Below are 55972 nucleotides of genomic sequence, written 5' to 3'. Positions count from 1 at the left end.
GGCGGCCGTCGGCGCCGTCCGAGGCGAGCCGGATCGGGGTGCCGGGGCCGGGCAGATGCACCTCGCTGCCGTCCAGGTGCAGGAAGACGAGCCGCCGCGGCGGCTTCCCCAGGTTGTGGACGCGCGCCACCGTCTCCTGCCCCCGGTAGCAGCCCTTCTGCAGATGGACCGCGCTGCCGATCCAGCCCAGCTCGTGCGGGATGGTCCGGTGGTCGGTCTCGAAGCCGAGCCGCGGCTGGTGCGCCTCGATCCGCAGCGCCTCGTACGCGAGGATCCCGGCGGCCGGCCCGTGCGCCGCCGCGAAGGACTCGAGCTCGGTCCGGGGCAGGAACAGGTCACGGCCGTGCGAGGTCTCCCGTACGACCACTCCCTCCGGCACCTCGGCGATGGAACCGGCCGGCAGATGGACGACCGCGAAGTCCTCCGTACGGTCGGCGACCTCGACCCGGTAGAAGAACTTCATCGACTCCAGATAGGCGACGAGCTCGTCCCGTGTACCGGGCTCGACATGCGCCCAGACCGTCTCGCCGTCGTCGACGAGGTAGAGCGCGTGCTCGATGTGACCGTTGGCGGAGAGGATCAGCGCCTCGGTGGCCCGGCCGGCCGGCAGCTCCGCCACGTGCTGGGTCAGCAGCAGGTGCAGCCAGCTCAGCCGGTCGTCCCCGGAGACGGTGACGACACCGCGGTGCGAGAGGTCGACGAAGCCGCTGCCGCCGGCGAGGGACCGCTGCTCGCGGAAGAGATCGCCGTAGTGCGCGGCGACGCCTTCGTCCCGCCCTTCGGCGGGAACGGCGCCGGGCAGGGACAGCAGGGGGCTGTGCGGTGAAAGTCGCTGCATGCAACCAGACTACGACCGCGTACCGCTGTCCTTGTTCGAACAGTCCGCACACCGGCCGAAGATCGCGAAATGCTTCATGTCCGTCTCGAACCCGAACGTCTCGCGGAGCTTGCCGGTGAACTCGGCGGCGATGTCGACATCCGCCTCGATGACCTCCGTGCAGTCCCGGCACACCAGATGCAGATGGTGGTGCCGGTCGGCGAGGTGGTACGTGGGGGCGCCGTGGCCCAGATGGGCGTGGCTGACCAGCCCCAGCTCCTCCAGGAGCTCCAGCGTCCGGTAGACGGTGGAGATGTTCACGCCGGAGGCGGTCTTGCGGACCTCTCCGAGGATGTCGTCGGGCGTCGCGTGTTCGAGCGTGTCGACGGCCTCCAGGACAAGCTGGCGCTGGGGCGTCAGCCGGTAGCCACGCTGCCGCAGGTCGCTCTTCCAGTCGGTGCTCACCACGCCCCCCAGTGTAGGAGGGCGTGGCGGAATACCGGCCCGCGTACGGCCTACGTGCTGGGGCCTACTTGAAGAAGGCGATGCCGTCGTCCGGCAGGTCGCCGAGGCCGCGCGCCATCTCCGCGACCTCCTCGGGCGTCACGACCTTCTTCAGATGCGCGGACATGTACGGCCGCAGCGGCACCTCGGGGGTGGACTTCTCGCCGACCCACATCAGGTCGCCCTTGACGTAGCCGTAGAGCCGCTTGCCACCGCTGTACGCGCCGGAGGCGGCGGTACGCGCGACGGCGTCGGTCACCAGGTCGATCTGGGGCTTCTGGTGGGCGAGCTCGCCGTACCAGATCTCCACGATGCCCTGGTCACGGACCATGACGATCTCGACCTTGCGGTCCTTGTCGATCCGCCAGTAGCCGCTCTCGCTCTCCAGCGGGCGGACCTGGTTGCCGTCGTTGTCCAGGACCCAGGAGTGGGAGCGGTACTCGATGAAGTCCCGGCCGTCGTGGCTGAACGTCACGGACTGGCCGAAGTTGCACTTCTCGGCGCCGGGGAAGTCGGAGACGCCCGCGCCTTCCCACGTCCCGAGGAGGAACGCGAGGGGGACGAGGTCCGGGTTGAGGTCGGACGGGATCTCGATCATGAGCAGCTCTGTCGATCTGTAGGGGTGATTAGCGCTGGCCCTGGTACAGCTTCTTCACGGCCAGACCGGTGAAGGCGAGCACGCCGACGCAGACCAGAACCAGCAGGGCTTCGAAGAAGATGATCACAGGGTGCTCCTCGAATGAGCGGTGAAGGCAGAACGGGCCGGACCCCAGCTTAATGGGCTGGGGTCCGGCACCGTCTGTGAGGTGTGTCTATGCTGCGTGCGGCGGATCAGCCGAGGAGCTGGCTCTGCAGCGTCACCGTCTGCTGGAACGGGACGGCGAGCGCCTCGCCCTTTCGGGACTGGGTGACCACCGCGAGGGTGTCACCGGCCTGGACGTAGGCCCAGCGGCTCTGCTCGGCGTCCGCCGGCAGCTCCACATAGGAGTACGCGGTGGTGAACAGCACGTCGACGTCCTCGAGGGTGTCACCGTCCACCTGCACGCCCTCGACGCCCACCAGGGCCGGGCTGTCGGGCAGACCGGTCTTCAGGGTGTCGTGCTTGAAAGCCTCGGCGAAGGCGACCGACTTGAACCGGAGCAGATGGACCTGGGTCGCGGTGCCGTCCGGCATCGTCCAGCCGCGGGCCGCGATGTGGCGCAGGGCGGAGTCGGCCAGCGTCTGCTTGAGCTCCGTCCGGTGGTCCTCGCCGTACAGCGAGAGGTACTGGTCCACGCTGACCCAGCCACCGTCGAGCTTGGGGTCCGCCGTGGCGCCCGCCGGGGCCGGCAGCAGGAGCTTGCGCAGGTCGGCGTGGTGGATCTCGCCGTCGTTGCCGTCCGTGAACGGTCGCGGGACGCCGGCAGGCAGCGCCGGGAGGCTGAGGCGGGGGTAGGCCCAGCGGCCGTCGCTCTCGGTGGCGAGGCCGGGGACGTCCGTGCGCTCCATGGAGGTGATCCCGAACGCGGTCCCGGCCCCGAGCCCTCCGCACACGAGCACGGCGGCGCCCCAGCGGGCGACGGCCCACAGGAGCGGACGCCGGGAGATCTTGGGCGCGGGAACGGCCTCGGGCTCCTCCGAGGCGGCGGCCTCGGGAGCGGCGGCTTCAGGCGCGACGGCTTCAGGCGCGACGGCCTCGGGAGCGGCGGCCTCCGGAGCGACGGCCTCGGAGGTCTCCGGAGCCGCCGGGATGGGCGCTTCCGCCGGAGCCGCGTCCTCCGCGGGAACCTTCAGGTCCGCCTGCCGCTCGGTCTGCTGCTCGGTCATACGTACTCCCCCGGGGACTTGATGTGGTCGAGCTGCTTCTTCACCAGCGCGGCCACCGCGGACCTGTCGAAGGGCTTGGCGCCCGCGGCGGTGACGGCGACCAGGTTCTCGGAGTCGTACGCGATGCAGACCATGCCCTCCAGCTGCTTGGCCTTCTCCTTCTTGTCCAGGCCCTCGAGCTCCGGCATCACGTAACAGACCGCGTTCTTGTGCCCGCTGATCTTCGGACCCTTGGGGAATTCAAGGAGGTCGGCGATCTCCTTCCGCAGCTGGAACATCTTGCCGATCTGCTTCTTGTCCTTCATCCGCATGAGCGTGACGTCGACCACGACGTCGTTCTCGTCGGAGACGAAGGAGCGGACCGCTATCCCCTGGACGCCGAGCCTGTCGACCTCCTTCTCGTACTCGCGACGCTTCTTGCCGGAGAGGCCCTTGCCCTCGCGCTTGACCAGGGCGGCCGCCTCCTTCCCGCCCAGCTCGCCGTCGTTGCCGTACGTCTCGATGTCCGGGCCGAGCGAGTAGCCCTCCGGGACCGGCAGAAGGAGCTTGCTGAGCGGCGTCGACGCCTTGCCCCGCACGATGCCGGCGGCCGGGTCGCTGCCCTCCGTGGCCGACCCCGCCTCCCACACCACGGTCGGCGCACTGCGGTCCGCGGCGGCGACCGTGACGCCGGTGTACGTGACGCCGCCGCCGATCACACCGAGGACGAGCACGGCGGGCAGGACGGCCGTCAACAGCCGGCGACCGCGCCCCGGCTTCGTCGGCTCCTCGGCCGGAACGGTAGCTGCGAACACGTCGTCGGTCACGTCGGTCACGGTCTTCTGGTCCTCGTTCACAGGCGCCCCAGCTGTCGCTCGGCCACCGCGCTGATGTCCTTCTTGGAGATCTTCTTCGTGTCGAAGATGAAGATCTCGACCATGATGTCGCCGCGGTGGAAGTACGCCCGGGCCTCGTAGAAATCCTCGTAGCCCGCTTCCTTGTGCACCGGGAAGAGGTAGTAGCGCCCGTTGGTGGAGCCCTTGAGCTCGTCACCCTCGTTACGGGCGTACTCCTCGTCGGTCATGTAGTCCATCTGCTCCTCGGCGTGATCCTGCGCGTTGAGGGCATCGCCGGGCCGGTACTGAACCAACCGGATTTCGGTCGTACGGTTCTCGCCGGCCTTCCAGGATGTGGTGGCGACGCGCCGGACCCTGCTCTCGAGCTGGTGGTGCAGCGCTCTGCCCGGCTCGTTGAACTCACTCGCGTACTCCGGCACGGACATCCAGCCGTCGTCGTCCGCGAACTCCGCCTTCTTCGCACCCGCCGGCTTCGGGAGCAGCAGCTTGCGCAGATCCCCCTCCGTCTTGGCGGCGCGGTCCTGCGAGGCGGGCAGCGGCAGCGGGGCCTGCCCCTTCGGGAGCGGCTTCGGGTAGGCGAGACCGGGCTGGTTCAGCGCGGCCAGCGGCGTCGGCTCCCGGTCGGCCTGGATGCCGTAACCCACCGCCGTACCGCCCACGATGCCGAGGACGGCGGCGACGGCGATCAGCACGACGCTACGGCCGGCACGCCGGCGTACGGGCGGGTGCTCGGGAACCGGCGGCGGCGCCGAGTCCGGGTGTCGACCCATTTCTTCGCTGTTCAAAAGTCCCCCCACGAGACCTGAAGCGCAGATTCCGTAACCCGCGCACCCAACTGACAGGTGAGTCATGCATGAAGTTGCAGTGACTCGCATTACAGTTCGGTATATGGCGAAGAAGCTCGTGATCAAGGTGACCGCCGGGGCCGACGCCCCTGAACGCTGCTCCCAGGCCTTCACGGTGGCCGCCGTCGCCGTGGCCAGCGGGGTCGAGGTCTCGCTCTGGCTGACGGGCGAGTCGTCGTGGTTCGCGCTCCCGGGCCGCGCGGCCGAGTTCGAACTCCCGCACGCGGCGCCCCTGCCCGACCTGGTCGACTCGATCCTGGCGGCCGGCCGGATCACGCTCTGCACGCAGTGCGCGGCACGCCGCGAGATCACGGAGAAGGACGTCCTGGAGGGCGTGCGGATCGCCGGCGCGCAGGTCTTCGTCCAGGAGGCGATGGCGGACGGCGCCCAGGCGCTCGTCTACTGACGGCAGGAATCGGCTACGGACGGCTACGGACGGCGCTTCTTGCCGTCGAGCTCGTCCCACCACTCGTCGGACTTCGGGTCGCCCGACGGATCGTCCCACCACCGGTCGTCGGGCCCCCGCCGGTTCGCGACCACCGCGGCGACCGGCGGAATGACCATGGCGACGACACACATCCCGATGGCGACGGGCATCGACCACAACCGCACCACGGCCCAGGCCCCCACGAAGAGCACCAGGCACACGCCCATCATCCAGAAGTAGGCATGCCGCCGCTGCGCGTACATATCTTCAGCGTACGACCGAAGGGCCGTGCCTCAAGTCCTGGAATGGCGTCCAACCCCCCAGGAGGCACGGCCCTTCGGCCGGTTCGGTGTCGCGATGACGCTCAGGCGTCAGACCGCGATGGCGACCTCGGCGAGGCCGCCGTGCTGGGCCACGACCTGGCGGTCGGCGGTGCCGCCGGGGACCAGGGCGCGGACGGTCCAGGTGCCCTCGGCCGCGTAGAAGCGGAACTGGCCGGTGGCGGAGGTCGGGACCTCGGCCGTGAACTCGCCGGTCGAGTCCAGGAGGCGGACGTAACCGGTGACGGGCTGGCCGTCCTTGGTCACGAAGCCCTGGATGGTGGTCTCACCGGGCTTGATCGTCGAGGCGTCGGGCCCGCCGGGCTGCGCTCCACACATGTTGAGAATCCTTACGGTCGAGGGGTCCGGAGAAGGGGAGGTCCGGGGCTTACTTGTTCGCGCCGAGCTCGATCGGCACGCCGACGAGGGAGCCGTACTCGGTCCACGAGCCGTCGTAGTTCTTGACGTTCTCGACGCCGAGCAGCTCGTGCAGCACGAACCAGGTCAGCGCGGAACGCTCACCGATGCGGCAGTAGGCGATGGTGTCCTTCGCCAGGTCGACCCGCTCGTCCTCGTAGAGGGCCTTGAGCTCGTCGTCCGACTTGAAGGTGCCGTCGTCGTTGGCGTTCTTCGACCACGGGATGTTGCGGGCGCTCGGCACGTGGCCGGGGCGCTGGGACTGCTCCTGCGGGAGGTGCGCCGGGGCGAGCAGCTTGCCGGAGAACTCGTCGGGCGAGCGGACGTCGACCAGGTTCTGGGCGCCGATCGCGGCCACGACGTCGTCGCGGAAGGCACGGATCGAGGTGTCCTGGGCCTTGGCCTTGTACTGGGTGGCCGGGCGGTTCGGGACCTCGGCGACGAGGTCGCGGGAGTCGAGCTCCCACTTCTTGCGGCCGCCGTCGAGGAGCTTCACGTCCTGGTGGCCGTAGAGCTTGAAGTACCAGTAGGCGTAGGAGGCGAACCAGTTGTTGTTGCCGCCGTAGAGGACGACCGTGGTGTCGTTCGCGATGCCCTTGGCCGAGAGGAGCTTCTCGAAGCCCTCCTGGTCGATGAAGTCGCGGCGGACCGGGTCCTGCAGGTCCTTGGTCCAGTCGATCCGGATCGCGTTGCGGATGTGGTTCTTCTCGTACGCCGAGGTGTCCTCGTCGACCTCGACGATCGCGACCTGCGGGTTGTCGAGGTTCGCCTCGACCCAGTCGGCGTCTACCAGGACGTCGCTGCGGCTCATGCTGTTTCTCCTCCGGGGCAGTGTTCGGCGGTGTGGCGCAAGGTGGTGCGGGTACGCGGCATCGCTGGGCGTACGGCTACACGGGTGGCCCCGACCGTGGCGGTCGACGGGCCTGAAGGAATGCGGGACTCGGGCGTCCCGCTCAGACCGAGCGACAGAGCATGGCGGCGACGCGGCACAGGTCTACTGCCCGCCGCTTCGTGAGATCCGCCTGTCGCTTCATGCCCACGATCGTAGGGACGGACAGGCGGCCGTGTCACCGGTGTGTCGTATTTTGAGACGCGATCGTCCGAAGTGTGGGACGAGATCCCGCCACGAGGCCGCTCCGGACCCCTCGGCGCTGGTGGTCGGCAGCGCTTCTTCTACGCCTCGGACAGCACCGTCTCAGCATGTGGCCGAGGCGGCCGGAGGGGGCGTTCGAAGGGCATGCCGAGGCCGGCGCGAGGGTGAAGCGAGCATGTGCCAGGGCCGGGCGGGGTCAGCCCGCCAGGGCCACGTCCTTGCCGGTGACCCCGATGGCCACGCCGTCCTCGCGGGCCTCGACCTTCTCCAGCTTCATGCCCGTCGGCAGGCCGCCGATCTCCCGGTCGAAGTCGGTGCGCTGCCGGACCAGTTGCTCGATGCCGGGGATGCCCTCGCCGGGCACCTCGTCGGCCCGGACCCGGATCGTGTCGCCGTCCACCAGGGTGACCGTGGAGAGCACGCTGCGGGTGACCTCGCGGCCGAGGACCTCGACGCCGCCGGTGACCTTGACCTTGCCGTTGCCGCCGTAGGCGACGGTCACCTCGCGGTCGGAGGCGGCGGCGAGGTCGGCGTAGGAGATCAGCGCCGTGCCCGTGGCGGTGCCGGCACGCGCGCTCGTGTAGTCGCCGGTCAGCGTCACGTCGTGGAGCGCGGCGGACATCTCGCTGATCCGGATCTTCCGGTTGCCGGCCGTCGCCTCGACGCCGGTCAGCTTCACGTCGACCTCGTCCAGGCGCTTGTCCATGATCTGCGTCAGGAAGGGGAAGCCCTTGATGTCCACCTCGGTCGAGCCTGTCCTGGCGGCTCCGAGCCGCACCCGGTCGGCGGCCTCCGACTCGGCGTAGGCGACGGCGAGCCGGTCCAGGCCGACGAAGAGCCCGCCCAGCACGACGGCCACGATCAGCAATACACGCAGTGCTCGCATGGCCCGTGCGTCCCCCCAAAAATCTCCGGCCCCCGACACCTTGATCGACGTGTCGGGGGGCCGGATGGTTCCCGGGGGCGGGTGGGGCGGACGTCACGCCAGGGCGCGGCCCAGGAGGTAGACGGCGGGCGCGGCGACGGCCAGCGGCAGGGCGACGCCGGCCGTCATGTGGACGAAGCGGGAGGGGTAGTCGTAGGCGGCGACCCGCAGTCCGACCAGCGCGCACACCCCGGCCGCCAGGCCGAGGAGCGCCCCGGAGGCGCCCAGGCCGGTGAACTGGCCGGCCGCGATCCCGGCGCCCGCGGCCGCGAGCAGCGCCAGGACGACGGAGACCGGGCCCGGCAGCGGCAGGGCGCGAGCGAGGACGGCGGCGGCGACCGCGACCCCGCCGACGGTCACGGCGTCGGGGGCGGCGCCGAGGTGCCCGGCGGCCACGATCGTCAGGGCGGCGGAGGCGACGGTGGCCATCAGGCCGTACATGCGCTCGTCGGGGTCGGCGTGGCTGCGGAGCTGGAGGACGAGCGTGAGCAGCACCCAGACGCCGAGCGTGCCGATGATGGCGGCGGGGGCGTTCTCGCGCCCGGCGGCGAGCAGCACGGCATCGGCGGCGAGACCGCCGGCGAAGGCGAGGGCGATGCCCTGCCGGGCCGGCCACATGCCGTTGAGCCGGAACCAGCCGGCGGCGGTGACGGCCTGGAGCAGGACGAGCGGTACGAGCAGTCCGTACGGCCCGACGGCCGCGCCGGCGGCGAGCAGCAGGCCGAGCACGGCGGTGAGCGCGGCCGGCAGCATGCCGGGCTCGATGATGGGCGAGCGTCCCTCGGCCCGTGCCCGCTGGGCGGCGGTGAGGCGGGTGTCGCTACCGGTGGTGGGCGCGGAGTACTCAGGCACGGGGCCCGCGGCGGGCTCCGCGAGGGGCTCATACGCCGAGGGCTCATGGGCCGAGGGCTCGTACGCGGCCGGCGTCTGCGGCGGCAGGTACGCCGTGTCGTACGTGACCGGCTGAGCCGGCTGCTGGGCCGCGGGCTGCTGGACCACCGGCTGGTACTGGGTGTCCCAGGTCTGGCCCTCCCACGTCTGGGTGACGTCGGGGTCCTGGTGCCCGTACTGCTGCCTGCCGTACTGCTGCTGTCCCTGCTGCCGCTCGTACCGCTGCGGCGCGTACGGGTCGTACGGATGCTGCTGATCACTGCTCATGCTGTGCGGTTCACCCTCCTGCGAACGGCGGGAGCACCTCGACCGTGCCGCCCTCGGCAAGCCGTACGGTCTCATGCGCGCGGGTACCGACGGGGTCACCGTCGACGAGGAACGAACACCGCTGGAGTACGCGGACGAGCTCGCCCGGGTGCTTCTCGCGGGCCGCGTCGAGCGCCTCCGCCAGGTTCTCGGCGGTGTACGGCTCCTCGGCGGTCCCGGCGGCGGCCTTGGCCGCGGCCCAGTAGCGGATGGTCCCCGCTGCCATAGCGGCGCTCCCTTCGTTCGTGTGCGCGCCGCTCCCCATGATGGGCTATGCGCGCGTGAGCCAGTCGCCCAGACGGCGGAGCAGCTCGTCGTCCACCGCGTTCTCGGCGTGGCCCATTCCCCGTTCGAGCCAGAGTTCGGACGGCCCGGCGGCCGCCAGCATCCGCGGATGATCGACCGGGAAGTACGGGTCGCGGTCGCCGTGCACGATCAGGACGGGCGTCGGCGCGATCAGCGGAACGGCCTCTACCGGCGACAGGGGTACGGGATCCCAGTCCTGGTGGTGGATCCGGGTGCCGAGGCCGTAGCGGCCGACCAGGCGTCCCGCAGGCCGGGTGATCAGCCAGTGGACCCGGCGCATCGACGGCGTGCCCCGGTAGTACCAGCGGGCGGGGGCGCTCACGGCGGCGACCGCGTCCGTGTGCGCCCCCACGCGCCCCACGTGCTCCTCGCGCTCCACATGCCCGCCCTCGCGCTCCACGTGCTCCTCGCGCTCCGCCGCGTACAGCGCCGCGTGGCGCAGCACCACGGACCCGCCCATGGAGAAGCCGACGGTCACCACGCGCGCGTGGCCGAGTGCGCGGGCCCAGCGGACGGCCGCCGCGACGTCGAGGACCTCCCGGTCGCCGACGGTGGAGTGTCCGCCGGACCTGCCGTGGCCCCGGAAGGAGAAGGTGACGACGGCGGCGCGCTCGGCGAGGACCCGGGAGGCCCGCCGTACGGCCGGCCGGTCCACCGAGCCGGTGAAGCCGTGCGCGACGACCACGGCCGTATCGGTGACACTTGCCGTGGACGGTTCGTAAACCGCCTCGATACGGACACCGTCATCAGTGAGCAAAGTGGCGCGCCGAGGGCCGTACGTGATCGAGGAAACATCCACCATGTGAAATCAGCCCTCTGCCTCGGAACTCCTGTGGGCTATTCTGCTAGCCAGAGGATCCGGGCAACGCAGCCCCCGGGTCCTTTTGTGTTTTCCGACCGTTGTTACGGCCGGGTGAACAAAAGCTCTCAGGGCGCGAGAGCCGCACGTGAGACACCGCAGTAGCCACAGACGTCCTCGCAGGGACCGAGGAGGAACCGACGTTATGGGCGAGCGACCGAAGCACGACCGACCGACGACCCAGGCAGGTGGGGTGCGATGAGCTCACTGCTGCTCCTGACCAACGCCCTCCAGCCGTCGACCGAGGTGCTTCCCGCACTCGGCCTGCTGCTGCACAACGTGCGGGTGGCCCCTGCCGAGGGCCCCGCGCTCGTCGACACTCCCGGTGCCGACGTCATCCTGATCGACGGCCGCCGCGATCTGCCGCAGGTGCGCAGTCTCTGTCAGCTGCTCCGCTCCACCGGCCCCGGTTGTCCGCTGATCCTCGTCGTCACGGAGGGCGGCCTCGCGGCCGTCACCGCCGACTGGGGCATCGACGACGTCCTCCTCGACACCGCGGGTCCGGCCGAGGTGGAGGCCCGGCTGCGGCTCGCGATGGGCCGCCAGCAGATCGTCGCGGACGACTCCCCGATGGAGATCCGCAACGGCGACCTCTCGGTGGACGAGGCGACGTACAGCGCCAAGCTCAAGGGCCGGGTCCTGGACCTGACGTTCAAGGAGTTCGAGCTCCTGAAGTACCTCGCCCAGCACCCGGGCCGGGTCTTCACCCGGGCCCAGCTCCTCCAGGAGGTGTGGGGGTACGACTACTTCGGTGGCACCCGTACGGTCGACGTCCATGTCCGGAGGCTCCGCGCGAAGCTCGGCCCCGAGCACGAGTCGCTGATCGGCACCGTCCGGAACGTCGGCTACCGCTTCGTCACCCCGGAGAAAGTCGAGCGCGCCGCCGAGGATGCGCGGGCGAAGGAAGAGGCCCGCGTCAAGGACGCCGCCCGCACCGCCACTCGGACGGAGGACGGGGTCGACGTGGTGGAAGCCACAGCACGGCCTGCCAAGAGGTAGGTCACCCCGCGTAGACTGCCGCGCGTGGCCAAGGTGACGCGGGATGACGTAGCGCGACTGGCGGGTACTTCGACCGCGGTCGTGAGTTACGTCATCAACAACGGACCCCGGCCGGTCGCCCCGGCCACGCGCGAGCGTGTCCTCGCCGCCATCAAGGAGCTGGGCTACCGGCCCGACCGGGTGGCCCAGGCGATGGCGTCCCGCCGGACCGACCTCATAGGCATGATCGTCCCGGACGCGCGCCAGCCGTTCTTCGCGGAGATGGCGCACGCGGTGGAGCAGGCCGCCGCCGAGCGCGGCAAGATGGTCCTCGTCGGCAATTCGGACTACCGCGACGAGCGCGAGGTCCATTACCTCCGCGCCTTCCTCGGCATGCGGGTCTCCGGTCTGATCCTGGTCAGCCAGGGCATGAGCGAGCGGGCCGCGAGCGAGATCGAGGCATGGGACGCGCGGGTCGTGCTGCTGCACGAGCGGCCCGAGGCGCTCGACGACGTCGCGGTCGTCACCGACGACATCGGCGGCGCCCAGCTCGCCACCCGGCACCTCCTGGAGCACGGGCACCCGTATGTGGCCTGTCTCGGCGGCATCCCCAACACCCCGGCGGTCGGCGACCCGGTCGCCGACCACGTCGAGGGCTGGCGGCGCGCGATGCTGGAGGCCGGGCGCCCGCTCGACGGCCGCCTCTTCGAGGCCCCGTACAACCGCTACGACGCCTACCAGATCGCGCTGAAGATCCTCGCGGGTCCCGACCGGCCGCCGGCCATCTTCTGCTCCACCGACGACCAGGCGTTCGGCGTGCTGCGGGCGGCACGCGAGCTGCGCATCGACGTGCCGGGCGAGCTGGCGGTGGCGGGCTTCGACGACGTGAAGGAAGCGGCGCTCACCGACCCGCCGCTGACGACGATCTCCTCAGACCGGCCCGCGATGGCGCGGGCGGCGGTGGATCTGGTGCTCGACGACTCGCTGCGGGTGGCGGGATCGAAGCGCGAGCGGGTGAAACAGTTCCCCTCGGCGCTGATCGTGCGCCGTTCCTGCGGCTGCGGCTGACGCCACCGTAGCCCAGGCGTCTTTATATAGGGCATACAGGCTTCTGTCGGGCTTCTCAGGCCGTCCTCAGAGACCTCTCATGTACGGCTCCGAAAGTCGTACCCATGACGGACTACCAGCAGCAGCCGCAGCATCAGCCGTACTACCCGCCGCAGCCCCCGCGGCCGCCGTACGACCCGGCGGCGCCGGTCACCACCGAGCCGGGCACGACGATCTGGCCCGGCGGCGGTCACGTACCGCCGACGGTCACTCCGCCCGCCGCGGCCGCTCCCGCCCCGGGCCCGCTGCCGCACCGCCGGGCCAGGCGGGGCGTGGGCCTGATGGCCGCCGTGGCGATCGCCGCGGCCGCGATCGGCGGCGGCACGGCCACGCTGGTGCAGCAGCTCACCGCGGACGGCGCGCCGACCGCGGCCGGGGGCGTCAGCGGCACGAACGTCTCCGCGAGCAGCGCGGGCACGGTCGCCGGGGTCGCCCAGGCCGTCTCCCCCTCCATCGTGGAGATCTCCGCGACCTCCGCCTCGGGCAGCTCCACCGGCTCGGGCGTGATCATCACCGGTGACGGCGAGGTCGTCACCAACAACCACGTCATCTCCGGCGCCTCCTCGGTCAAGGTGCGGCTGTCCGACGGCAAGACGTACGACGCCCAGGTCGTCGGCACGGACCCGGACAAGGACCTGGCGCTGATCAAGCTGGAGGGCGCGTCCGGCCTCAAGGCCGCCACGCTGGGCGACTCCGACCGTGTGAAGGTCGGCGACGAGGTCGTCGCGATCGGTTCGCCCGAGGGCCTGACCGGCACGGTCACCAGCGGCATCGTCTCGGCGCTCGACCGCGATGTGACGGTGGCCAAGGACGACGGCCAGGACCAGCGGCAGCGGCCGCGATACGACGAGCGACAGGGCTGGCCGTTCGAGTTCGGCGGGCAGGAGTTCAACGGCGACACCGGCTCGTCGAAGACGACGTACAAGGCGATCCAGACCGACGCCTCGCTCAACCCGGGGAATTCCGGCGGCGCGCTGATCAATATGAACGGCGAGATCATCGGAATCAATTCGGCGATGTACGCGCCCAGCGCCTCGAACGGTTCTTCTTCGGCCGGCAGCGTCGGCCTCGGATTCGCGATTCCGGTGAACACCCTCAAGGCCGATCTGGACGAGCTGCGCTCCGGCGGCGACAACTGAACGGCGGCCAGGCCGGCCCGTGCGACGCTTGGGCCATGACTGGTCCGGTGAATGAAGGCGGCCGCATCCTCATCGTCGACGACGAGCCCGCCGTACGGGAGGCCCTGCGGCGCAGTCTCGCCTTCGAGGGGTACGGGACCGAGGACGCCGTCGACGGGTTCGACGCCCTCGCGAAGATGGAGTCGTACGCCCCCGATCTGGTCGTCCTGGACGTGCAGATGCCCCGCATGGACGGGCTGACGGCGGCCCGCCGTATCCGCTCGTCCGGCGCGACCGTGCCGATCCTGATGCTGACGGCCCGGGACACGGTCGGCGACCGGGTCACCGGCCTCGACGCGGGCGCCGACGACTATCTGGTCAAGCCCTTCGAGCTGGACGAGCTGTTCGCCCGGATCAGGGCCCTGCTGCGCCGCAGCTCGTACGCGGCCGCGGCCGGCGGCGCGGAGCCGGAGGCGGAGGTCCTGGCCTTCGGGGACCTCCGGATGGACCTGGCGACCCGCGAGGTGACCCGGGGCGGCCGCCGGGTGGAGCTGACGCGCACGGAGTACACGCTCCTGGAGATGTTCCTGGCGCACCCCCGGCAGGTGCTGACCCGGGAGCAGATCCTGAAGGCGGTCTGGGGCTTCGACTTCGAGCCCAGTTCGAACTCGCTGGACGTGTACGTGATGTACCTGCGGCGCAAGACGGAGGCGGGCGGTGAACCGCGTCTCGTGCACACCGTGCGGGGCGTGGGGTACGTGCTGCGCGGCGGAGGTCCGGAGTGAGCGGTCCGACGGCGTGGTTCCGGTCGCGGCCGCTGCGGTCACGGCTGGCGCTGCTCACGGCGGTCGCGGTGGCCCTGGCGGTGGCGGCGGTGTCGGCGGCGTGCTGGTTCGTGACGCGGGCGCAGCTGGAGGCCGAGCTGGACTCGTCGCTGCGCGACAGCAGGCTGGACGCGAGCGCGGTGGCCGATCTGGCCCTCACCTGCGCGCGGAGGGCCGAGAGCACGCCCGTGCCGACGACCGGCTCGTACACCTGGCAGATCGTCCTCGCGGACGGCAGGGTCTGTACGTACGGCTCCTCGCCGATTCCCGTGCGGCCGGGAGATGTGGCCGTGGCGCGCGGCCAGGCGACGTACAGCATGCACACGACGAAGGCCGAGAACGGCGCGGAGATGCGGGTCTTCACCTATCCGCAGGCCGCCTTCCAGAACGCCGTCGTCGGCGTCTCCGTCGCCCGGCCCCTCTCGGAGATCGACAACTCGATGTCCACGCTCGCCTGGGTGCTGCTGCTGGTCTCCGGCGTCGGTGTCGTCGGCGCGGGTGCGGCCGGGCTGTGGGTGGCACGGGCCGGTCTCAAGCCCGTGGACCGGCTGACCGGCGCGGTGGAGCACGTGGCGCGGACGGAGGACCTGACGGTCCGCATCCCGGTCGAGGGCGAGGACGAGGTCGCCCGGCTGTCGCGCTCCTTCAACGCGATGACGGCGGCGCTGGCCACCTCGCGGGACCGGCAGGCGCAGCTGATCGCGGACGCCGGGCACGAGCTGCGGACCCCGCTGACCTCACTGCGGACCAACATCGAACTGCTGGCCCGCAGTGAGGAGACGGGACGCGCTCTGCCGCCGGAGGACCGGCTGGCGCTGATGGCCTCGGTGAAGGCGCAGATGACGGAGCTGGCCGCGCTGATCGGCGACCTTCAGGAACTGGCCCGTCCGGACGCGGCCGAGCCGGGGCCGCTGGAGGTGGTCGCGCTGCACGGCATCCTGCGCACGGCGCTCGACCGGGCGCGGCTGCGCGGGCCCGAGCTGACCTTCCGTACGGATCTGGCTCCCTGGTACGTGCGGGCGGAGCCGGCGGGTCTCGAGCGGGCGCTGGTGAACGTCCTGGACAACGCGGTGAAGTTCTCGCCGCCCCGGGGAACGGTCGAGGTGAGCCTGATGCGGGGCGAGCTGACGGTCCGCGATCACGGGCCGGGCATTCCGGCCGAGGAGCTCCCCCATGTCTTCGAGCGTTTCTGGCGCTCGCCGTCGGCCCGCAGCCTGCCCGGTTCGGGTCTGGGCCTGTCGATCGTGGCCCGTACGGTCCAGCAGGCGGGCGGCACGGTGGCGCTGCGGCCGGCGGAGGGCGGCGGCACGGCGGCGGTGATCCGCCTGCCGGGCGCGCCGACTCCGCCGCCGGAGCTGTCAGTTGTGCCGGATGAGGGACTCGACGAGGCCTGAGCGGGTGTTGGGGAAGTCCAGGGGGACGATGCCGAGGCCCTTCCAGCCGCCGGCCTCAGCGCCGTCGAGGAAGGAGTGGACCCTGGGGTTGAGGCGGTCGGAGTTCCAGCGGGGCGGGAGCAGGGCGGCCGTGGAGACGTAGTTGACGTAGAGCTTGCCGGGCTGGGTGGCGGCCTTGCGGAAGTGGGCCTCGATCTTCGGATATTTGGCGCCGGGTTCGGCCATGTAGTCGTCCTGGATGTCGAAGAGCGCGCCGTCGCCGTAGCGGACGCCGGGCAGACCGGCGTTGTCGGCGAGCAGGACGACCCGGCCGCGGGCCTCGCCGAGGGAGGGCAGGCCGTCGCCGATGCGGAAGAGGGGGCGCCAGCCGCGTACGTCGAGGTAGTGGTCGAAGATCCGGCGGAAGGTGGCGTCGGAGTCCTCGGAGTACTCCTGCTTGACCCGCATGAGGACGGTTTCGGAGGGGTGGGCGGCGAGGAAGTCGCGGCAGGCGACGAGGATGTCGCCGAACATCAGGTTCTGGTAATACGCGCCGTGGTGGATGGCGAGGGAGTCGCCGGTGACCCGGCAGCGGACGTCCAGGAAGCGGATGCCGCTGTCCAGCTGCTGGGCGACGGTGGTGTTCTGACAGGCGACCCAGAGGCCGCCGTGCCGTGCGCCGGAGTTGTGGGTGCCGGGGAGGGTGAGCTTCTGGAGCGGGGTGGGGTCGCCGTGCGCGGCCATCCAGTCCTGCGTCCCGCGTGCGGCCCCCCGCGCGGAGGGGGCACCCACGAGCAGGACGGCACCGGCCGCGGCTGCGCCCGCGAGCAAGCGTCGTCGGTCCATGGCACCGCACTATGACGCACTTGACGTGCCCCTGCCATACCTAGGAGTGGGCCGGTGAGCCGGCCGAAGGCCGGTTCCCGACGGGAAACCGGCCTTCTTGACCATTCTGGGTCACTGAGAGACGGTGAACCCGCACCAGGGTGTCCAGGCCGAGACCTGATTGCCGCCGACAGCCCGCAGGCGGAACTGGTACTCACCGGGCTTCAGTTCGCCCGCGGCGAGCGCGAGGTTGAAGACCCTGCCGTTCGGCCAGATCCGCTCGGTCTTGGTGATGAGCGCGGCCTCGCCCGGCTCGGCGACCTCGAAGGTGGCCCGCAGGGAGTGGTAACTCCTGTTCTTGCCCGCGTCCTTGCCGAACGCGGTCGGCGAGGCAGCGAGCGCGCCGCCGCTCGCGCCGGAGATCACCGGGGTCCGGCCACCACCCTCGCAGAACTGCGCCTGCTCGTACGGTCCGGCGAAGACCCGGAGGGTCCCCGGCACGCTCGGGTCGGCCTGCGATGCCGTCGCGTTCGTGCCGGCGACCGCGACGGAGGCGGCGACGAGCGCGGCGATCGCACCGGCGGTCGCGCCGATGCGTCGGAGATGCTTTCTGATCATGGGAAGAGCATCCTTTCCGGTACTAGCGCGGAACGTAGTAGGCGTGCGAGGAGCCGTCGTAGCCGTTCACACAGCCGTAGGAGCTCCAGATGAGCTGGTTGTAGGTGTTGTCCGCCCCGTATTCGTCACACCAGTACCAGGACTGGTGTGGGCCGTCGTACCGGTTGCCGACGGATGTGGCGCCCATGGGTTTGATCAGCCATGACTTGCCCACAGTGGTGAGACTGGGGCTGTAGAACCTGGGTGTCTGGTCGCTGGCGCTCGTCCAGCCGTACCCGTTGTTGATGATCTGGCCGGCGGCCTTCCGGCCTGTCGCGACGCCGAGGTCGCCGTCCCACTGGAAGTGCACCCCGAGGTAGACCCGGCTCCGGGCGTTCTCGCTGGCCGCGGCGCTGAAGTTCGGGAAGGTGCGGGTGACCCCGACCGCGTGCGGATCGTCGGTGGTGCCGGTGAAGGAGATGTCGTCCGTGCCGAAGAACTGCTTCATCGACTCGGCCCATGCTCCGCCGAAGGTCGCATGCCCGGAGACGTACGCGGGGAAGTTCGGGCTGAAGTGGTTCCCGGCCTCATCGGCTGAGAGCGGCTGCCAGGAACTGTCCTGCGCGGTGTCCGGGTTGCCGTCCGAGTCGGCCAGCCGGACGGCGCTCTCGGGCCGCCACAGATCGATGGAAGTCTGGTACTTCGCGTCCCATGCGGAGATCCCCGCGTCCGCCATCGAGCCGGCGACCAGCGCGAACAGCTGGACGTTGGCGAGCTGGTCGAGTCCGCGCTGCGTGGAGACGATCCGGGTGTGCTCGAAGAGCTGCCCCGGCGGCTTGTACGTGCCGTTCAGGTCGTTGGCCCAGAACCAGGCGATCTCGGTCTGCTCGGCGGTCCGTGTCTTGCTGTTGGCCGCGCCGAGCTCCGCGACCTCCTTGAACTGGGCCGTGTAGGCGGAGCTCTTCAGCAGCTCGGGCATCGTCGCGATCCCGCCGGGCAGCTGCGGACGCAGGTCGGCCGCCGTGGTCTTGAAGTGCGTCCACGGGTAGTCGCCGTAGTCGATGAACTTCTTGACCTTGCCCCAGTTCGGAGTCGTTGCCGGACCGGAGCCCGTCGGCCGCCATTGACCGGGTTCGGTGCTCGGGGTGTACGGCGTGGTGTCCTGGGACCCGTCGTTGGTACGGCGGGTGATCATCGCCGTGGCGGCCTTCTCCCCGACGCTCTTGCCCTCCGTGGTGGTGGCGTCGACCGGCTCGCCCGTGCGGGCCGCCGTGAGGTAGGGGGTGAAGTCGAGCGCCGGGAAGGCGGACTTGAGGGTGTTGTAGGCGGCGTGGTCCAGGGCCGCCTCGACGTTGGGAGCGACGCCCGCCTTCACGCTGATGCCGGGGGTGTAGAGCGCCCCCAGGCAGTTCTCCGGCTTGAAGCCGCCGCTGCTGTGGCAGCGGCTGGCGTTCGCGGCGTCGTACATGGCCAGATGCATCATGGCCCCGTACCGTGCCAGCGGCCCCGGAGCGCCGCCCGTGGTGACGTAGGCGTCGAGCAGCGCCTGATTCCAGTAGAAGACCCGGTCGCCGGTGGTGGAACCGGCATGCGCGGGCGCCGATATGCCCACGGACGCCAGGAGCAGCGTCAGGACGACGGTGATGGAGCGTCTGACGGGATGTCTCACAGTCTTGCCCCTCCAGAGATCACAAAAATTGATCGTGTGCTGACAAGATCACTCGCAGCATAGGAGCGACTTCCGTCCGGCGGGGCCGTTCCGGCAGGAAACGCCGGTGAACATCGAGGTCCGTGCGCGGAGTCGGTCGTGACACACGGGACCCCGGCGGGCCGTCACGGCCCGCCGGGGTCCCGGGGCTGTTGCGCCATCGACGCCGGTTACGGCTTCGGGGGGTACACCACGTTGACGCGGTCCGCCGCCGGCACCTGCAGCGGGGCGTTCGCCGAGGAGTTGGTGCGGAGGTAGGTCTCGAAGGCCAGCAGATCGTCCACGCCGACCAGCCTGTTCGTCCCCTTCGCCAGCTCGCCGAAGCCGTCACCGCCTCCCGCGAGGAAGGAGTTGACGGCGACCCGGTAGGTCGCGGCCGGGTCCAGCGGAGCGCCGTTCAGCCGCACCGAGTCGGCGACGACGCGGTCCGCGCCGGTCCTGGTCAGGTCCAGCGTGTAGGTGAGGCCCGACGAGGGCTGCAACACCTTCGGCGCCGCCTCGTTCTTCGGGCCGGTGACCTGCTGCTGGAGGACCGTGAGCAGCTGCGCGCCGGTCAGGTCGAGCAGGTTCACCGTGTTGCCGAACGGCTGCACCCGGAACGCCTCGCCATAGGTGACGACGCCGTCGCCCTCACCGGCCGTGGAAGACGCGTACACCAGGCTGTCCCGCACCCCGCCCGGGTTCATCAGCGCGAGGTCCGCGCTCGGGTCCACGGACTTGGCGTACGCGAGCTGGGCGTCCGCGATCAGGTTGCCGAGCGGGGAGTCGTCCGGCCCGCTCGGGACGGCGGCCCCGGAGGCGATCCACCCGATGGGTCGGTTCCCGATCGGGGCGGACATCGCCTTGTATCGGGTGATCAGGTCGGTCAGGTCGGAGGCCGGGTCCTTCCGGACGACCACGTGGTTCGCGGACCTCACCGAGGTACGGACGATGTCGCCGGTGCGCCGGTCGTAGGTCAGCGTGGTGTCCGTGTACAGGCGGCCGAAGGACGCGGCGGAGGTCACCGTGCGCGGCTTGCCCTCCGGGTCCGGGATGGTGCACGCGTACGCGGCGTGGGTGTGGCCGGTGACCAGGGCGTCGACCTTGGCGGTCACGCCCTTGGCGATGTCGACGATGGGGCCGGATATGCCGGTTCCGGGGCCGTTCCCGTCACAGCCGTAGTTGTACGCGTCGGACGCCGGGGCGCCGCCCTCGTGGATGAGCGCGACGATCGACTTCACGCCCTTCTTCTGCAGTTCGCGCGCGTACTTGTTGATCGTCTCGGTCTCGTCGAGGAACTTCAGGCCCTTGACGCCCTCGGCGGTGACGATGTCCGCCGTGCCTTCCAGGGTCACGCCGATGAAGCCGATCTTGACGCCGTCCTTCTTCCACACATAGGTGGGGTCGAGCATCGGCTTTCCGGTCTTCTCGTCGACGACGTTCGCGGCGAGGTACGGGAACTGCGCGCCCTCGAAGGTCCGCCCCTCCGCGTAGCAGCCGTCCTTCGGGTGGCAGCCGCCGTCCTGCATCCGCTTGAGCTCGGCGGCGCCCTCGTCGAACTCGTGGTTGCCGACGCCCGTGACGTCCAGGTCGAGGGCGTTCATCGCCTCGATCGTGGGCTCGTCGTGGAAGAGCGCGGAGATGAGGGGGCTGCCGCCGATCAGGTCGCCCGCGGCGGCCGTGATCGAGTAGGGGTGGCCCTGGCGGGCCTTGCGCAGCGAGCCGGCCAGGTACTCGACGCCGCCGACACCCTCGATGGTCTTGACGCTGCCGTCGGGCTGAATCTCCGTGAGCCGCCCCGAGGAACTCGTGGGGGGCTCCAGGTTGCCGTGGAAGTCGTTGAAGGACAGGAGCTGGACGTCGACCATCCGCCCCCAGCCCTTGCCGTTCGTGCTGTACGACGCCGCCTCGGCGCCGGCGCCCGCGGGGGACGCCCCGGCCGGGATCGCGGCGATGAGCGCGCCGATGGTCGCGAGCCCTGCTCCCGTGACGAGGATCCTGCGCCCCGCCCTGTTCTTCCTCGACCGCTTCGGTGTCGCTGCCATCCGCTCCCCTTGAGTTCCGCAATGCTGCGAGCCGCAGCCTAGAGTCAACGCGCGTAGCGCAACAGGGGGTAGCGGGTTACAAGACAGTTGCTTCCGGGTGCGCCGTAGGCTCGTCCCATGACTTCTGACGTGGCACCGGCCCTCGAACCCGGACGGCAGATCCATACCCTCGACGAGCTTTCCCCCGAGCAGGTCCAGGACGTCCTCGCCCTGCTGGAGGCCGCGGAGCGCGCGGACGGCATGCACGCGGTGTCCGAGCAGGGGCGGCTGTATCTGCGTCACGGCAAGCGGGAGGGCGTACGGCACTTCCTGCTCACCGTCGGCCCGCACCTCTACGGCTACGCCCAGCTGGAGGACACCGACCCGGTGGAGGCCCCGGCCGCCGAACTGGTGGTGCACCCCTCGCACCGGGGGCGCGGGCACGGGCGGGCGCTCGGCACCGCCCTGCTCGCCGCCTCGGGCAAGCGGCTGCGGGTGTGGGCGCACGGCGGCAAGTCGGCCGCACGCCATCTGGCGCAGGTGCTCGGCCTGACCCTCTTCCGCGAACTGCGCCAGCTGCGGCGCCCGTTGGTGCCGCTGGACATTCCGGAGCCGGTACTGCCCGAGGGCGTCACCGTCCGTACGTTCGTCCCCGGCCAGGACGACGCGGCCTGGCTCGCCGTCAACGCGGCGGCCTTCGCCCACCACCCCGAGCAGGGTTCGCTCACCCAGCGCGATCTGGACGACCGGATGGCCGAGCCGTGGTTCGATCCGAAGGGCTTCTTCCTCGCGGAGAAGGAGGGGCGGCTGGTCGGCTTCCACTGGACGAAGGTGCACGCCGAGGAGCAGCTCGGCGAGGTGTACGTGATCGGCATCCTGCCGGACGCGCAGGGCGGCGGTCTCGGCAAGGCGCTCACGGCGATCGGACTGCGGCACCTGGCGGCGCAGACGCTGCCGACGGCGATGCTGTACGTGGACGCGGACAACACGGCGGCGGTGACGGTGTACGAGCGGCTCGGCTTCGTCACGCACGAGGTGGATCTGATGTACCGCACGGAGTCCTGAGGCCGACGGCCTGAAGTCCGGCTGAGAGGGGGCGGTTGACACCGCCCCCTCTCTTCCACCACCCTTTCACTACTTGATTAGTGAAAGGGTGGTGGAAGAACGTGCTCGAGTACCGGATCGACCGGCGCAGCGGGATCGCCACCTACCTCCAGATCGTCCAGCAGACCAAACAGGCCCTGCGGATGGGCGTCCTGGAACCCGGCGACCGGCTGCCCACCGCGCGCGAGGTCGTCGAAGCGACGGCCATCAACCCGAACACGGTCCTCAAGGCCTACCGCGAACTGGAGCGCGAGGGCCTCGTCGAGGCCCGCCGCGGCCTGGGCACCTTCATCCGCGCGACGCTCGGAACCACCCCCGCCGCCGCCTCCCCCCTGCGCGGCGAACTCGCCGACTGGGCCCGGCGGGCACGGGCGGAGGGTTTGGACCGGGACGACGTGGCGGCGCTCTTCACTTCCGTACTGGATCAGCACTTCAAGGGGGACGACGCATGACGACCGACACGGTTCTGGAGGCCAGAGGCCTCGGCAAACGGTACCGAGGCCGGGGCTGGGCCCTGAAGGACTGCTCCTTCCGCCTGCCCGCCGGCCGCGTCTGCGCCGTCGTCGGCCCCAACGGGGCGGGAAAGTCCACTCTCCTGGCCTTGGCGGCGGGGCTCCTCAAGCCGACCGAGGGCACGCTCCACGGCCCCGCCCGCGAAAAGCTCGCTTACGTGGCCCAGGACAAGCCGCTCCACCCCCAGCTCACCGTCGCCGACACGCTGGCGATGGGGCGCGAGCTCAACCCGGGCCGCTGGGACGCGGCGGCCGCCGAACGGATCGTCGCCGCCGGGCCTTTGGACACCGGAGCCCGCGTCCGAACGCTCTCCGGCGGCCAGCGCACCCGCGTCGCCCTCGCGCTCGCGCTGGGCAAGCGGTCGGAGCTCCTGCTCCTGGACGAGCCGATGGCCGACCTCGACCCGCTGGCCCGTCACGAGCTCATGGGCGCCCTGATGGCCGAGGCCGCCGAGCACGGCACCACGGTCGTCATGTCCTCCCACGTCCTCAGTGAGCTGGAGGGCGCCTGCGACCACCTGGTCCTCGTCGACGGCGGCCGCGTCCGCCTCGACGGCCCCATCGACGACCTGCTCGCCGCGCACACCGTCCTGAGGGGCCCGGTCGCCGGCCTCGCTCCGCACACGGTCGTCGAGGCCCGAACGACGGGGCGTCAGCTCACCGCGCTCGTCCGTCACGAGGGCCGGATCGAAGGCGCGTGGGAGACCTCGCAACCGACCCTGGAGGAACTCCTCCTCGCCCACCTCCGCGCCGCCCGCGCCCCCGAAGGAGCCCCCGCATGAGCAGCCTCGCGTTGAAGGGCCCGTACTGGGTGACCGCCCGCCAGCACCGGCGGGCGGTGTGGGCGGTCGCGGTCACGGCCGGACTGGGCCTTGTGAGCGTGGCGGGCCTGCGCTTCTGGGACTCCCGTATTCCCGGCACCAATCAGGACAACGGCTACACGCTGTTGCGATGGGGCATGGAGTACTTCGCCGTCGGCATGGTGACCCTTCCCCTCCTCGTCGGCGTCTTCGTGGCGGGCCCGCTGGTCGCCCGCGAGCTGGAGTCGGGGACGTACAAGGTCGCCCTCACGCAGTCCGTCTCCCCGGACCGCTGGCTCGCCTCCAAGCTGGTCATGGCGGCCGCCGTGACGGTCGGCGGCACGCTCGCGCTGATGGCGGCCTACGCCCTCGGCCTGGCCCGGGTGGCGGGCGACTGGCAGTTCACCTGGGACGAGCGGGGTACGTACGAGTCGACCGGCCCCCTCCTCATCGCGCACGGCCTGCTCGCCATCGCCGTCGGCGCGCTCGTCGGTCAGCTCGTCCGCCGGACGCTGGTGGCCATGTCGGTGACCGGCATGGTGATGGGAGCCGTGCTGCTCGCGCTGCACGCGCTGCGCTGGGACTTCCTGCCGGTACGGACGATCACCGGCCCGGCCGGCCCCACGCTCTGGGTGCCCGACGGGGGGCTGGAGATGGACTCCGGTCTGATCAGCACCACGGGACAGCGGCTGCCCGGCTGGTTCTGCGCCGAGCCGCTCGACGAGAACGGGCTGTGCCGGTCGGACGAGAACATCGCCGCGCGGTACATCGACTACCACCCCGCCTCCCATTTCTGGCCCACCCACCTCATCGAGACCGGCATCGTCCTCGCCCTCGCCGCCCTCGCGCTCCTCGCCGCCTTCCGCGTCCTGCGCGCCCGGCACCCTTAGAAGCCGCCGCGGGGCCCCGCCAGGGGCCCCGCCCCCGATTCCGGTACGACACGTCCTCGTTACCGCGCATTCAGACACGCTTGCGACGCTCACGCAATGACGCCCGCCGTGCCCGCGCTCCCGAAAGGGAGACTTCCCCCGACCACGGCCCGCTCCGACGCGCCCGACCAGCCCTTCGCGCGGAAGAATGGGGCCATGAGCCAGCAGCCCGCCGAGGTCCCGGTCCAGTCCTCCGCACAGCCGTCCGCGACGCCCACGACGTCAGCCCCGAACGGTCAGAACGGCCAGCCGACCGTCGGTTCCATAGCCGCGCACCGCCCCCACACCGTCCACGCGGGCCCGGTGTCGGACCTCGCGCCCGACCTGGACGCCGATCCGGACGCGTACGAGGACGACGACGCCGCGGGCGAACTCCCCCAGGGCCGCTTCCTCGACCGCGAGCGCAGCTGGCTCGCGTTCAACGAGCGGGTTCTCGAACTGGCCGAGGATCCCGCCACCCCCCTCCTCGAACGGGCTAACTTCCTCGCGATCTTCGCGTCGAACCTCGACGAGTTCTTCATGGTCCGCGTCGCCGGCCTCAAGCGCCGTATCGCCACCGGTGTCGCCACCCGTTCCGCCTCCGGGCTCCAGCCCCGCGAGGTGCTCGACCTCATCTGGACCCGGTCGCGCGAGCTCATGGCCCGGCACGCCGCCTGCTTCCAGCAGGACGTGGCCCCGGCCCTCGCCGACGAGGGCATCCACCTCATCCGCTGGCCCGAGCTGACCGAGAAGGAGCAGGCACGGCTCTTCACGCTCTTCCGGCAGCAGATCTTCCCCGTCCTCACCCCGCTGGCGGTCGACCCCGCGCACCCCTTCCCGTACATCTCGGGGCTCTCCCTCAACCTCGCCGTCGTCGTACGCAACCCGGTCAGCGGCCACCGCCACTTCGCGCGCGTCAAGGTGCCGCCGCTGCTCTCCCGCTTCCTGGAGGCCTCCCCGCAGCGCTACGTCCCGCTCGAGGACGTCATCGCCGCGCACCTGGAGGAGCTCTTCCCCGGCATGGAGGTGCTGGCGCACCACATGTTCCGGGTGACCCGGAACGAGGACCTGGAGGTCGAGGAGGACGACACGGAGAACCTCCTCCAGGCGCTGGAGAAGGAGCTCATGCGGCGCCGCTTCGGGCCGCCGGTCCGGCTGGAGGTCGAGGAGGCCATCGACCCGTACGTCCTCGACCTGCTGGTACGCGAGCTGAAGGTCTCCGACGCCGAGGTCTACCCGCTGCCCGGGCCGCTCGACCTGACCGGGCTCTTCGGCATCGCCTCCCTGGACCGGCCCGAACTGAAGTTCCCGAAGTTCGTCGCCGGCACCCACCGCGACCTCTCCGAGGTCGAGTCGGCGTCCGCGCCCGACATCTTCGCCGCGCTGCGCGAGCGGGACGTCCTGCTGCACCACCCGTACGACTCCTTCTCCACCTCCGTCCAGGCGTTCCTGGAGCAGGCCGCCGGCGACCCGGACGTGCTGGCCATCAAGCAGACGCTGTACCGGACCTCCGGCGACTCGCCGATAGTGGACGCCCTCATCGACGCCGCCGAGTCCGGCAAGCAGGTCCTCGTCCTCGTCGAGATCAAGGCCCGCTTCGACGAACAGGCCAACATCAAGTGGGCGCGCAAGCTGGAAGAGGCCGGCTGCCATGTCGTCTACGGCCTCGTCGGCCTCAAGACGCACTGCAAGCTCTCCCTCGTCGTCCGGCAGGAGGGCGAGCTGCTGCGCCGCTACTCCCACGTCGGCACCGGCAACTACCACCCCAAGACGGCCCGGCTCTACGAGGACCTCGGCCTCCTGACGGCCGACCCGCAGGTCGGCGCGGACCTCTCCGACCTGTTCAACCGGCTCTCCGGCTACTCCCGCCGCGAGACCTACCGGCGGCTGCTCACCGCCCCCAAGTCCCTGCGGGACGGACTCGTCTCCCGGATCCAGAAGGAGATCGTCCACCACCGGGCCGGGCGGCCCGCCTACGTCCGGATCAAGGTCAACTCGATGGTCGACGAGGCCGTCATCGACGCCTGCTACCGCGCCGCGCGGGCGGGCGTACCGGTCGACATCTGGGTCCGCGGCATCTGCGCGGTACGGCCCGGGGTCACCGGCCTGTCCGAGAACATCCGGGTCCGCTCGATCCTCGGCCGCTTCCTGGAGCACTCCCGGATCTTCGCCTTCGGCAACGGCGGCGAACCCGAGGTCTGGTTCGGCAGCGCCGACATGATGCACCGGAACCTGGACCGCCGTATCGAGGCCCTCGTACGGGTCTCCGACCCGGCCCACCGGGCCGCCCTCAGCCGGCTGCTGGAGACCGGCATGTCCGACACGACCTCCTCCTGGCACCTCGGCCCGGACGGGAACTGGACGCGGCACGCGACCGACCCGGAGGGCCAGCCGCTGCGGCACGTCCAGGAGATGCTCATCGACGCGCGGAGGCGCCGGCGTGCACAACCCTGACCACGACGTCACCACGGAAGTCCCCGCGGGCGTGACCACAAGGGTCTCCCCGGGAGGGATCGCGGACGTCACCGCCGGCGAGATCCTCTCCCCCTACCTCCACGCACGGGCCGGGGACTTCCTGCGCGCCCTGCGCCTGCACGCGGAAAGCGGCGCGGACACCAGCGGAGCGGAGGAGGCGGCCCGGGCCCTGCGGGCCGCCGCCCGCAGGATCAGCGGGACCCTGCACACCTTCCGGCCGCTCCTCGACGCCTCCTGGGCCGACCAGCTCCGTACAGAGCTGGCCTGGCTCTCCGGCACGCTCGCCCTCGAGCACGCCTTCACCTCCCGGCTCGTCCGGCTGGTGGACGCGCTGTCCCGCCTGTCGAGCGGAGGTCCCGTACCGGCCGCCCGCGGCGCGGAGGGCACGGGGCTCACGGTGGGCGCCGCCCGCGCCGGCGCCCTGCTCGAACGCCAGCTCACCCTCGCCCGTACGAGAGCCCACTCCGCCGCGCTCCAGGCGCTCGGCTCCTCCCGCTTCCACGCGGTCGCGGACGCGGTCGCGCTGCTGGCCTCCGAGGTGCCGCTGGGGCCCGCGGCGGCGGCCCCGGCGATCGAGGTCCTCGACGCGCCCGCCGAGAGCGTCGAGCGCCGCCTGCTGGACGCCGTGGCCGGCCTGCCGCTGTCCCGGGCCGGCCATCCGTACAACGCCGACGCCCTCGCCCTCGCGGCCGGCGAGTCCCAGGACGCGCCCTGGCACCAGGCCCGGCTCCTGCTGCGCCTGCACCGGTACGCCTTCGAGGTGCTGCACGCGGGCACCGACCCCGACCCGGTCCTGTACGAGGCCGGCCGCGCCCTCGACCGCCACCGCGACGCCTCCGAGGCCGCCGCCGCGGCGGCCGCGGCGGCCCGCACCCCCCGCATCGCCCCGGCCACGGCCTACGCCCTCGGCGTCCTCCACGCGGACCAGCGCCACGAGGTCGAGGCGGCCAGATTCGCCTTCCAGCGGGCCTGGCGGAGAGCGACGGCGGGGGTCCCGTGATCCGGGCGGCCGGCTGCGTCCTGTGGCGCCCGGCCCCCTCGGGCCGGGGCATCGAGATCGCGCTGATCCACCGGCCGAAGTACGACGACTGGTCGCACCCGAAGGGCAAGGTGAAACCGGGCGAGACGGCGCGGGAGTGCGCGGTCCGCGAGGTCCTGGAGGAGACCGGCCAGGCGTGCGAGCCGGGTCACCGCCTCCCCACGGTGCGCTACGTGGTGAAGGGCCGCCCCAAGGAGGTCCTGTACTGGTCGGCCCGCGCCCTGGGCGGCACGTTCACGCCCGGCCGCGAGGTCGACCGGTTGGTCTGGCTCCCTCCGGCCGCCGCCCGCGCCCGCCTCACCCGGGCGCAGGACCGCGACCTCCTCGACGCGCTGGCCGCGACACCCCGATAGCCGTCCGCCCAGGTCCCCGCACCCGGGCTTCCGGCACGGTTCACTTGCCGTTCACTCTCCTCCGCCGACCGCTTCACCTGTTCTGCCTAATTTCGGCCGTACAAGGTGCGGAAACTGAGTGACGCACCCGAAACCCCGACACGCGCCGCCGTACAACGTTGAGGACAGGCAAAGGTCCGCGCCAGGCGGCTTCTGGAAGGAACACCCGAAAGTGAAGCTTTCGCGCAAGAACGGGCTTCGCGCCACCGCGCTCGGTGCCCTCGCCGTCTCCGGCGCCCTGGTCCTCACGGCGTGTGGTTCGGACGACAACACCGCTACGACGCCCGACGGCGACAAGACCTCCGCCGCCGCCTCGAACATCAAGTGCGACGGCGCCGAGGGTCAGCTCCTCGCCGCCGGTTCCAGCGCGCAGAAGAACGCCATGGACCTGTGGGTCAAGAACTTCCAGGCCGCCTGCTCCGGCGTCGAGGTCAACTACCAGTCCATCGGCTCCGGCGGCGGTATCACCAAGTTCAACCAGGGCCAGGTCGCCTTCGCGGGCTCCGACTCCGCGCTCAAGGAGGACGAGGTCGCCGCGTCGCAGAAGATCTGCAAGGGCGGCAAGGGCATCAACCTGCCGATGGTCGGCGGCCCCGTCGCCATCGGCTACAAGCTGGAGGGCGTGGACAACCTGGTCCTGGACGCCCCCACCCTCGCCAAGATCTTCGACACCAAGATCACCAAGTGGAACGACCCGGCGATCGCGAAGCTGAACCCGGGCGCCAAGCTGCCGGACAGCACCATCCAGGCCTTCCACCGCTCCGACGAGTCGGGCACCACCCAGAACCTGGGCAAGTACCTCTCCACCGCCGCACCGGCCGACTGGAAGCACGACCCGAAGGCGAAGTCGTGGCCCGCCCCCGGCGGCCAGGCCGCCAACGGTTCCTCCGGTGTCGCCGCCGCGGTCAAGGACGCCGAGGGCTCCATCGGCTACTTCGAGCTCTCCTACGCGACCGCCAACAAGATCCCCACGGTCAGCATCAACACCGGCGCCTCCGCCCCGGTCGCGGCCACCACGGAGAACGCCTCCAAGGCCATCGCCGCCGCCAAGGTCAAGGGCACCGGCAACGACCTGGCCCTCGAGCTCGACTACGCCACCAAGGCCGAGGGCGCCTACCCGATCGTCCTCGTCACCTACGAGATCGCTTGCGACAAGGGCAACAAGGCGGAGACCCTGCCGACCCTGAAGGCGTTCCTCAACTACGCCATCAGCGAGGAGGGCCAGAAGGTCCTCGCCGACGCCGACTACGCCCCGATCCCGGCCGAGATCGCGACCAAGGTCCGCGAGATCGTCCCCACCCTGTCCTGATCCCCGGCCGGGACCGGCCCGTCACACCACACCGACGGGCCGGCTCCGGCATCCGGTGCACCGCCGCCAGGGGCCCGTACACGCGTACCGGCCCCGCAGACCGGAGAGACCGATGGCTACGACAACACCCACACCACCCATAGACAAGGGGCGCGCCCAGGGCGCGACCCGCCCCGGCGACCGGATCTTCCTCGGTCTGTCCCGTGGCTCCGGCATCACCCTGCTGGTGATCATGGCCGCGATCGCGGGCTTCCTCACCTACCGCTCGGTCCTCGCCATCTCGCAGGACTCCACGAACTTCCTCACCACCTCCGAGTGGAACCCGGCCGGCAACCCGCCCGTCTTCGGCATCGCCGTCCTCGCCTTCGGCACCGTCGTCTCGTCGATCATCGCCATGGTCATCGCCGTGCCGGTCGCCATCGGCATCGCGCTGTTCATATCGCACTACGCGCCGCGCAAGCTGGCCAAGCCGCTCGCGTACCTGGTCGACCTGCTCGCCGCCGTCCCCAGCATCATCTACGGCCTGTGGGGCGCGATCTTCCTGGTCCCGTACCTGGCCGGCCTGAACGAGTGGCTCGACCGGTACATGGGCTGGACGTACATCTTCGACAAGACCAGCGACGGCGTCGCCCGCTCCCTGTTCACCGTCGGCATCCTGCTGGCGATCATGATCCTGCCGATCATCACCAACGTGACCCGCGAGGTCTTCCTCCAGGTCCCGAAGATGCACGAGGAGGCCGCGCTCGCGCTCGGCGCCACGCGCTGGGAGGTCATCCGCATGTCGGTGCTCCCGTTCGGCCGCTCGGGCATCATCTCCGCCTCGATGCTGGGCCTCGGCCGCGCACTCGGTGAGACTATGGCCGTAGCAGTAGTCCTCTCTCCCAGCTTCGTCATCTCGGGCCGTCTCCTCGACCCGGGCGGCGGCACCTTCGCCCAGAACATCGCGGCGAAGTTCAACGAGGCCGACGAATTCGGCCGGGACGCGCTGATCGCCTCCGGTCTCGTCCTCTTCGCCATCACCCTGCTGGTCAACGGCGCGGCCCGGTGGATCATCGCCCGCCGCAAGGAGTACTCGGGAGCCGCCGCGTGAGCAACGCGATACAGGAGCGTCCGCCCGTGACGACCACCCCCGTGAAGCACGACCCGCTGCGCCACGCCCGGCTGCCGCGCTGGACGCCGGCCGCCATCGCCGTCGGGTCGATCGCCGTCGGCGTCGGGCTCGGGCTCGCGGCCGGCTGGCACAGCCGCATCCAGTGGGGCCTGATCGCCGCGCTGTCCTTCGTCCTCGCCACCTACGCGATCACCACCAAGGTGGAGGGCAGCCGCCAGGCCAAGGACCGCGTCGCGACCAGCCTCGTCTGGGTCTGCTTCATCCTGGCCGTCGTCCCGCTGTTCTCCCTCGCCTGGGTCACGGTCAGCAAGGGCCTGGAAGTCCTCGACCCGTACTTCCTCACCCACTCGATGAACGGCGTCCTGGACGCCGAGGCCGGCGGCGGTGTCTACCACGCGCTGCTCGGCACGATCGAACAGGTCGGCATCGCCACCCTGATCGCCGCGCCGATCGGCCTGCTGACCGCGGTCTACCTCGTCGAGTACGGCGGCGGGAAGCTCGCCCAGGCCGTCACCTTCTTCGTCGACGTCATGACGGGCATCCCCTCGATCGTCGCGGGTCTGTTCATCCTCGCCACCTGGAATCTGATGCTGGGCTTCGGGCCCTCCGGATTCGCCGGCGCGATGGCCCTCGCCATCCTGATGATGCCGGTCGTGGTCCGCTCCACCGAGGAGATGCTCAAGCTCGTCCCCAACGAGCTCCGCGAGGCCTCCCTGGCCCTCGGCATCCCCAAGTGGCGGACGATCCTGAAGGTGGTCCTGCCGACCGCGATCGGCGGCATCACCACGGGCGTCATGCTCGCGGTCGCCCGCATCACCGGTGAGACGGCCCCCGTCCTGCTCCTCGTGTTCGGTACGAAGCTGATCAACCCGAACCCCTTCGAAGGCGCCCAGTCCTCGCTGCCGCTGTACGTGTACGAGCAGTACGCGGTCGGCACCGACGCCGCCGTGGCCCGCGCCTGGGCCGCCGCGCTCGTCCTGATCGCCTTCGTCATGATCCTCAACCTGGTGGCCCGCGGCATCGCCCGCTGGAAGGCCCCGAAGACCGGCCGCTGACCGCGGTCACCTCTGGAAGTGAATTGATATGGCCAAGCGAATCGACGTCAGCGGCCTCTCCGCGTACTACGGCGCCCACAAGGCGATCGACGACATCTCCATGACGGTCGAGCCCCGCTCGGTGACGGCCTTCATCGGCCCCTCCGGCTGCGGCAAGTCCACCTTCCTGCGCACCCTGAACCGGATGCACGAGGTCACCCCCGGTGGCCGCGTCGAGGGCAAGGTGATGCTGGACGACGAGAACCTGTACGGCTCCCACGTCGACCCGGTCGCCGTGCGCCGCACGGTCGGCATGGTCTTCCAGCGCCCGAACCCCTTCCCCACCATGTCGATCTTCGACAACGTGGCGGCGGGCCTGCGCCTGAACGGCTCGTACAAGAAGTCCCAGCTCAGCGAGATCGTCGAGCGCTCCCTCAAGGGCGCGAACCTCTGGAACGAGGTCAAGGACCGACTGAACAAGCCGGGCTCCGGTCTCTCCGGCGGTCAGCAGCAGCGTCTGTGCATCGCCCGCGCGATCGCGGTCGAGCCCGACGTCCTGCTGATGGACGAGCCTTGCTCGGCCCTCGACCCGATCTCCACCCTCGCCATCGAGGACCTGATCGGCGAGCTGAAGGAGCGCTTCACGATCGTCATCGTGACGCACAACATGCAGCAGGCGGCGCGGGTCTCCGACCGTACGGCCTTCTTCAACCTGGCGGCCGTGGGCCAGCCGGGCAAGCTGATCGAGCTCGACGACACCGAGCGCATCTTCTCCAACCCGAGCGTCCAGGCGACCGAGGACTACATCTCGGGCCGCTTCGGATAACAGACGTCCTACGGTGCTGCATGGCGGTGCCACCGTATGGCGAAAGGGCCCGGTTCCCCCACAGGGGAGCCGGGCCCGACCGTTTGTGTCCGTACCGTCAGCCGAAGAACAGCTTCACCACGTAGTAGCTCACGGCGGCCACCAGCGCGGCGGCCGGCATCGTGATGAACCATCCCAGGATGATGTTCTTGGCGACGCCCCACCGCACCGCGTTCACGCGCTTGGTGGCGCCCACACCCATGATCGCCGAGGTGATCACATGCGTCGTGGAGATCGGCGCGTGGAACATGAACGAAGCCGTGTACATCACGGACGCCGCCGTCGTCTCCGCCGCGAAACCCTGCGGCGGGTCCAGCTCGATGATCCGGCGGCCCAGGGTCCGCATGATCCGCCAGCCGCCCGCGTACGTACCGAGCGACAGCATCACCGCACAGGCGATCTTGACCCAGGCCGGGATCGCGTCACCGGCCTGCTCGACGTCGGCGATGACCAGGGCCATCACCACGATGCCCATCGTCTTCTGGGCGTCCTGCAAACCGTGGCCGAGGGCCATGCCCGCCGCCGAGACGGTCTGAGCGATCCGGAAGCCGCGCTTCGCCTTGTGCGGGTTGGACTTGCGGAACATCCAGAGGATGACGCACATGACCAGATAGCCGAGGATCAGACCGACGAACGGCGAGATGAACATCGGGATGACGACCTTCTCGAGCACCCCGGACCAGATCACGTCGATCCCACCCGCGAGCGCCGCGCCCACCATGCCGCCGAACAGGGCGTGCGAGGAGGAGGACGGAAGACCGAAGTACCAGGTGATCAGGTTCCAGACGATCGCGCCGACGAGCGCGGCGAAGAGGATGCCCATCCCCTTGCTGCCCGTGGGGGTCTCGATCAGACCCTTGCTCACCGTCTTGGCGACCCCGCTGCCGAGGAACGCGCCGGCGAGGTTCATCACCGCCGCCATCGCCAGCGCCGCCCGCGGGGTCAGCGCCCGGGTCGACACGGAGGTGGCGATGGCATTGGCGGAGTCGTGGAAGCCGTTCGTATACGTGAAGCCGAGCGCGACACCGATGGTCACGATCAGAGCGAAGGTGTCCACGAAGCCTCAGGACTCCTTGACCGCGATGGTCTCCACGGTGTTCGCCACGTGCTCGAAGGCGTCCGCCGCCTCTTCCAGCACATCCACGATCTGCTTGAGCTTGAGCACCTCGATGGCGTCGTACTTGCCGTTGAAGAGGTGGGCGAGCAGCTTGCGGTGGATCTGGTCGGCCTGGTTCTCGAGACGGTTGATCTCGATCCAGTACTCGGTGAGGTTGTCCATGGTCCGCAGGTGCGGCATGGCCTCGGCGGTCAGCTCGGCCGCCCTCGCCAGGACCTCGATCTGCTGCTCGACGCCCTTGGGGAGTTCCTCGATGTTGTAGAGGACGACCAGGTCGACGGCCTCCTCCATGAAGTCCATGATGTCGTCGAGGGACGACGCGAGGTTGTAGATGTCCTCGCGGTCGAACGGCGTGATGAACGAGGAGTTCAGCTGGTGGAAGATCGCGTGGGTGGCGTCGTCACCGGCGTGTTCCGCTGCCCGCATCCGCTCCGCGATCTCGGCCCGGGCGGAGGGGTCCGCTCCGAGCAGTTCCATCAGGAGCTTGGAGCCCGTGACGATGTTGTCCGCGGACGCGGCGAACATGTCGTAGAAGCTCGTCTCCCTGGGGGTCAGACGAAATCGCACGTGGGGTCCTCGGGGTGCTGGGTTTCGGTCAGGCTGATGCTAGGCGCATCATCCGGCCACGGCTAACCGGCGTCCCCTCAGTGTCGCCCATCAGGCACAGTGGCATGCACGGACCCCCGCCCGGATCGACGGGGATCGGTACCATATACCCACGAGGGGTATACCCACCCCTTTACGGACAACGGGAGGACGCGATGACGACCACCGAGGCGGACCAGGCCACCCCCGAGGCCGTCGAGCCGACCGTCGTGCCGGCCGTCGTGCCGGCCGACCACGACCACGGCGTGCACGGATACCACAAGCAGAAGGACGAGCACCTCAAGCGACTGCGCCGTATCGAGGGCCAGATCCGCGGTCTGCAGCGGATGGTCGACGAGGACGTCTACTGCATCGACATACTCACCCAGGTCTCCGCGTCCACGAAGGCCCTGCAGTCCTTCGCGCTCCAGCTCCTGGAGGAGCACCTGCGCCACTGCGTGGCGGACGCGGCGCTGAAGGGCGGCGACGAGATCGAGGCGAAGGTCGAAGAGGCCACGAAGGCGATCGCACGGATGCTGCGTACCTGAGCGGCGGGCATGCCGACCGGCTCAGCGGTCCCGGCCGTCGCGCTCGGAACCTTCGGCGCGCTCGGCCCGCTCGCCTCGTTCGGTGCGTTCAGCGCGCTCGTCTCGTTCGGCCCGCGCGTCTCGCTCGGCCCGCGCGTCTCGTTCGGCTGCCACTCTCAGTACCTCGTCGATGCGGTCGGCGCTGAGGCGCTCCCCGTCGGCGGCCGACGCCGCGATGATCAGCTCCCCACAGAGCTCGATCTCGGCGAGAGCGACGCGGTCCTGGTCGATGGGCAATGTCGCGGTACTGGGCGGAGCCACGCGGTTTCACCTCTTCCTGCCGGCGTCGGTCTCCCAGCGTAGGGACCGCGCCACGCGCCGCGCATGACACGTCCGGACCATTTGAAGAGTGGCCTACGGGTGGCTCGTCACACCTTGATCTTCCCGGCGTAGATGTCCTTGCGCGCCGGCAGGCGTACCTCGACGGGCGTGCCGAAGGCATACAGCAGGGTCGTCGACGCGACCGCGACGTCACGGCCCTGGTTGGTGAAGCTGAACTGGTGCCGGACCTTGCGCAGCCGCCCCTCGTCGTCCAGATAGGCGTCGAAGGGCACGGCGTCCTCGGTGAACCCCTTCGCCGCCGCGGCCAGCGATCCGCGCACCTGCGGCGAGGCGGCTCGCGCGGCCACCGCGATGTCCGCGACCCCGCGGTAGTGGCTGACTTTCACTCCCGCGAGATCGACCTCGCCGACGTAGACCACCTTCCGCACGCCGCGCAGCAGCTCGACCGCGGCCGCCGGGTCCGTGGCTCCCCCCGTGACGAGGTTGCCGTCGTCGAGCGTGGTCGTGTCGACCCGGACCCATTTGTCGGCGGGCACCCCGGCGCCGCGGTTCTTCATGTAGAGCGCGCCGGGGCTGAGGAGTTCGGTGATGGGCCGGTGCTCGCTGGCCCCGGCGGCGTCCTTGGGCAGGACGACCTCCAGCCGGCCCGTACGCCTGCGGAAGTCGTAGCCGCCCTCGCCTCGGATGGTCACCCTGGTCCCGCCGGCCGCCATCTCCATGGACGTGGTCGCCTTCGACGTCCCGGCGCGGGTCAGCACCTCGGCCGCGTCCCGCACGGTCGCCGTCGGATCGCCGCCGGGTTTGGCGTCCACGGCTGCGGAACACCCGCCGGCGGCCGTCGCCCCGAGGAGAGCGGCGGCGACGGCGATCGCCCCGCCCCCACGTCCGTACCTCCGCACCACCATCGCCTGCCAACCCCCAACGCCGTACCGCTGCTTGTCCGGGACCCGCCCGACCCGCATAACGACGGTCACGGCGACCCGTCACGCGCAGTACGGTGGATCCGTGCATGAGCAGGCCCCGCATCACGCGACCACGACGGAACGCGGCTCCTTCGCGATAGCCCGGTGCAGCTGTGGTTGGACGGGCCCGGCCCGGAGATCGAGGGAGCGGGCCCGCACGGACGCGCGGGCCCACACGGCGGCGCCGGCGCCGCAGGGGGCGCTGGACCGGGAGTCCTGAGCGGGGAGCGCCGGACAGGCTTTAGGTCGTGTCCGCAGAGCATCGCCGTCCGCCCGAAGGACGGGGCGAGACTTTACGGACACGACCTAGGCTGCGAGGTCGCTCTCGTCGGAGCCGAGCCGGGGCTCGGGGATGTCGAGGGCCTCGGGCTGCGGACGGCGCTCGGCGGCGCGCCGGGAGCGCACGAGCCGGGCACCGTGCTTCGAGCGGGCCACGGCGGAGACCACCGGGGTCAGCAGGGCGAGGGCGAGCGGCGCGAGGAGCAGGGCCACCGCCGTACCGAGGGCGAAGCCGCCGATGACGTCGGTGGGGTAGTGCACGCCCATGTAGACGCGGCAGAAGCCTTCGGCGAAGGCGAGGCCGATGGCGGCCAGGCCCAGCTTGCGGTGGGCGACGAACAGCCCGACGCCGATGGCCATCGCCATGGTGGCGTGGTCGCTGACGAAGGAGAAGTCGGTCTTGCCGGCGACGAGGACCTCGAGCCCCTGGTGGTCCTTGAACGGCCGTGGGCGCTCGACGAATCCGCGGATGGGGATGTTGACGAGGAGGGCGACACCGGCCGCGAGCGGGGCCCAGACGAGCCCGGCGACGCCGGAGACCGAGTCGGCCAGGTTCCCCCGCCTGCGGACGCTCACCCAGCACCAGAGCGCGACGAGGACGAGGCCGAGCATGATCCCGTACTCGCCGACGAACCCCATGACCCGGTCGAACCACGGCGGCGCGTCCTTCGCCAGCCCGTTGATGTCGTAGAGCAGGCCGACATCGGGGTTCGAACCGTCCGATGCGAGTCCAGCCATCTGCCGCGGCCCCTTGCCTTGTCATGTGAGTTCGACCGTGAGCGGTCGAAATCAGGGAACGAACCGCCTGAGGCGAGCGTTCCGCTCTTCCCCGAGAATCACCATGACGTTACCGAAGAGTGACACGTCGTCGCAGCTCAGGGCCATTGCTTAACGGAGAGTTCCAGCCATGTGGCCGGTGAAACGCCGACACTCCGTCAGGCTTCCGGCGGCCCGGTCGGCAGCGCCGCCGCACCGTCCTGGGTGACTCGGGTGGCACCGAAGTAGTCCGGTGTGTCGATCTTGGTGAACCGGATCACGGCCCCGGTGCGCGGGGCGTCGATCATATAGCCGCCACCGACGTAGATGCCGACGTGCCTGATGGCACGGGAGTTGGTGAGGTCGTCCGAGAAGAAGACGAGATCGCCGGGCAGCAGTTCGTCGCGCGACGGATGGGGCCCGGCGTTGTACTGGTCGTTGGCGACGCGCGGCAGCTCGATCCCGACGCTCCGGTACGCGGCCTGGGTCAGCCCGGAGCAGTCGAATCGGCCATTCTGCGCCGCTGTCCCCGTACCGCCCCAGAGGTAGGGGGTGCCGAGCTTCTGCTGCGCGTAGTAGATGGCCCCGGCGGCCTGCCGGGAGGGGTCGACCCGGCCGACGGGCCGGGCGAAGCTCTTCTCCAGGGAGCGGATGATCCGCACGTAGTTCTGCGTCTCGCTGATCCGCGGGACGCCGCCGGACTTTATGACGCGGTACGCCCCCGCGTTGTACGCGGCGAGCATGTTGTTCGTCGGGTCGCCGGGCACGTCCTTCACATAACCGGCGAGCTCACAGTCGTACGAGGCGGCGGACGGGATCGCGTCCTTGGGGTCCCAGACGTCCCGGTCCCCGTCGTTGTCCCCGTCGATGCCGTGCCCGGCCCAGGTGCCGGGGATGAACTGGGCGATGCCCATGGCGTTGGCGGGCGAGACGATCCTCGGGTTCCAGCCGCTCTCCTGGTACAACTGCGCGGCCAGGAGCGCCGGGTTGATGGCGGGGCAGAGGTTCCCCCACCGCTGCACCAGCCCCTGGTACGCGGCCGGCACGGCCCCCTTGGCAAGCCCGACGGTCCCGTTCCTGGCGTCCCCGGCGCCCCCGAACAGCCCGGCGGCGGCGGAATAGGTCCCCACGACGAGCAGTGCGACAAAACTGAGGCACGCCCCGAAAACCCCCCCGGCCACCAACCAAGCCCTGCCCACCGCGCGCACCTTACGCACCGTCAACCACCCCTAGGCCCTCGGTAGTCCACCACCCGCCAGTCTAGGCGCCGGGGCCCCCGGTCAGGGGGCGGTCGGGGGAGACGCGACGGGAGTGTCCAGGGACCAGAAGTCGGAACGGACGGAGGGGTCGGGGACGACCGAACCATCGAACGGTGTGCCGCTGGCCCTCGTCTTCGGCTCCTGGACCTCCGACTCGATGAAGCACGGGGTGGTGATGGTGAGGAAGAACTGGCCCTTCTTGCCCACGAGGATGCTCATCCGGTAATCGTCCGGCGTACGGGCGTAGATGGACGGGACGTCCCTGCTCGTGTTGTGCCCGGTGATCTCGTAGCCCAGCTTCTCCCAGTGCCGCTCCACGACTCCGAGCAGGCTGCCGCGACGGGCTTCGGAGACGATCGTCATGACCGCCGCGCGCCGCGTCACGGATCCGGTCGGTTTCCCGTCGATGGTGTAGCCGTCGCACCCTCCATCCGACCACGCGTGGTGAACCCAGTTCAGTTCCGGCTTCACCGAGGAGATGCTGTCCAGCATGATCGCATCGGCCCTCTCGGCCGCTTCCCGCATACTGATCTTGCTCACCACGCGCTTCTCCTCACCCGGCCCGTCCAGGTTCCCCACCCCCCCGCATCCTGCCGCCACCGCGATCAGTGCGGCGACAACCGCCAGGCGCAGCGCTTTCATCGGTACTCCTGCATCGAGATGTCATCGCTCTTGCCGGCGACGATCAGGGCGATATTGGCAGCGGACTGCGCATCCCTGGTCGGGTCGAAATAGTTCGAGTGTGCCGGAACATCCGGCAGGTCGGGCGGCGGTCCGTCGGCGACGCGGAACCGCCGCGCTCCAAAGTCCTCGTGTGCCGGGTCCGTGCCGTAGTAGATCTTGCTCTCGGGAGCCGCCTCGTTGCCCAGCACAAAGCCTGTGGCAGCCCCGGCGGCACCTGCGAACACTCCCGCGACGGGATTCATCTGGCTCCTGTACCCCGCCTCGAACCCCTGCTTCAACCCGAAAACGGATGCCTGGTCGGGCAGCTTGGTCACCGAGTCGTTCTCTGCCGCACCCACGAACACGTGATTCCTTCCGACACGCAGATCATCCGCTGTTCGAGCCTCAGTTCCTGGGCTGCCGAGCAGAATGATGTCGTCGGCACCGGGGATGCCGCCCTCGCGCTGGGCAGCCAACCCCACAGTGAGTGAGCCGTACGAATGTCCGATCGCCGTGATGTGCGGGTCGGAGTGCTCGTTCGTCGCAGAGATGCCGGCCATGAAGGCGTCGTACGACACCGCGCCGACACGGGCGTGGGTGTCCTTCGTCACCGCGAGATTGTCCGCGAGCCTGTCCGCGGGGAGTTGTGGCGGGTCGTATCCCAGCCACACGATCGAGGCGCTCGACGGGTCATGGAGCTGCGCGCCGATAGCGGTGTCCCGCGCGCGCTTGATGTCGTTCTTGGCGAAGTCGGCATCCAGAGCGGTACCCAGGCCGGGCACGTACGCCGAGACGTTCTTCGCGGTGTCCGGGTTCCCGAAGGACACGATCGCGCGCCCCATGCCCTGGTCACCGATTCCCAGCAGGTACATCGGCGGTGTACCGGGCTCGGGCGTCGCACGCAATTGCCGGTCGATCTCCTTCAGTCCCGCCAGCTGTGTCTGGGCCTTCTCCGTGTCCACACCCTCCAGCTTGCCGATCAGCAACTGCAGGTTGTCCCGGTTCGCCGTGTCGCGGACCTCCGCCGGGATGCCGTCCAGGTTGCCGATCAGGTCCGGGTAGACCGCCAGGTACTCCTCGCGCTGTTCCTGCGTGAGATACGTCCACCACGCCTTGCGCTCGGCCGGGGACTTGTCCTTCGGAATGTCGTTCCTCAGGTATTCGTCGGCCACAACCCGCACGGCCGCCGCGTCCGCAGCCGCGTCCGTCCACGTCCTCGCGTCCACCGTCAGGCCCGGCGCGGCCTTGAGCTTGCCCAGCGTCTCGCTGAAGCGGCTGTCGATCTCCCGGGCCTCGTTCACGGCCTTGAGGATGCGGTCCGCGATGTCCTGGGCCTTGTGGTGGTTCGGGTTCGGGTTGGTCAGGCCGGCCTGGCTGCCCGGGGACCGGTGCAGCGGCGGACCGTACGGTGTTCCGTACGAAGATCCACTCACGCTGCCACCCGGAAGCGGTTCGCGGTCGATGAGGTTCTCCCCGCCGGCTGGGTAGCTCACCGACCCGTCGGCGTGCACGGTGAACTTCAACCCCGCCGCTTCCTCCAGCGCGTCCCTCACCTGCCGCTGTGGCCCGCTCAGCTCGTACGCGAGGCTGTTCAGCGACGTCCGCACCAGTCCGCACTCGGTGTAGATGTACTCGAAGTTCCGGTCGAGCCGCGTCAGTCGGTCGTACGCCGCCTTGGCGGCCTGGCCCCGCTGGGTCTTCGCCAGCCTGTTCGTCATCTCGTTGCTCACCCGGTCACGGCCGGCGTCCGCCCGATTGCTCGCCTCGCCCCAGCCGTCGGCGGCGTCCTGAAGCTCGGACAGTTTGAGATCCCGTAACTGTTGCCATGTCAGCACGGTGATCACCTGGCCTTCTCGTCGCCGGACGCGGCGTCCATGCCCTGGAAGGAGGACTTCACCTTCGCCTCCTGCTCGCCCTGAGCCTTCGCCACCAGGCGCAGCTTCGGCGCCAGGGACCCACACTCGTCCTTCACCGCGCTCAGCCGCTCCTCCCAGGACGTGAGGACCGACCTCAGCACCCCCACACTCGCCAGCCCGTCGTTGGCAGCAGCAACGCCCTCATGGGCGGTCGTCAGCCTGTTCTTCGCCGCCACGGTGCTCGTGTGCAGGGCCTCCGCCACTCCCGCCGCGCCCGTCCAAGGGCCACCGCTGTGCCGCAGGTCCTCTCCGCCGCCCCCGCCGCCCGCAGAGGCCAATGACATGCGAGCGCCCACGTCGCCGCCTGTGCGGACCCCTGCCTGATCGAACAGTTCCTGCCACGCGGCCGAGTACGCCTGCCCCGTCATCTCCTGCGCCTCCGTCCCCCTGATCCATCCGTCTGGATCGATCCCTCGGGATGTGACGCTAGCGAGCCGCACCTATGCCTTGGCAAGCGCAAAGGGGAAGATCAACACGTACGGATGGCGCGGACGTAGCAGCACGTCTCACCGCTCCGCAAGAGCCGGTTCGCTCATCGTCGGCCCGCGGGCTCTGCGCACCTCGTCCCACGTATCCACCGAGGCGAGACGAACCGTGGGCTGCCGCTCGAGCGGTGCGCGGAGGCCCCCAGCCCCACGCCCGAGGGAGGCCTTTCCCGTATCGCTGACCACCACTCAGGTCGCGGACCCGCTCGGGGCGATGACCAGCACCGACGCCGGGCCGTCGGCCCCGCGCCACCACCCCAAGAGTGGAACAACGACAATCATTGCCCGGAGTCACCCACCGTGATACACAGAGTGACCATACGCCTTCTTCGCATAGAACCGGCCATACCGCCGCAGGTCAAGACGGTCAGATCGGTCAAGTGTGCGGGGATCGGGTAAAGAGAGCCGTCAAGCCGTCACACGCGAGCGGTTTCATCAGCGAAGATAGGGCGATGACCCATGCCATCCGGCAAGGGCGATGAACTACCCAACAGGGGCGGTGAGTTACATGTACCTGGCGGCCGAGAAGGGCGACATCACCACCATCATCGGTGGAATCGCCCCGAACTGGGGTCCTTTCGGGAGCCTGGGCAATGAGGCCAAGGTGATGATCGAGGTCGTGATGGCCGTGGCCATCCTGCTCTGCCTCGGCATCGCCATCTGGGGAGCGGCCAAGCAGCGCATCGGCGCGACCGCCCTCCGGGACACGTTCAGCGCCGAGCAGGGCAAGGGTCTGATCGTGGCCGGCCTCACCGGCGTCTTCATCATCGGATCGCTGGGGACGCTGTTCACCATCGTGTACGGGATGGCCGTCTAACCACCGAGGTCACGATCCCTGATGTCCAGTCACCACACCGCGCCCGCGCGGAGACCAGAACGGCTTCTGTCGTACCCGCGAACGGTTGAGGGGGCGTACCCGTCATGAGCCTCGGCGACGAGAACGACGGCTTCGGCGGCGTCCGCGGAGTGGGCGGCTCGGGCCAGACCCGTACCCGCCTGCCCGAGGGCGGCGGCGGGGACGTCTACGGCGGCGCCAGGCGCCCGCCGATGCGCAGCTCCCGCTCGCTGATCACGGTGGTGGGTGTGGTGGTCCTGCTGATCGCCGCGATCGCCTTCGCGAACCGCGGCGGCGGTGAGACCACGGACACGGCGGGCTCGGCCACGGGCAAGAGCCCGGCCGGCGCGGGCGCACCGACCTCGGCGACGGGCGTCCGCCCGGTTACGGGCAAGAACGGCCAGATCCCCATGGGCTTCGCCCACGACGAACAGGGCGCGCAGAGTGCGGCTGCCAATTACTCCGTTGCGCTGGTCTCGGCCGACATCCTGAAGCCGGACCAGCGCGGCCAGATCGTCCGGCAATTGTTCTTGCCGGACAAGGTCGGTGAGCTGGAGGCGAGTTTCGACAAGGCGTACAGCCGCGAGTTCCTCGACAAGCTGGGCCTCGATGAACACGGGAACGCCGCCGCCGGTCTCACCTACGTGTCGCGTACGGCGCCGGTCGGCACCAAGGTCACCGCGTACGCCGACAACGCCGCGACCGTCGAGGTCTGGTGCACAGGTGCGTTCGGAACCGCCGGAGTCGGCTCCACCAACCCGGTGGCGAGCGACTGGTTCACCTTGACCCTCGCACTCCGCTGGACCGGCAATGACTGGAAGGTCGAAAGCTTCTCGCAGAAGGAGGGCCCGGCTCCGGTAACCACCGACCGCACGGCATCCGACGCTGACGCGATCGCCAAGGCCGTCGAGGAGTACGGAGGCTTCACGTATGCCCGGTAGGTCCCGTCCCACCCTTCGCCTGGCCGCCACGCTGGCGGCCGTGCAGACCGGTGCCGTCCTGCTGGCCTCCCGTGCCTACGCGGCCCCGACCCCCACACCGACTCCCTCCACCTCGCAGCCCTCCAACAGCGACTGCGACCTCATCGTCGGCCCCGCAAGGGAACACTGCGACAACGGCGACCCCGGCCGCACCCCCCGCCTCGACGACCCCGCCTCCGCCCTCGACCCCCTCTCCTCCCTCGCCCGCGGCTGCGCCGACGCCGCCGTCTCCATCGTCGACGCTCTCTCCAAGGCCGTGAAGGAGACCGCCGACGTCGACTTCACCAACACCGAATTCCTCGCCCGCTACGCCATCGTCTTCGCCGCCGCCACCGTCCTCACCCTCATCCTCTGGCTCCTGGCCGTCGCCAAGCGCGCCATCCGCGGCGTTCCCCTCACCACCGCGATCTCCGAGGCCATCGGGTTCCTCTGGCTGACCGTCCTCGCGTCCGCGTTCACGCCGCTCATCCTCTACACCGTCGTCTCCGCGACCGACGCCGTCACCGAGGTCATCGCCTCCGGGACCGGGCAGCAGACCGACGTCTTCTTCGGGAGCTTCAAGGAAGCCCTCCAGAAGGGCGACAGCATCGGTGGCGGGCCCATCATGCTGATCATCGTCTCGCTCGTGACCGTGCTCGCCGCCGGCGTGCTCTACCTGGAGCTGTTCCTGCGCGCCGTTCTGCTCTACGTCGGCGCCCTCCTCGGCGTCGTCGTCTACTCCGGGCTCGTCGACAAGAACATGTGGGGCCACGTCCGCCGCTGGGCCGGGATCATGATCGCGGTCATTCTCGTCAAGCCCGTCATCGTCATCGTGCTCGGTCTCGCCGGCGCGCTCTCCTCCGGCACCGGGCCCGACGCGTTCTCCGCCGTCGTCTCCGGGCTCGCGATCATCCTGCTCGCCATCTTCGCCTCCGCGATGATCTACCGCTTCGTCCCCGGCTTCGGCGACGAGATCGTCGCCTCCCGCGACAACCGGCTCCACCGCGCCGGCGAGAACGCGGCCGCCGCCGTGATCTCCTCCCCCGCCTCCCTCGTCTCGCAGGGCATCAAGACCCACAGCGCCCGCGGCGATGGCGGAGGCGGCCAGTCCAACGCCAACAGCGGTGGCGCCCGGCCCGCCAACCCCCTCGCCGGCGGCGTCGCCGCCCACAGCAGCCGCGGGGGCGCGGCCGGGGGCGGCGGCGGAACTGTCCCCTCCGCCGCACCCCCGCCGCGTAGCAGCAGCCCCACGACAGGCACACCGCACAGCAACCGAAAGAACTCTGGAGGTGGAGGGCGTTGACGACCCAGTCCCAGCCGGTCACGCCCCGCCGTACGTATCTCATCGGCCGCGCCCGGCCGAACGCGATCGTCGGCAAGAACCGCGAGACGGGCGAGATCGCGCTGATCATCGCCGGCGCGTTCCTCGGCATGATGAGCGGGTTGATCGTCCCCGTCCTGTCTCTGCGGATCGTCCTGCTCATGGGCTTCCCGCTGCTCGCGCTCGCCGCGGTGTACGTCCCGTACAAGCACCGCACCTTCTACAAATGGTTCGAGATCAACCGCAGTTACAAGCGCTCCCTCAAGCGCGGCACGGCCTACCGCTCCATCGCCGCCGAAGCCGGCACCCGGCTCGACGGCCGCGAGGTCGAGGTAGGACCGCCGCCCGGCATCGGCAGGATCAGCTGGATGTCCGCGCCCTTCGGCCCGGACGAGATCGCCGTCCTCCTCCACGCCGACCGGCGGACGGTCACGGCGGCCATCGAGATCGAGGGCCCGGGCGTCGGCCTGCGCGACAGCGAGGACCAGGAAGCCCTGGTCGACCGTTTCGGCACGCTCCTCAAGCACGTCGCCAACGGGGACGGCTTCGTCACCCGCCTCCAGATGCTCGCCCGTACCCTCCCGGCCGACCCCGACGCCCACGCCAAGGACGTCGGCCAGCGCGGCGACCCCCACGCGCCCGCCTGGCTCCAGGAGTCGTACGAACAGCTTCAGTCGATGGTCTCCACCTCCAGCGAGCAGCACCGCGCCTACCTCGTCGCCTGCATGCACTACACCCGCGAGCTCGCCGCCGAGGCCAACGCCATGGCCCGCGCCGCCCGCCACGCCTCCGGCGCCCGCAAGCTCGACCGCGACGCCGGACTCGCCGTCGTCATGGCCCGCGAGCTCACCGACATCTGCGCCCGGCTGGCGGAGGCGGACATCAGGGTCCGCCAGCCCCTCGGACAGTCCCGGCTCTCCTCCCTCGTGCACTCCATGTACGACCCGGACCACCCCATCGACCACATCCAGGCCATGACGAAGCGCAACGCCTGGCCCGCGGAGCTGGACGCCATGGAGCCCACGTACCTCCAGGCCAAGACCCGCGAGTCCTCCACCCGCGCCCCGTGGTGCCACGCCACCGCCTGGGTGAAGGAGTGGCCGATGACCCCCGTCGGCGTCAACTTCCTCGCCCCGCTCCTCGTCCACACCCCCGACGTCATCCGTACGGTCGCCGTCACCATGGACCTCGAACCCACCGAGGTCGCCATCGAGCGCATGCTCACCGAGAAGACCAACGACGAGGCCGAGGCATCCCGCCAGGCCAAGATGAACCGCACCGTCGACCCGCGCGACATCGCCGCCCACGGCCGGCTCGACCAGCGGGGTGAAGATCTCGCCAGCGGCGCGGCGGGCGTCAACCTGGTCGGGTACATCACTGTGTCGTCGCGTTCGCCCGAGGCCCTGGCCAGGGACAAGCGCACGATCAGGGCCTCCGCCGGCAAGTCGTATCTGAAGCTGGAGTGGTGCGACCGCGAGCACCACCGGGCCTTTGTGAACACCTTGCCGTTCGCGACCGGCATCCGCCGCTAGCCGCTAAGGGGCCCGTGCCAATGCGAGATCCGCTCTCCGCCCTCACCGAGGCGTTCACCTCCTTCCTCTTCGGGAAGGTGGAGACGACACGGCTGCCCGTCCGCACCTCTACCGGGCAGGCCCAGGCCGTCTACCTGCCCACGGCCGCCCCCGGCCTCGGCGACTCCGGCGTGATCATCGGCCGCGAGGTGTACAGCGGCAAGGGGTACATCTACGACCCGTTCCAGCTGTACGGACAGCAGCTCCCGGCCCCCCACTGGCTCGTCCTCGGAGAGTCCGGCAACGGAAAGTCCGCGCTGGAGAAGACGTACGTCCTCCGCCAACTCCGCTTCCGCGACCGCCAGGTCGTCGTCCTCGACGCCCAGGGCGAGGACGGCGTCGGCGAATGGAACCTCATCGCCCAGGAGCTGGGGATAACCCCCATCCGCCTGGACCCCATGGTCGCCGTCGACTCTGGCATCCGGCTCAACCCGCTCGACCCGTCGATCACCACGACCGGACAGCTCGCCCTGCTCCGTACGATCATCGAGGTCGCGATGGGCCACGGCCTGGACGAGCGCGCGGGCTTCGCGCTCAAGGTCGCCCACGCCTACGTCAACGAGCACATCACCGACCGCCAGCCGATCCTCACCGACATCGTGGAGCAACTGCGCCACCCGAAGGCCGAGTCGGCGGAGGCGATGAACGTCGACATAGACGACGTACGGGCCTGGGGCCTGGACGTCGCTCTCGTCCTGGACCGGCTGGTCGACGGTGACCTGCGCGGCATGTTCGACGGCCCGACGACCGTCGGCATCGACCTCGACGCCCCACTCATCGTCTTCGACCTCTCCCACATCGACCGCAACTCCATCGCCATGCCGATCCTGATGGCGATCGTCGGCGTCTGGCTGGAGCACACCTGGATCCGCCCCGACCGGAAGAAGCGCATCTTCCTGGTCGAGGAGGCCTGGCACATCATCAACAGCCCGTTCGTGGCCCAGCTGTTCCAGCGGCTGCTGAAATTCGGCCGCCGGCTCGGCCTGTCCTTCGTGGCGGTGGTCCACCACCTCTCCGACGTCGTCGACGGAGCGGCGGCCCGGGAGGCCGCGGCCATCCTCAAGATGGCCTCGACCCGGACCATTTATGCCCAGAAAGCCGACGAGGCCCGCGCCACGGGACGGGTCCTCGGCCTGCCACGGTGGGCGGTCGAGATCATCCCGACGCTCACCCCGGGCATCGCGGTCTGGGACGTCAACGGCAATGTCCAGGTGGTCAAGCACCTCATCACCGAGAAGGAACGCCCGCTCGTCTACACCGACCGCGCCATGACGGAGTCCTCGATCCGGGAAGACCTTCCCGAGGACCTGCGGGCCGCGGAGTGGGAGGCGGAGCAGCGGGCCGCCCTCATCGAACAGCAGGTGAACGACCCCTCCGAGTCAACGGTGGCATGACATGGCGAAGGACCAGCGGGAAGGCGGGGTGCCCGACGGGCTGTTGGTGGGGCTCCTGGGGCTCCTGCTCGGCCTGAGCGTGCTGGTGTGGACGGCGACCGGCCTGGCCGGTCTGTTCGCCAAGGGCGCCTGGCCGACGGGGGTGACCTTCACCAGGACGCCGCTCGCCATCCGCGCCCTGGTCGGCCGGCCACAGGACCTGGCGGGCGCGTGGCCGCAGACCCCGGCGGGTGAGCTGTCGGGGTACGGGCTGTTCTGGGGCCTGTTCATCGGCGAGCTGATGGTGCTGGTGGTCCTCACGGTGTTCGTGGTGGGGACGCTGGCGCGGTGGAGAACGGTACGGGCGGCGAGACGGGACGCGGTGGCGTACGGCGCGTACGGTACGGAGGGCGTGCCGGCACCGGCGCCGCGGACGGCTCCCCCGGCGGAGGCCCGACCCGCGCCCCAGGTCCCGGCTGAGGACCACGCTCCGGCCCAGGCCCAGGTCCCGGTCACCGCCCCGGTCACCGCCCCGGTCACCGCCCAGGTCCCGGCCCCGGTCACCGCCCACGTCGAGCGGGCCGAGCACGTCGAGCGCGCCGATCAGGCCGTACGGGAAGAGCACGAGCCGCGCGCCCCCGCCGCCCCCGTCCTCCCCTCGCCCCGCGCCCCCCGCCTGCTCTACGGCTCCCCCGCCACCCGTCGGCCCTCCGCCCTCCAAGCCGTCCAGGACGCCGAGGGCCCTGCGGTCGTCGTCACCTCCGACCCCACCGTCTGGGCCGACACCAAAGACGCCCGCGGCAAGCTCGGCCCCGTCCTCGTCTACGACCCCGGGCACCTCTGCGACACCCCCGCCCGCCTCCACTGGTCCCCGGCCGACCGGTGCGAGGACCCGGTCACGGCCCAGGAACGGGCGGCAGCGCTCCTCGCCCCCGTACGCCCGCCGTCCCGTCTGGACGCGGCCGTCGCCGACACCGCGGAAACGCTCCTGCGCTGCTGGCTGCACGCCGCTGCCGTGGACGACCGCCCGTTCAAGCAGGTCCACCGCTGGGCGCAGGGCACGGGCGCCCACGAACCCGTACGGATCCTCCGTACCCACCCCAAGGCGGCCGGAGGCCACGCCGGGCTCCTGGAGTCGGCGCTGACGGCGTATCCGGAACGGCGGGAGATGGCACAGGAGTTGACCGCGCGGGTGCTGTCGTCGCTCTCCTCGATCCACATCCGCGAGGCGTGCACACCGAATCGAACAGATTCGTTGACACTGGCATCTTTCATCGCCGAAGGGGGCACCCTTTATGTGGTGGGCGAACCGGTCGAGGATCCCCGCACCCACCCCGGCGCGATGCCTCTGCTGACCGCCCTCACCGCAAGCGTGGTCGAGCACGGCCGCCGCATGGCCGCACGGTCATCCGACGGTCGGCTCGACCCACCACTCACCCTCGTCCTCGACGACGTCGCCGCCGTCGCCCCTCTCCCCCGCCTCCCCGAACTCCTGGCCCAGGGCCAGGACGAGGGCCTCCCGACCCTGGCCCTCCTCCGCTCCCGCGAACAGGCCCGCGCGCGCTGGCCTGAGCCACTGCCTCAAAACTGAGGCCACCGCCCCCGCGCTGGCCGGAGCCACTGCCAAAACTGAAGCCACCGCCCGCCCGCTGGCCGGAGCCACTGCCTCAAAACTGAAGCCACCGCCCGCCCGCTGGCCGGAGCCGCCGCCTCAGGACTGAGGCGACCGCCCCAGCAGCCGTGCCACGCTCGGGTGCGGGCGGTATCGCCGGCCGGCGTGGAAGCGCAGGGCGTTGTCCAGCCGGCCGAGTTCGGCCCGCGCGGTGCCCATCTCCCCGAACCGCAGGATCGTGCCGACCGCCCCCGGTGCCTCCCGCAGGCGGAAGTCCGAGGGGCGCGCCCGGCCCGGGACGGTCTCGGTCAGGACAAGCCCGAAGATCTTGGCATCCGGTCCCTGCCGGACCTCCAGCGTGACGGAGACGAGGTGCTTCCAGAGGCTCGACCAGCGCCTCTCGGCATAGACGTACGCCAGTTCCCGGGCATCCACCCGGACCTCGCTCTCCGGGGCACCGCCCCGGCCCTCACGGACCTTCACGATCGCCGCGGCCGTCAGCGCCACGCAGAAGACGACGGCCGCCAAGGAGCCGACGAGCAGCACGGAGGACAGCGCGAACACGGCGGCCACCACACCGGAGACCACTCCGACGACCGCGAGAATCGTCGCGGTCCGGGTCGCCCCGCCCCCACGCGTCCCCACCGAGCTACGGACGACCTCGGCCCCGACCGGCCGGACGGCGACCGCAGGAGACGTGGGCGCGGCCGGAGCCCTGACAGGGACTGCCCCGGCCCGAGCTCTGGCCTTCACCCGGGCCGGCTCCGGGACCGGCCGGGCGACCACGGCCTTCCCCCCGGCGCCCATGCCGATGCCCGCACCGGCGTCCCCAGTCCTTCCACCGTCCCCGCCCCGGTCCAGCAGCCCGAGCACCTCCGCTGCCGAAGGCCGCCGCTCCGCCCGCTTCTCCAGGCACTGGGCCACGATCCCCCGTACCCCCTCCGGCACCCCGTCGAGTCGCGGCACGTCGTGCACCACCCGGTACAGCAGGGCCGGTACGCTCCCCGCCCCGAACGGTCCACGGCCCGTCGCCGCGAACGCCAGGACCGCACCCAGCGAGAAGATGTCGCTCGGGGCGCCGACCGCGGCCCCCGTCGCCTGTTCCGGCGACATGAACCCGGGCGTCCCCACCACGAGCCCCGTGTCCGTCAGGGTCGTCGCCCCCTCCAGGGCCTTGGATATCCCGAAGTCGATGACGCGCGGGCCGTCCGCCGTCACCAGCACGTTCGACGGCTTCAGGTCCCGGTGCACCAGGCCGGCCCGGTGGATGGCCTCCAGCGCCTCGGCGAGCCCCGCCGCCAGGCGCCGTACACCCGCCTCACCCAGCGGGCCCTCCGAGACGACCAGTTGCCCGAGGTCCGGCGCCTCGATGTACGCGCTCGCCACCCAGGGCTCCACCGCGTCCGGGTCCGCGTCCACCACCGGCGCCGTCCAGAAGCCGCCCACCGTCCGGGCCGCCTCGATCTCCCGCCGGAAACGCTGCCGGAAGCCCGGGTCGGCGGCGAGCTCGCGCCGTACGACCTTCACCGCCACCCGTCGCCCGCTGACCGACTGGCCCAGGAAGACCAGCCCCATCCCGCCCTCACCGAGCCTCGCCGACAGCCGGTACGGGCCGATCGTCGCCGGATCCTCCGGCATCAACTCCTGCACGTCTCCCCCGAGTCCGCTGGACATCCCAGCTTCCCAGGGATCACCCGCCCCAGCTAGGGGGTGTCTCGTGGATCAGGCCGCCCGGCCTGATCCACGAGAATCCCCTAGAGGCCCACCGGCCGCCGGATCTCGTACTCCACCTCCCACGCCCCCGCGTCCCCCGGCACCGCCACCCGCTCCCCCGTCGCCACGAACCCGAACCGCCGGTAGAACGCGGCGGCCCGCGCGTTGTCCTCGTGGACGTAGAGCCGCACCCGCCGGACGACCGGCTCCGGCAGCGCCCAGGACCACTCCACGCCCGCCCGGAACAGCTCCTCCGCCAACCCGGTCCCGCGCGCCTCCGGCCGTACGTACACCGCCACGATGTGCGTCTGGTCGACCGTCGCCGCCTCGCCGAAACGCACCTCGTCCGACGGCCGCTCCACCAGCACCGAGATCGTGCCCGCCCAGCTCCCGTCCGGGGCCTCCGCCACGAACTGCCGGGCGCCGCCCGTCCCGCCCTCGGCAGCGCCCTCCGCGCGCTCCCGCCAGAAGGAGTCCGGCCGCTCGACGGCTTTCTCGTACGTGTCCAGGAAGGCGATGCCCGCGGCCGGGTCTCGCAGCGCGGCCAGCCGGATCTCGCGGGTCTTCTCCCACTCCTCGGCACGGATGGCTCGTATCAGGTAGTCCATGCCCCGATGGTCACCACCACCCCACCGCCCCGACAAGCGACTTTCGACACCGGTCCCGCCCGCCGCACCCCCGTCGTACCCCGGTACTACACCCCGCGCCACCTCCCCGCCCACGGTCGGACGACCCCCCGCCGCCCGCTCCGTAGCGTCGTCGTCATGATCCGAGCAGAAGAACTCACCAAGCGGTACGGGGACAGGACCGTCGTCCAGGACCTCACCTTCACCGTCCGCCCCGGCACCGTCACCGGCTTCCTCGGCCCCAACGGCGCCGGCAAGTCCACCACCCTGCGCATGCTCCTCGGCCTCGACGCCCCCACCCGCGGCCGCTCCACCATCGGCGGCCGCGCCTACGCCACCCACCCGGCGCCCCTCACCCAGGTCGGCGCGCTCCTCGAAGCCCGCTCGCTGCACCCCGGCCGCTCCGCCTTCCACCACCTCATGGCGCTCGCCCACACCCACGGCATCCCGCGCTCCCGCGTCGAACACGTCCTCGCCCTCACCGGCCTGACCGACGTGGCCCACAGGCGTGTGAAGGGCTTCTCGCTCGGCATGGGCCAGCGGCTCGGCATCGCCGCCGCGCTCCTCGGCGACCCGGCCACCGTCGTCCTCGACGAACCGGTCAACGGCCTCGACCCCGAGGGCGTCCTCTGGATCCGCACGCTCCTCACCTCGCTCGCCGCCGAAGGCCGTACGGTCCTCGTCTCCTCCCACCTGATGAGCGAGATGGCCCTGACCGCCGACCACCTCATCGTGATCGGCAAGGGCCGGCTCCTCGCCGACACGACCGTCGACGCGTTGGTACGAGAGGCCGGAGGCGCCTCGGTCAAGGTCGTCACCCCCGACGCGGACCGCCTCAGCGCCCTCCTCCCGGAGGCCCGGATCGTCACCGAGGCCGCCGACACCCTCCGCGTCACCGGGATCGAGGCCGCGCACATCGGCCGCACGGCCGCAGCCCACGGCGTACCGCTCTTCGAACTCACCCCGCAGACCGCCTCGCTGGAGCAGGCGTTCATGGACCTCACCCACGACTCGGTCGAATACCAAGGAGCCGCCGCATGAGCGCCCCCGTGATCACCCCCGCCCGCGTGCTGCGCTCCGAATGGCACAAGCTGTGGACCGTCCGCTCGACCTGGATCACCGTCCTCGCCTCGGTCGCGTTCCTCCTCGGCGTCGGCATCCTCATGGGCGCCACCTACACCAGCGACGGCGGCGACTCCGACGTCGACACCGTGGTCCTCACCCTCTACGGCTCCCAGCTCGGCGGGATCTGCCTCGCCGTCCTCGGGATCCTGGTCACGGCCGGCGAGTACTCCACCGGCCTCATCAGAGCCACCCTGACAGCCGTTCCACGCCGGACGCCCGTGCTGTGGGCGAAGGCCACGGTCTTCACGGCGGTCGTCTTCACCGTCTCCTTCGTGACCGCCCTCATCACCTTCCTCACCGCGCAGATCTTCCTCTCCGACACCGACCAGGCCGCCTCCCTCACCGACGCCGGCGTCCTCGCCGCCATCGCGGGCAACGCCGCCGGCGTCACCCTCCTCAGCGTCATCGCCCTCGGCCTCGGCGCCGCGCTGCGCTCGGTGCCGGGCGGCATCGGCGCCTTCATCGGCGGCGTGATGGTGCTGCCGGAGGTCCTCGGGATGCTGCCGTACGACGCCGTGGAGACGGCCGTCAGGTACTTCCCCACCCAGGCCGCCGGAGCCCTGGGCTCCGCCGACCCGATGCCCGGTGCGGCCTCCCCCGGCGCCGCGCTGCTCGCCCTGCTCCTGTGGGCCGCCGCCTCCCTGGCCGTACCGGCACTGTCGCTGAAGCGCCGTGACGTATGACGATGAACGGATGATCACGGAGACGACGAGCGACGGGACCATCCCGGCGGCGAAGGACCGGGGGCAGGAGCCCGACTGGTCCGCGGGCGCCCCGCCGCTCAGCCGGTACGTCCAACGGCAGGCCCAGCGCCTCCGGGCCTTCGACGCGCGCCGCCCCTGGGTCTGGGACGTCCTGCTGACGGTCTTCTGGGCGATCGCCGCCCTCGTGGACGCGAGGGGCGGCTGGCGGAACATCGCCCGCGACCCGTCCGTACCGGTCTGGCTGGTGCTCGCCATGAGCCTGAGCTTCTCGGTTCCGCTCCTGTGGCGCCGCCGCCACCCGATGGGCGTCCTCGCCGTGATGGCGTGCGCGAGCCTCGTCAGCAACGGGACCGGGGCCTTTCTGCAGGCCGGCCTTCTCCAGCTGCTCGTCGTCTTCCACGTCTCGCTGCGGCTGCCGCTCCGCTTCCTCGCCTGGAGCCTCGCGCTGATCGTCCCGCCCCTGGTGACCGGCGCGATCCTCTTCCCCAAGGGAAGCTGGGACCAGCAGGTCGTGCCGACGCTGTGGGCGTACGCGATGGCCGCCCTCCTCGGCATCGCGGTCCGCTCCCGCAAGGACTACACGGCCGCTCTCGTCGACCGGGCCCGCCGCCTCGAAGTCGAACGCGACCAGCAGGCGCGGCTCGCCGCGGCGGCCGAACGCACCCGGATCGCCCGGGAGATGCACGACATCATCGGCCACAACCTGTCGGTCATCACCGGCCTCGCCGACGGCGGAAGGTACGCGGCTGCCAAGAGCCCCGAGCGCGCTGCCCAGGCCCTCGACGCCATCGGCACGACCAGCCGTCAGGCCCTCACCGAACTCCGCCGCCTCCTCGGGGTCCTGCGCGACGACTCGGCGCAGGCCGTGCGCGACCCGCAGCCGACCCTTGGCGATCTGGACGCCCTGATCACGGGGGTACGGGCGGCGGGCCTGCCGGTACGAGTGGAGACCCGCGAAACCCGTGCCGAACCCGAGGTCCGGCCGCTACCGGCGGGCGCGCAACTGACGGTCTACCGGGTTGTGCAGGAGGCCCTGACGAACACCCTCAAGCACGCGGGACCGGAGGCGGAGTCCTCGGTCCTCCTCGCCCACGAGCAAGGCGCGTTGACCGTCGAGGTGACGGATACGGGAACGGGCGGCACGGCCCCGGAGGCTACGGCTCCGAGTCCGGGCCGGGGAATCGCCGGCATGCGCGAGCGGGCGGCCCTGTACGACGGCACACTCGAGGCGGGCCCGCTGCCGACCGGCGGCTGGCGCGTACGACTGCGACTCCCCCTGGAGGGTTCCTCCTCGTGACGACCGTGCTCATCGCGGACGACCAGGCGATGCAACGCTTCGGCTTCCGCATGCTCCTGGAGAGCCAGGACGACATGACCGTCGTCGGCGAGGCGTCGAACGGCACCGAAGCGGTCCGCCTGGTGGACCGTCACCACCCGGACGTGGTCCTGATGGACGTCAGAATGCCCGGCCTCGACGGCATCGAGGCGACCCGCCGCATCGTCGCGGCGGGCGCCCGCACCCGCGTCCTGATCGTCACGACCTTCGACCTCGACGAGTACGCGTACGACGGGCTGCGCGCCGGCGCCAGCGGCTTCCTGGTCAAGGACGCCCAACCGGAGGAACTCCTGGCGGGCGTCCGCGCGGTGGCGAGCGGCGACGCGGTCGTGGCCCCCAGCCTCACCCGCCGCCTCCTGGACGCCTATGTCCACCACCTCCCCGCGGCACCGGGCACCGGGGCCGGCCCCTCGCGACCGGACCCCCGTCTGGCCGGCCTGACGGACCGGGAGCGGGAGATCCTCACGGTCCTCGCCCAGGGCTGGACGAACACCGAGATAGCCCAACGTCTCCACCTCGCGGAGTCCACGGTGAAGACCCACGTGAGCCGCGTCCTCGCGAAGACGGGCGCCCGGGACCGCGTCCAAGCCGTGATCCTGGCGTACGACACGGGCCTGGTCTCCCCGTCCCAGGGCGCCTAGGGCCCAACCGGGACCTCAGTGGACGTCGAACCAGTACCCGTGCCCGACATCATGGGGACACGCGAAGATCCGTAGATCGCCCCAGCGGCCGACGGTGATCCCCGTGGTCGAGTGGCTGGCGATGGTGAACAGCAGCGCCAGCACCGCGTCGCAGCTCCGGCAGCGGAACTCGGTGGGCTCGGTGAGGTGCCACGTGGGCCCTCCGCCGAACTTGTTCCCGGCGACACGGGTGATGACATCCCCTTCGGGGTCGGTCTCCTCCACCAGACGCCGGACGGCCGGTGGAAACTCCTCCGGAAGCTCGTCCGGGTAGGGGAAGTCCGTCAGGTGAACAGGAGTCAGGGTGCAGGGGCGGGGGGAGAAGCCGTAGCCGTCGTCCTCATGCCGCACGGGCTTCGGCGGCTGCGCGAGTACGCGGGTGACATCTGCGGCCCGACGCCATCTGACCTCGATCACCGGACTGACGTCGGCGTGCGGAGCCGGGGCGTCCCAGTGGGAGTTGGGGCACCACACCAGCTGGAAGACGTCGGCCCCTTCGGGCCACCAGTCGCCCGGCGCGTCGCGCTTGAAGACCTGGACCACGGGCACCATGGCGGACGGGGCCAACGGGGCGGCCGGCTCCTGGGACTATGGCTTGGCCGGAAGGACGCTCGGAGTGAGGAAGCACATCCGTACCCCAAATTCCGTACCCTGAACGCAGAAAAGCCCCGCACCAGAAGGTGCGGGGCTTTCCCACAATGATTGTTCGGCGGCGTCCTACTCTCCCACAGGGTCCCCCCTGCAGTACCATCGGCGCTGAAAGGCTTAGCTTCCGGGTTCGGAATGTAACCG

57 protein-coding genes, 1 rRNA gene and 1 pseudogene (1 of these 59 cut by a window edge) are annotated in these 55972 nt (G+C 70.6%); 28 read left to right on the top strand and 31 right to left on the bottom strand.

Annotated elements, in window-relative coordinates; genetic code table 11:
* From ABZY12_RS19385 to ABZY12_RS19360, 6 genes are all read right to left on the bottom strand, one after another.
* Window positions 1-838, bottom strand: partial view of a folate-binding protein gene (locus tag ABZY12_RS19385; protein WP_356891823.1) — the 5' portion only. 143 nt of this gene lie to the left of the window's left edge; the window shows 838 of its 981 coding nt (coding positions 1-838); its start codon is at window positions 836-838; the stop codon falls past the left edge of the window.
* 9 nt (window positions 839-847) lie between these two features.
* Window positions 848-1285, bottom strand: a complete 438-nt coding sequence (locus tag ABZY12_RS19380; protein ID WP_356891821.1) for a transcriptional repressor — start codon at window positions 1283-1285, stop codon at window positions 848-850.
* A 61-nt stretch (window positions 1286-1346) separates the two neighbouring features.
* Window positions 1347-1919, bottom strand: a complete 573-nt coding sequence (locus ABZY12_RS19375; RefSeq protein ID WP_356891819.1) for an FABP family protein — start codon at window positions 1917-1919, stop codon at window positions 1347-1349.
* A 233-nt stretch (window positions 1920-2152) separates the two neighbouring features.
* On the bottom strand, window positions 2153-3127 hold the full coding sequence (locus ABZY12_RS19370; protein WP_356891817.1) for a hypothetical protein: 975 nt from the start codon (window positions 3125-3127) through the stop codon (window positions 2153-2155).
* Window positions 3124-3942 carry a hypothetical protein gene (locus ABZY12_RS19365; protein WP_356891815.1) on the bottom strand — a complete coding sequence of 273 codons (819 nt, stop codon included), beginning with the start codon at window positions 3940-3942 and terminating at the stop codon, window positions 3124-3126. The genes ABZY12_RS19370 and ABZY12_RS19365 overlap by 4 nt, the downstream gene beginning before the upstream one ends.
* Window positions 3943-3959: 17 nt before the next feature.
* Entirely contained in the window at window positions 3960-4655 is a 696-nt protein-coding gene (locus tag ABZY12_RS19360; protein ID WP_356891813.1) for a hypothetical protein, read from the bottom strand.
* Between the two features lie 196 nt (window positions 4656-4851).
* Here ABZY12_RS19360 and ABZY12_RS19355 point away from each other — a divergent pair, with 196 nt between their 5' ends.
* Entirely contained in the window at window positions 4852-5214 is a 363-nt protein-coding gene (locus ABZY12_RS19355) for a DsrE family protein (protein ID WP_356891811.1), read from the top strand.
* Between the two features lie 23 nt (window positions 5215-5237).
* On the opposite strand, the pseudogene ABZY12_RS19350 reads toward ABZY12_RS19355, so the two are convergent.
* From ABZY12_RS19350 to ABZY12_RS19315, 8 genes and pseudogenes are all read right to left on the bottom strand, one after another.
* Window positions 5238-5513, bottom strand: a pseudogene (locus ABZY12_RS19350) (DUF3099 domain-containing protein); the annotation flags it as partial.
* Window positions 5514-5606: 93 nt separating this feature from the next.
* Window positions 5607-5894 carry a DUF1416 domain-containing protein gene (locus ABZY12_RS19345; RefSeq protein ID WP_015035121.1) on the bottom strand — a complete coding sequence of 96 codons (288 nt, stop codon included), beginning with the start codon at window positions 5892-5894 and terminating at the stop codon, window positions 5607-5609.
* Window positions 5895-5943: 49 nt separating this feature from the next.
* On the bottom strand, window positions 5944-6783 hold the full coding sequence (locus ABZY12_RS19340; protein WP_356891809.1) for a sulfurtransferase: 840 nt from the start codon (window positions 6781-6783) through the stop codon (window positions 5944-5946).
* A 142-nt stretch (window positions 6784-6925) separates the two neighbouring features.
* Entirely contained in the window at window positions 6926-7006 is an 81-nt protein-coding gene (locus ABZY12_RS19335) for a putative leader peptide (protein ID WP_350497993.1), read from the bottom strand.
* A gap of 255 nt (window positions 7007-7261) precedes the next feature.
* The gene (locus ABZY12_RS19330) at window positions 7262-7951 is read right to left on the bottom strand and encodes a DUF2993 domain-containing protein (RefSeq protein WP_356891807.1); all 690 of its coding nucleotides are present in this window, start codon (window positions 7949-7951) and stop codon (window positions 7262-7264) included.
* 93 nt (window positions 7952-8044) lie between these two features.
* Entirely contained in the window at window positions 8045-9148 is a 1104-nt protein-coding gene (locus ABZY12_RS19325; RefSeq protein ID WP_356891805.1) for a hypothetical protein, read from the bottom strand.
* A gap of 10 nt (window positions 9149-9158) precedes the next feature.
* Window positions 9159-9413, bottom strand: coding sequence for a MoaD/ThiS family protein (locus tag ABZY12_RS19320; protein WP_356891803.1), 255 nt, complete (start codon window positions 9411-9413; stop codon window positions 9159-9161).
* A gap of 45 nt (window positions 9414-9458) precedes the next feature.
* Window positions 9459-10295 (bottom strand): alpha/beta fold hydrolase, encoded by an 837-nt coding sequence (locus ABZY12_RS19315; protein ID WP_356891801.1) that lies wholly within the window; start codon window positions 10293-10295, stop codon window positions 9459-9461.
* A 255-nt stretch (window positions 10296-10550) separates the two neighbouring features.
* On the opposite strand from ABZY12_RS19315, the gene ABZY12_RS19310 reads away from it, so the two are divergent.
* The 5 genes from ABZY12_RS19310 (at window position 10551) to ABZY12_RS19290 (ending at window position 15773) form a co-directional block, all read left to right on the top strand.
* Window positions 10551-11351 (top strand): response regulator transcription factor, encoded by an 801-nt coding sequence (locus ABZY12_RS19310; protein WP_356891799.1) that lies wholly within the window; start codon window positions 10551-10553, stop codon window positions 11349-11351.
* Window positions 11352-11375: 24 nt separating this feature from the next.
* Entirely contained in the window at window positions 11376-12398 is a 1023-nt protein-coding gene (locus ABZY12_RS19305) for a LacI family DNA-binding transcriptional regulator (protein WP_356891797.1), read from the top strand.
* A 104-nt stretch (window positions 12399-12502) separates the two neighbouring features.
* Window positions 12503-13576, top strand: coding sequence for a trypsin-like peptidase domain-containing protein (locus ABZY12_RS19300; protein ID WP_356891795.1), 1074 nt, complete (start codon window positions 12503-12505; stop codon window positions 13574-13576).
* A 35-nt stretch (window positions 13577-13611) separates the two neighbouring features.
* Window positions 13612-14340 carry a response regulator transcription factor gene (locus tag ABZY12_RS19295; protein WP_356891793.1) on the top strand — a complete coding sequence of 243 codons (729 nt, stop codon included), beginning with the start codon at window positions 13612-13614 and terminating at the stop codon, window positions 14338-14340.
* The gene (locus ABZY12_RS19290) at window positions 14337-15773 is read left to right on the top strand and encodes a HAMP domain-containing sensor histidine kinase (RefSeq protein WP_356891791.1); all 1437 of its coding nucleotides are present in this window, start codon (window positions 14337-14339) and stop codon (window positions 15771-15773) included. The genes ABZY12_RS19295 and ABZY12_RS19290 overlap by 4 nt, the downstream gene beginning before the upstream one ends.
* Here ABZY12_RS19290 and ABZY12_RS19285 read toward each other — a convergent pair.
* The 4 genes from ABZY12_RS19285 to ABZY12_RS19270 all read right to left on the bottom strand — a co-directional run bounded on the left by ABZY12_RS19285 (window position 15738) and on the right by ABZY12_RS19270 (window position 20906).
* Entirely contained in the window at window positions 15738-16598 is an 861-nt protein-coding gene (locus ABZY12_RS19285) for a phosphatidylinositol-specific phospholipase C (protein WP_356891789.1), read from the bottom strand. The genes ABZY12_RS19290 and ABZY12_RS19285 overlap by 36 nt on opposite strands.
* Window positions 16599-16709: 111 nt before the next feature.
* Entirely contained in the window at window positions 16710-17195 is a 486-nt protein-coding gene (locus ABZY12_RS19280) for a hypothetical protein (protein ID WP_356891787.1), read from the bottom strand.
* Window positions 17196-17217: 22 nt separating this feature from the next.
* Complete coding sequence (locus ABZY12_RS19275) at window positions 17218-18843, bottom strand: vanadium-dependent haloperoxidase (RefSeq protein WP_356891785.1); 1626 nt, start codon at window positions 18841-18843, stop codon at window positions 17218-17220.
* A gap of 209 nt (window positions 18844-19052) precedes the next feature.
* Window positions 19053-20906, bottom strand: coding sequence for a bifunctional metallophosphatase/5'-nucleotidase (locus tag ABZY12_RS19270; protein WP_356891783.1), 1854 nt, complete (start codon window positions 20904-20906; stop codon window positions 19053-19055).
* A 117-nt stretch (window positions 20907-21023) separates the two neighbouring features.
* On the opposite strand from ABZY12_RS19270, the gene mshD reads away from it, so the two are divergent.
* The 11 genes from mshD (at window position 21024) to pstB (ending at window position 32395) form a co-directional block, all read left to right on the top strand.
* Complete coding sequence (gene mshD / locus ABZY12_RS19265) at window positions 21024-21950, top strand: mycothiol synthase (RefSeq protein ID WP_356891781.1); 927 nt, start codon at window positions 21024-21026, stop codon at window positions 21948-21950.
* 101 nt (window positions 21951-22051) lie between these two features.
* Window positions 22052-22441, top strand: a complete 390-nt coding sequence (locus tag ABZY12_RS19260) for a GntR family transcriptional regulator (protein ID WP_356891779.1) — start codon at window positions 22052-22054, stop codon at window positions 22439-22441.
* The gene (locus tag ABZY12_RS19255) at window positions 22438-23283 is read left to right on the top strand and encodes an ABC transporter ATP-binding protein (RefSeq protein WP_356891777.1); all 846 of its coding nucleotides are present in this window, start codon (window positions 22438-22440) and stop codon (window positions 23281-23283) included. The genes ABZY12_RS19260 and ABZY12_RS19255 overlap by 4 nt, the downstream gene beginning before the upstream one ends.
* Window positions 23280-24191 carry an ABC transporter permease subunit gene (locus ABZY12_RS19250; RefSeq protein ID WP_356891775.1) on the top strand — a complete coding sequence of 304 codons (912 nt, stop codon included), beginning with the start codon at window positions 23280-23282 and terminating at the stop codon, window positions 24189-24191. The genes ABZY12_RS19255 and ABZY12_RS19250 overlap by 4 nt, the downstream gene beginning before the upstream one ends.
* Before the next feature lie 195 nt (window positions 24192-24386).
* Window positions 24387-26663: an RNA degradosome polyphosphate kinase gene (locus ABZY12_RS19245; RefSeq protein WP_356891773.1), complete on the top strand. Its 2277-nt coding sequence runs from the start codon at window positions 24387-24389 to the stop codon at window positions 26661-26663.
* A gap of 31 nt (window positions 26664-26694) precedes the next feature.
* Entirely contained in the window at window positions 26695-27684 is a 990-nt protein-coding gene (locus tag ABZY12_RS19240) for a CHAD domain-containing protein (protein ID WP_356891941.1), read from the top strand.
* The gene (locus ABZY12_RS19235; protein ID WP_356891771.1) at window positions 27681-28076 is read left to right on the top strand and encodes an NUDIX hydrolase; all 396 of its coding nucleotides are present in this window, start codon (window positions 27681-27683) and stop codon (window positions 28074-28076) included. The genes ABZY12_RS19240 and ABZY12_RS19235 overlap by 4 nt, the downstream gene beginning before the upstream one ends.
* A gap of 211 nt (window positions 28077-28287) precedes the next feature.
* Window positions 28288-29424: a phosphate ABC transporter substrate-binding protein PstS gene (pstS, locus tag ABZY12_RS19230; RefSeq protein ID WP_356891769.1), complete on the top strand. Its 1137-nt coding sequence runs from the start codon at window positions 28288-28290 to the stop codon at window positions 29422-29424.
* 112 nt (window positions 29425-29536) lie between these two features.
* Window positions 29537-30514 carry a phosphate ABC transporter permease subunit PstC gene (gene pstC, locus ABZY12_RS19225; RefSeq protein ID WP_356891767.1) on the top strand — a complete coding sequence of 326 codons (978 nt, stop codon included), beginning with the start codon at window positions 29537-29539 and terminating at the stop codon, window positions 30512-30514.
* Window positions 30511-31590, top strand: a complete 1080-nt coding sequence (gene pstA, locus ABZY12_RS19220; RefSeq protein WP_356891765.1) for a phosphate ABC transporter permease PstA — start codon at window positions 30511-30513, stop codon at window positions 31588-31590. Before pstC ends, pstA begins: the two co-directional genes overlap by 4 nt.
* Before the next feature lie 28 nt (window positions 31591-31618).
* Window positions 31619-32395 carry a phosphate ABC transporter ATP-binding protein PstB gene (gene pstB / locus ABZY12_RS19215; protein ID WP_215073114.1) on the top strand — a complete coding sequence of 259 codons (777 nt, stop codon included), beginning with the start codon at window positions 31619-31621 and terminating at the stop codon, window positions 32393-32395.
* Window positions 32396-32492: 97 nt separating this feature from the next.
* Here the strand turns inward: pstB and ABZY12_RS19210 are convergent, their stop codons facing one another.
* Window positions 32493-33491 (bottom strand): inorganic phosphate transporter, encoded by a 999-nt coding sequence (locus tag ABZY12_RS19210; RefSeq protein WP_356891763.1) that lies wholly within the window; start codon window positions 33489-33491, stop codon window positions 32493-32495.
* Between the two features lie 6 nt (window positions 33492-33497).
* The gene (locus ABZY12_RS19205; protein ID WP_356891761.1) at window positions 33498-34118 is read right to left on the bottom strand and encodes a DUF47 family protein; all 621 of its coding nucleotides are present in this window, start codon (window positions 34116-34118) and stop codon (window positions 33498-33500) included.
* Window positions 34119-34312: 194 nt separating this feature from the next.
* Between ABZY12_RS19205 and ABZY12_RS19200 the strand changes: the two genes are divergently transcribed.
* The gene (locus ABZY12_RS19200) at window positions 34313-34684 is read left to right on the top strand and encodes a metal-sensitive transcriptional regulator (protein ID WP_356891759.1); all 372 of its coding nucleotides are present in this window, start codon (window positions 34313-34315) and stop codon (window positions 34682-34684) included.
* A 21-nt stretch (window positions 34685-34705) separates the two neighbouring features.
* Here ABZY12_RS19200 and ABZY12_RS19195 read toward each other — a convergent pair whose 3' ends face one another.
* The 7 genes from ABZY12_RS19195 to ABZY12_RS19165 all read right to left on the bottom strand — a co-directional run bounded on the left by ABZY12_RS19195 (window position 34706) and on the right by ABZY12_RS19165 (window position 41124).
* Window positions 34706-34984: a hypothetical protein gene (locus ABZY12_RS19195; protein ID WP_356891957.1), complete on the bottom strand. Its 279-nt coding sequence runs from the start codon at window positions 34982-34984 to the stop codon at window positions 34706-34708.
* A 107-nt stretch (window positions 34985-35091) separates the two neighbouring features.
* A complete protein-coding gene (locus ABZY12_RS19190; RefSeq protein ID WP_356891757.1) occupies window positions 35092-35910 on the bottom strand; it encodes a hypothetical protein in 819 nt (272 codons plus the stop codon).
* A gap of 363 nt (window positions 35911-36273) precedes the next feature.
* Window positions 36274-36984, bottom strand: coding sequence for a phosphatase PAP2 family protein (locus ABZY12_RS19185; protein ID WP_356891755.1), 711 nt, complete (start codon window positions 36982-36984; stop codon window positions 36274-36276).
* A gap of 197 nt (window positions 36985-37181) precedes the next feature.
* Window positions 37182-38201, bottom strand: coding sequence for a bifunctional lytic transglycosylase/C40 family peptidase (locus tag ABZY12_RS19180; protein WP_356891753.1), 1020 nt, complete (start codon window positions 38199-38201; stop codon window positions 37182-37184).
* 81 nt (window positions 38202-38282) lie between these two features.
* Window positions 38283-38903 (bottom strand): hypothetical protein, encoded by a 621-nt coding sequence (locus tag ABZY12_RS19175; RefSeq protein WP_356891751.1) that lies wholly within the window; start codon window positions 38901-38903, stop codon window positions 38283-38285.
* On the bottom strand, window positions 38900-40768 hold the full coding sequence (locus tag ABZY12_RS19170) for an alpha/beta hydrolase (RefSeq protein WP_356891749.1): 1869 nt from the start codon (window positions 40766-40768) through the stop codon (window positions 38900-38902). Before ABZY12_RS19170 ends, ABZY12_RS19175 begins: the two co-directional genes overlap by 4 nt.
* A complete protein-coding gene (locus ABZY12_RS19165; protein WP_356891747.1) occupies window positions 40765-41124 on the bottom strand; it encodes a hypothetical protein in 360 nt (119 codons plus the stop codon). Before ABZY12_RS19165 ends, ABZY12_RS19170 begins: the two co-directional genes overlap by 4 nt.
* Window positions 41125-41833: 709 nt before the next feature.
* Here ABZY12_RS19165 and ABZY12_RS19160 point away from each other — a divergent pair.
* The 6 genes from ABZY12_RS19160 to ABZY12_RS19135 all read left to right on the top strand — a co-directional run bounded on the left by ABZY12_RS19160 (window position 41834) and on the right by ABZY12_RS19135 (window position 48975).
* On the top strand, window positions 41834-42142 hold the full coding sequence (locus ABZY12_RS19160; protein WP_024757447.1) for a hypothetical protein: 309 nt from the start codon (window positions 41834-41836) through the stop codon (window positions 42140-42142).
* Between the two features lie 104 nt (window positions 42143-42246).
* Window positions 42247-43101, top strand: coding sequence for a hypothetical protein (locus tag ABZY12_RS19155; RefSeq protein ID WP_356891745.1), 855 nt, complete (start codon window positions 42247-42249; stop codon window positions 43099-43101).
* Window positions 43091-44422, top strand: coding sequence for a hypothetical protein (locus ABZY12_RS19150; protein ID WP_356891743.1), 1332 nt, complete (start codon window positions 43091-43093; stop codon window positions 44420-44422). The genes ABZY12_RS19155 and ABZY12_RS19150 overlap by 11 nt, the downstream gene beginning before the upstream one ends.
* Window positions 44419-45972, top strand: a complete 1554-nt coding sequence (locus ABZY12_RS19145; protein ID WP_356891741.1) for an SCO6880 family protein — start codon at window positions 44419-44421, stop codon at window positions 45970-45972. The genes ABZY12_RS19150 and ABZY12_RS19145 overlap by 4 nt, the downstream gene beginning before the upstream one ends.
* Before the next feature lie 20 nt (window positions 45973-45992).
* Window positions 45993-47405, top strand: coding sequence for an ATP-binding protein (locus ABZY12_RS19140; RefSeq protein WP_356891739.1), 1413 nt, complete (start codon window positions 45993-45995; stop codon window positions 47403-47405).
* Window position 47406: 1 nt separating this feature from the next.
* A complete protein-coding gene (locus tag ABZY12_RS19135; protein WP_356891737.1) occupies window positions 47407-48975 on the top strand; it encodes a type VI secretion protein in 1569 nt (522 codons plus the stop codon).
* Between the two features lie 120 nt (window positions 48976-49095).
* Here the strand turns inward: ABZY12_RS19135 and ABZY12_RS19130 are convergent, their stop codons facing one another.
* Entirely contained in the window at window positions 49096-50670 is a 1575-nt protein-coding gene (locus ABZY12_RS19130) for a protein kinase (protein WP_356891735.1), read from the bottom strand.
* A gap of 80 nt (window positions 50671-50750) precedes the next feature.
* Window positions 50751-51317 (bottom strand): GNAT family N-acetyltransferase, encoded by a 567-nt coding sequence (locus tag ABZY12_RS19125; protein ID WP_356891733.1) that lies wholly within the window; start codon window positions 51315-51317, stop codon window positions 50751-50753.
* Window positions 51318-51473: 156 nt separating this feature from the next.
* On the opposite strand from ABZY12_RS19125, the gene ABZY12_RS19120 reads away from it, so the two are divergent.
* Genes ABZY12_RS19120 through ABZY12_RS19105 form a run of 4 tightly spaced genes read left to right on the top strand, consistent with a single transcriptional unit; the run spans window position 51474 to window position 55141 of the window.
* A complete protein-coding gene (locus ABZY12_RS19120) occupies window positions 51474-52376 on the top strand; it encodes an ATP-binding cassette domain-containing protein (protein ID WP_356891731.1) in 903 nt (300 codons plus the stop codon).
* The gene (locus tag ABZY12_RS19115) at window positions 52373-53143 is read left to right on the top strand and encodes an ABC transporter permease (protein ID WP_356891729.1); all 771 of its coding nucleotides are present in this window, start codon (window positions 52373-52375) and stop codon (window positions 53141-53143) included. The genes ABZY12_RS19120 and ABZY12_RS19115 overlap by 4 nt, the downstream gene beginning before the upstream one ends.
* 10 nt (window positions 53144-53153) lie before the next feature.
* Window positions 53154-54461 carry a sensor histidine kinase gene (locus tag ABZY12_RS19110; protein WP_356891727.1) on the top strand — a complete coding sequence of 436 codons (1308 nt, stop codon included), beginning with the start codon at window positions 53154-53156 and terminating at the stop codon, window positions 54459-54461.
* Window positions 54458-55141, top strand: coding sequence for a response regulator transcription factor (locus ABZY12_RS19105; protein ID WP_356891726.1), 684 nt, complete (start codon window positions 54458-54460; stop codon window positions 55139-55141). Before ABZY12_RS19110 ends, ABZY12_RS19105 begins: the two co-directional genes overlap by 4 nt.
* Before the next feature lie 15 nt (window positions 55142-55156).
* Here the strand turns inward: ABZY12_RS19105 and ABZY12_RS19100 are convergent, their stop codons facing one another.
* Both ABZY12_RS19100 and rrf read right to left on the bottom strand, forming a co-directional pair.
* The gene (locus ABZY12_RS19100) at window positions 55157-55747 is read right to left on the bottom strand and encodes a hypothetical protein (RefSeq protein ID WP_356891724.1); all 591 of its coding nucleotides are present in this window, start codon (window positions 55745-55747) and stop codon (window positions 55157-55159) included.
* Window positions 55748-55884: 137 nt separating this feature from the next.
* Window positions 55885-55972: ribosomal RNA gene (rrf, locus tag ABZY12_RS19095) — 5S ribosomal RNA — on the bottom strand; the annotation flags it as partial.

This window comes from Streptomyces sp. NPDC006551, from assembly GCF_040611675.1.
Lineage (GTDB): Bacteria > Actinomycetota > Actinomycetes > Streptomycetales > Streptomycetaceae > Streptomyces.
Note: the sequence above shows the minus strand (reverse complement) of the source record. Positions and strands in the feature narration are given on the sequence as shown.

Coding starts and splice junctions, on each gene's coding strand:
- ABZY12_RS19375 (WP_356891819.1), bottom strand. CDS start 1,919: ATGATCGAGATCCCGTCCGACCTCAACCCGGACCTCGTCCCCCTCGCG.
- ABZY12_RS19370 (WP_356891817.1), bottom strand. CDS start 3,127: ATGACCGAGCAGCAGACCGAGCGGCAGGCGGACCTGAAGGTTCCCGCG.
- ABZY12_RS19355 (WP_356891811.1), top strand. CDS start 4,852: ATGGCGAAGAAGCTCGTGATCAAGGTGACCGCCGGGGCCGACGCCCCT.
- ABZY12_RS19345 (WP_015035121.1), bottom strand. CDS start 5,894: ATGTGTGGAGCGCAGCCCGGCGGGCCCGACGCCTCGACGATCAAGCCC.
- ABZY12_RS19340 (WP_356891809.1), bottom strand. CDS start 6,783: ATGAGCCGCAGCGACGTCCTGGTAGACGCCGACTGGGTCGAGGCGAAC.
- ABZY12_RS19335 (WP_350497993.1), bottom strand. CDS start 7,006: ATGAAGCGACAGGCGGATCTCACGAAGCGGCGGGCAGTAGACCTGTGC.
- ABZY12_RS19330 (WP_356891807.1), bottom strand. CDS start 7,951: ATGCGAGCACTGCGTGTATTGCTGATCGTGGCCGTCGTGCTGGGCGGG.
- ABZY12_RS19325 (WP_356891805.1), bottom strand. CDS start 9,148: ATGAGCAGTGATCAGCAGCATCCGTACGACCCGTACGCGCCGCAGCGG.
- ABZY12_RS19320 (WP_356891803.1), bottom strand. CDS start 9,413: ATGGCAGCGGGGACCATCCGCTACTGGGCCGCGGCCAAGGCCGCCGCC.
- ABZY12_RS19315 (WP_356891801.1), bottom strand. CDS start 10,295: ATGGTGGATGTTTCCTCGATCACGTACGGCCCTCGGCGCGCCACTTTG.
- ABZY12_RS19310 (WP_356891799.1), top strand. CDS start 10,551: ATGAGCTCACTGCTGCTCCTGACCAACGCCCTCCAGCCGTCGACCGAG.
- ABZY12_RS19300 (WP_356891795.1), top strand. CDS start 12,503: ATGACGGACTACCAGCAGCAGCCGCAGCATCAGCCGTACTACCCGCCG.
- ABZY12_RS19295 (WP_356891793.1), top strand. CDS start 13,612: ATGACTGGTCCGGTGAATGAAGGCGGCCGCATCCTCATCGTCGACGAC.
- ABZY12_RS19285 (WP_356891789.1), bottom strand. CDS start 16,598: ATGGACCGACGACGCTTGCTCGCGGGCGCAGCCGCGGCCGGTGCCGTC.
- ABZY12_RS19280 (WP_356891787.1), bottom strand. CDS start 17,195: ATGATCAGAAAGCATCTCCGACGCATCGGCGCGACCGCCGGTGCGATC.
- ABZY12_RS19270 (WP_356891783.1), bottom strand. CDS start 20,906: ATGGCAGCGACACCGAAGCGGTCGAGGAAGAACAGGGCGGGGCGCAGG.
- mshD (WP_356891781.1), top strand. CDS start 21,024: ATGACTTCTGACGTGGCACCGGCCCTCGAACCCGGACGGCAGATCCAT.
- ABZY12_RS19255 (WP_356891777.1), top strand. CDS start 22,438: ATGACGACCGACACGGTTCTGGAGGCCAGAGGCCTCGGCAAACGGTAC.
- ABZY12_RS19250 (WP_356891775.1), top strand. CDS start 23,280: ATGAGCAGCCTCGCGTTGAAGGGCCCGTACTGGGTGACCGCCCGCCAG.
- ABZY12_RS19245 (WP_356891773.1), top strand. CDS start 24,387: ATGAGCCAGCAGCCCGCCGAGGTCCCGGTCCAGTCCTCCGCACAGCCG.
- pstC (WP_356891767.1), top strand. CDS start 29,537: ATGGCTACGACAACACCCACACCACCCATAGACAAGGGGCGCGCCCAG.
- pstB (WP_215073114.1), top strand. CDS start 31,619: ATGGCCAAGCGAATCGACGTCAGCGGCCTCTCCGCGTACTACGGCGCC.
- ABZY12_RS19200 (WP_356891759.1), top strand. CDS start 34,313: ATGACGACCACCGAGGCGGACCAGGCCACCCCCGAGGCCGTCGAGCCG.
- ABZY12_RS19190 (WP_356891757.1), bottom strand. CDS start 35,910: ATGGTGGTGCGGAGGTACGGACGTGGGGGCGGGGCGATCGCCGTCGCC.
- ABZY12_RS19185 (WP_356891755.1), bottom strand. CDS start 36,984: ATGGCTGGACTCGCATCGGACGGTTCGAACCCCGATGTCGGCCTGCTC.
- ABZY12_RS19175 (WP_356891751.1), bottom strand. CDS start 38,903: ATGAAAGCGCTGCGCCTGGCGGTTGTCGCCGCACTGATCGCGGTGGCG.
- ABZY12_RS19165 (WP_356891747.1), bottom strand. CDS start 41,124: ATGTCATTGGCCTCTGCGGGCGGCGGGGGCGGCGGAGAGGACCTGCGG.
- ABZY12_RS19160 (WP_024757447.1), top strand. CDS start 41,834: ATGTACCTGGCGGCCGAGAAGGGCGACATCACCACCATCATCGGTGGA.
- ABZY12_RS19155 (WP_356891745.1), top strand. CDS start 42,247: ATGAGCCTCGGCGACGAGAACGACGGCTTCGGCGGCGTCCGCGGAGTG.
- ABZY12_RS19150 (WP_356891743.1), top strand. CDS start 43,091: ATGCCCGGTAGGTCCCGTCCCACCCTTCGCCTGGCCGCCACGCTGGCG.
- ABZY12_RS19140 (WP_356891739.1), top strand. CDS start 45,993: ATGCGAGATCCGCTCTCCGCCCTCACCGAGGCGTTCACCTCCTTCCTC.
- ABZY12_RS19135 (WP_356891737.1), top strand. CDS start 47,407: ATGGCGAAGGACCAGCGGGAAGGCGGGGTGCCCGACGGGCTGTTGGTG.
- ABZY12_RS19130 (WP_356891735.1), bottom strand. CDS start 50,670: ATGTCCAGCGGACTCGGGGGAGACGTGCAGGAGTTGATGCCGGAGGAT.
- ABZY12_RS19125 (WP_356891733.1), bottom strand. CDS start 51,317: ATGGACTACCTGATACGAGCCATCCGTGCCGAGGAGTGGGAGAAGACC.
- ABZY12_RS19120 (WP_356891731.1), top strand. CDS start 51,474: ATGATCCGAGCAGAAGAACTCACCAAGCGGTACGGGGACAGGACCGTC.
- ABZY12_RS19115 (WP_356891729.1), top strand. CDS start 52,373: ATGAGCGCCCCCGTGATCACCCCCGCCCGCGTGCTGCGCTCCGAATGG.
- ABZY12_RS19110 (WP_356891727.1), top strand. CDS start 53,154: ATGATCACGGAGACGACGAGCGACGGGACCATCCCGGCGGCGAAGGAC.